51 protein-coding genes (1 of these 51 running past the window's edge) are annotated in these 57,671 nt (G+C 39.8%); 24 read left to right on the top strand and 27 right to left on the bottom strand.

What is annotated here, in order from left to right; genetic code table 11:
• A protein-coding gene (locus EAX61_RS14830; protein ID WP_121918496.1) for a Na(+)-translocating NADH-quinone reductase subunit A crosses the window boundary here: on the bottom strand, window positions 1-333 show its start. 1,014 nt of this gene lie to the left of the window's left edge; only the first 333 of its 1,347 coding nucleotides appear in the window; its start codon is at window positions 331-333; the stop codon falls past the left edge of the window.
• A 453-nt stretch (window positions 334-786) separates the two neighbouring features.
• Here EAX61_RS14830 and EAX61_RS14825 point away from each other — a divergent pair, with 453 nt between their 5' ends.
• From EAX61_RS14825 to EAX61_RS14805, 5 genes are all read left to right on the top strand, one after another.
• Window positions 787-1,254, top strand: coding sequence for a heme-binding domain-containing protein (locus EAX61_RS14825; RefSeq protein ID WP_121918495.1), 468 nt, complete (start codon window positions 787-789; stop codon window positions 1,252-1,254).
• Between the two features lie 123 nt (window positions 1,255-1,377).
• On the top strand, window positions 1,378-2,592 hold the full coding sequence (locus EAX61_RS14820) for a DUF4856 domain-containing protein (protein ID WP_121918494.1): 1,215 nt from the start codon (window positions 1,378-1,380) through the stop codon (window positions 2,590-2,592).
• 64 nt (window positions 2,593-2,656) lie between these two features.
• On the top strand, window positions 2,657-3,799 hold the full coding sequence (locus EAX61_RS14815) for an imelysin family protein (protein ID WP_121918516.1): 1,143 nt from the start codon (window positions 2,657-2,659) through the stop codon (window positions 3,797-3,799).
• 47 nt (window positions 3,800-3,846) lie between these two features.
• A complete protein-coding gene (locus EAX61_RS14810) occupies window positions 3,847-5,250 on the top strand; it encodes an HTTM domain-containing protein (protein WP_121918493.1) in 1,404 nt (467 codons plus the stop codon).
• On the top strand, window positions 5,231-7,669 hold the full coding sequence (locus EAX61_RS14805; RefSeq protein WP_121918492.1) for a TonB-dependent receptor domain-containing protein: 2,439 nt from the start codon (window positions 5,231-5,233) through the stop codon (window positions 7,667-7,669). The genes EAX61_RS14810 and EAX61_RS14805 overlap by 20 nt, the downstream gene beginning before the upstream one ends.
• Window positions 7,670-7,799: 130 nt before the next feature.
• Here the strand turns inward: EAX61_RS14805 and EAX61_RS14800 are convergent, their stop codons facing one another.
• Complete coding sequence (locus EAX61_RS14800) at window positions 7,800-8,045, bottom strand: hypothetical protein (protein WP_121918491.1); 246 nt, start codon at window positions 8,043-8,045, stop codon at window positions 7,800-7,802.
• A 251-nt stretch (window positions 8,046-8,296) separates the two neighbouring features.
• Between EAX61_RS14800 and EAX61_RS14795 the strand changes: the two genes are divergently transcribed.
• The 3 genes from EAX61_RS14795 to apaG are packed head-to-tail and all read left to right on the top strand — an operon-like array spanning window position 8,297 to window position 11,161.
• Entirely contained in the window at window positions 8,297-9,565 is a 1,269-nt protein-coding gene (locus EAX61_RS14795; RefSeq protein ID WP_121918515.1) for a type IX secretion system plug protein, read from the top strand.
• A 24-nt stretch (window positions 9,566-9,589) separates the two neighbouring features.
• Window positions 9,590-10,771, top strand: coding sequence for a DUF3667 domain-containing protein (locus EAX61_RS14790; protein WP_121918490.1), 1,182 nt, complete (start codon window positions 9,590-9,592; stop codon window positions 10,769-10,771).
• Between the two features lie 3 nt (window positions 10,772-10,774).
• On the top strand, window positions 10,775-11,161 hold the full coding sequence (gene apaG, locus EAX61_RS14785; RefSeq protein ID WP_121918489.1) for a Co2+/Mg2+ efflux protein ApaG: 387 nt from the start codon (window positions 10,775-10,777) through the stop codon (window positions 11,159-11,161).
• Here the strand turns inward: apaG and EAX61_RS14780 are convergent.
• Together EAX61_RS14780 and EAX61_RS14775 are read right to left on the bottom strand one after the other, a co-directional pair.
• On the bottom strand, window positions 11,130-12,140 hold the full coding sequence (locus tag EAX61_RS14780; RefSeq protein WP_201739469.1) for a DUF6695 family protein: 1,011 nt from the start codon (window positions 12,138-12,140) through the stop codon (window positions 11,130-11,132). The two genes, apaG and EAX61_RS14780, sit on opposite strands and share 32 nt — an antisense overlap.
• Entirely contained in the window at window positions 12,137-12,853 is a 717-nt protein-coding gene (locus tag EAX61_RS14775) for an NRDE family protein (RefSeq protein WP_121918488.1), read from the bottom strand. The genes EAX61_RS14780 and EAX61_RS14775 overlap by 4 nt, the downstream gene beginning before the upstream one ends.
• Window positions 12,854-12,965: 112 nt before the next feature.
• Between EAX61_RS14775 and EAX61_RS14770 the strand changes: the two genes are divergently transcribed.
• Window positions 12,966-13,328 (top strand): Na(+)-translocating NADH-quinone reductase subunit F, encoded by a 363-nt coding sequence (locus EAX61_RS14770; protein WP_121918487.1) that lies wholly within the window; start codon window positions 12,966-12,968, stop codon window positions 13,326-13,328.
• Complete coding sequence (locus EAX61_RS14765) at window positions 13,328-14,341, top strand: FAD:protein FMN transferase (protein ID WP_121918486.1); 1,014 nt, start codon at window positions 13,328-13,330, stop codon at window positions 14,339-14,341. Before EAX61_RS14770 ends, EAX61_RS14765 begins: the two co-directional genes overlap by 1 nt.
• A gap of 98 nt (window positions 14,342-14,439) precedes the next feature.
• Here EAX61_RS14765 and EAX61_RS14760 read toward each other — a convergent pair whose 3' ends face one another.
• From EAX61_RS14760 to tamL, 9 genes are all read right to left on the bottom strand, one after another.
• Window positions 14,440-15,171, bottom strand: coding sequence for a hypothetical protein (locus tag EAX61_RS14760; RefSeq protein WP_121918485.1), 732 nt, complete (start codon window positions 15,169-15,171; stop codon window positions 14,440-14,442).
• Window positions 15,172-15,388: 217 nt separating this feature from the next.
• A complete protein-coding gene (locus tag EAX61_RS14755) occupies window positions 15,389-16,153 on the bottom strand; it encodes a class I SAM-dependent methyltransferase (protein WP_121918484.1) in 765 nt (254 codons plus the stop codon).
• 2 nt (window positions 16,154-16,155) lie between these two features.
• Window positions 16,156-16,974, bottom strand: a complete 819-nt coding sequence (map, locus tag EAX61_RS14750; RefSeq protein ID WP_121918483.1) for a type I methionyl aminopeptidase — start codon at window positions 16,972-16,974, stop codon at window positions 16,156-16,158.
• A 1-nt stretch (window position 16,975) separates the two neighbouring features.
• Window positions 16,976-17,437 (bottom strand): BT0820 family HAD-type phosphatase, encoded by a 462-nt coding sequence (locus EAX61_RS14745; RefSeq protein WP_121918482.1) that lies wholly within the window; start codon window positions 17,435-17,437, stop codon window positions 16,976-16,978.
• A gap of 144 nt (window positions 17,438-17,581) precedes the next feature.
• The gene (locus EAX61_RS14740) at window positions 17,582-18,181 is read right to left on the bottom strand and encodes a TlpA family protein disulfide reductase (RefSeq protein WP_121918481.1); all 600 of its coding nucleotides are present in this window, start codon (window positions 18,179-18,181) and stop codon (window positions 17,582-17,584) included.
• Between the two features lie 24 nt (window positions 18,182-18,205).
• Window positions 18,206-19,720 carry a 2,3-bisphosphoglycerate-independent phosphoglycerate mutase gene (gene gpmI, locus EAX61_RS14735; protein ID WP_121918480.1) on the bottom strand — a complete coding sequence of 505 codons (1,515 nt, stop codon included), beginning with the start codon at window positions 19,718-19,720 and terminating at the stop codon, window positions 18,206-18,208.
• A gap of 90 nt (window positions 19,721-19,810) precedes the next feature.
• Complete coding sequence (locus EAX61_RS14730; RefSeq protein WP_121918479.1) at window positions 19,811-20,587, bottom strand: M48 family metalloprotease; 777 nt, start codon at window positions 20,585-20,587, stop codon at window positions 19,811-19,813.
• An 84-nt stretch (window positions 20,588-20,671) separates the two neighbouring features.
• Window positions 20,672-22,861, bottom strand: a complete 2,190-nt coding sequence (locus EAX61_RS14725) for a tetratricopeptide repeat-containing hybrid sensor histidine kinase/response regulator (RefSeq protein WP_121918478.1) — start codon at window positions 22,859-22,861, stop codon at window positions 20,672-20,674.
• Between the two features lie 127 nt (window positions 22,862-22,988).
• The gene (gene tamL / locus EAX61_RS14720; RefSeq protein WP_121918477.1) at window positions 22,989-25,559 is read right to left on the bottom strand and encodes a translocation and assembly module lipoprotein TamL; all 2,571 of its coding nucleotides are present in this window, start codon (window positions 25,557-25,559) and stop codon (window positions 22,989-22,991) included.
• Between the two features lie 39 nt (window positions 25,560-25,598).
• Between tamL and EAX61_RS14715 the strand changes: the two genes are divergently transcribed.
• The gene (locus tag EAX61_RS14715; RefSeq protein ID WP_121918476.1) at window positions 25,599-26,348 is read left to right on the top strand and encodes an RNA methyltransferase; all 750 of its coding nucleotides are present in this window, start codon (window positions 25,599-25,601) and stop codon (window positions 26,346-26,348) included.
• Here EAX61_RS14715 and porT read toward each other — a convergent pair.
• The 3 genes from porT to EAX61_RS16715 form a co-directional block, all read right to left on the bottom strand.
• Window positions 26,342-27,055 (bottom strand): type IX secretion/gliding motility protein PorT/SprT, encoded by a 714-nt coding sequence (porT, locus tag EAX61_RS14710; protein ID WP_121918475.1) that lies wholly within the window; start codon window positions 27,053-27,055, stop codon window positions 26,342-26,344. The two genes, EAX61_RS14715 and porT, sit on opposite strands and share 7 nt — an antisense overlap.
• Window positions 27,056-27,059: 4 nt before the next feature.
• Window positions 27,060-27,788 (bottom strand): bifunctional demethylmenaquinone methyltransferase/2-methoxy-6-polyprenyl-1,4-benzoquinol methylase UbiE, encoded by a 729-nt coding sequence (ubiE, locus tag EAX61_RS14705; RefSeq protein WP_121918474.1) that lies wholly within the window; start codon window positions 27,786-27,788, stop codon window positions 27,060-27,062.
• Between the two features lie 386 nt (window positions 27,789-28,174).
• Window positions 28,175-28,297: a hypothetical protein gene (locus tag EAX61_RS16715; protein ID WP_283806753.1), complete on the bottom strand. Its 123-nt coding sequence runs from the start codon at window positions 28,295-28,297 to the stop codon at window positions 28,175-28,177.
• Between the two features lie 30 nt (window positions 28,298-28,327).
• On the opposite strand from EAX61_RS16715, the gene trkA reads away from it, so the two are divergent.
• The 10 genes from trkA to EAX61_RS14655 all read left to right on the top strand — a co-directional run bounded on the left by trkA (window position 28,328) and on the right by EAX61_RS14655 (window position 37,727).
• Window positions 28,328-29,677: a Trk system potassium transporter TrkA gene (gene trkA / locus EAX61_RS14700; protein ID WP_121918473.1), complete on the top strand. Its 1,350-nt coding sequence runs from the start codon at window positions 28,328-28,330 to the stop codon at window positions 29,675-29,677.
• Window positions 29,678-29,681: 4 nt separating this feature from the next.
• Window positions 29,682-31,178 carry a TrkH family potassium uptake protein gene (locus EAX61_RS14695; RefSeq protein WP_121918472.1) on the top strand — a complete coding sequence of 499 codons (1,497 nt, stop codon included), beginning with the start codon at window positions 29,682-29,684 and terminating at the stop codon, window positions 31,176-31,178.
• 2 nt (window positions 31,179-31,180) lie between these two features.
• Window positions 31,181-32,152: a YpdA family putative bacillithiol disulfide reductase gene (locus EAX61_RS14690; RefSeq protein WP_121918471.1), complete on the top strand. Its 972-nt coding sequence runs from the start codon at window positions 31,181-31,183 to the stop codon at window positions 32,150-32,152.
• Between the two features lie 24 nt (window positions 32,153-32,176).
• The gene (gene ctlX, locus EAX61_RS14685; RefSeq protein WP_121918470.1) at window positions 32,177-33,115 is read left to right on the top strand and encodes a citrulline utilization hydrolase CtlX; all 939 of its coding nucleotides are present in this window, start codon (window positions 32,177-32,179) and stop codon (window positions 33,113-33,115) included.
• Between the two features lie 15 nt (window positions 33,116-33,130).
• A complete protein-coding gene (locus EAX61_RS14680; protein ID WP_121918469.1) occupies window positions 33,131-33,541 on the top strand; it encodes an RrF2 family transcriptional regulator in 411 nt (136 codons plus the stop codon).
• 589 nt (window positions 33,542-34,130) lie between these two features.
• Entirely contained in the window at window positions 34,131-34,526 is a 396-nt protein-coding gene (locus EAX61_RS14675; protein ID WP_121918468.1) for a TerB family tellurite resistance protein, read from the top strand.
• A 194-nt stretch (window positions 34,527-34,720) separates the two neighbouring features.
• On the top strand, window positions 34,721-35,482 hold the full coding sequence (locus EAX61_RS14670; RefSeq protein ID WP_121918467.1) for a DUF6090 family protein: 762 nt from the start codon (window positions 34,721-34,723) through the stop codon (window positions 35,480-35,482).
• Between the two features lie 2 nt (window positions 35,483-35,484).
• Entirely contained in the window at window positions 35,485-36,210 is a 726-nt protein-coding gene (locus tag EAX61_RS14665) for a hypothetical protein (protein WP_121918466.1), read from the top strand.
• 3 nt (window positions 36,211-36,213) lie between these two features.
• Complete coding sequence (locus tag EAX61_RS14660) at window positions 36,214-36,960, top strand: DUF6090 family protein (RefSeq protein ID WP_121918465.1); 747 nt, start codon at window positions 36,214-36,216, stop codon at window positions 36,958-36,960.
• Between the two features lie 332 nt (window positions 36,961-37,292).
• Complete coding sequence (locus EAX61_RS14655; RefSeq protein ID WP_121918464.1) at window positions 37,293-37,727, top strand: Hsp20/alpha crystallin family protein; 435 nt, start codon at window positions 37,293-37,295, stop codon at window positions 37,725-37,727.
• Window positions 37,728-37,787: 60 nt separating this feature from the next.
• On the opposite strand, the gene uvrB is transcribed toward EAX61_RS14655, so the two are convergent.
• The 3 genes from uvrB to truA all read right to left on the bottom strand — a co-directional run bounded on the left by uvrB (window position 37,788) and on the right by truA (window position 42,512).
• Complete coding sequence (gene uvrB / locus EAX61_RS14650) at window positions 37,788-39,788, bottom strand: excinuclease ABC subunit UvrB (protein WP_121918514.1); 2,001 nt, start codon at window positions 39,786-39,788, stop codon at window positions 37,788-37,790.
• Window positions 39,789-39,978: 190 nt separating this feature from the next.
• On the bottom strand, window positions 39,979-41,745 hold the full coding sequence (locus tag EAX61_RS14645; protein WP_121918463.1) for an ABC transporter ATP-binding protein: 1,767 nt from the start codon (window positions 41,743-41,745) through the stop codon (window positions 39,979-39,981).
• A gap of 8 nt (window positions 41,746-41,753) precedes the next feature.
• Window positions 41,754-42,512 carry a tRNA pseudouridine(38-40) synthase TruA gene (gene truA, locus EAX61_RS14640; RefSeq protein ID WP_121918513.1) on the bottom strand — a complete coding sequence of 253 codons (759 nt, stop codon included), beginning with the start codon at window positions 42,510-42,512 and terminating at the stop codon, window positions 41,754-41,756.
• A 73-nt stretch (window positions 42,513-42,585) separates the two neighbouring features.
• On the opposite strand from truA, the gene EAX61_RS14635 reads away from it, so the two are divergent.
• Window positions 42,586-43,077 (top strand): metallophosphoesterase family protein, encoded by a 492-nt coding sequence (locus EAX61_RS14635; protein WP_121918462.1) that lies wholly within the window; start codon window positions 42,586-42,588, stop codon window positions 43,075-43,077.
• Window positions 43,078-43,131: 54 nt separating this feature from the next.
• Here the strand turns inward: EAX61_RS14635 and EAX61_RS14630 are convergent, their stop codons facing one another.
• The 4 genes from EAX61_RS14630 to EAX61_RS14615 all read right to left on the bottom strand — a co-directional run bounded on the left by EAX61_RS14630 (window position 43,132) and on the right by EAX61_RS14615 (window position 47,090).
• Window positions 43,132-44,247 (bottom strand): ligand-binding sensor domain-containing protein, encoded by a 1,116-nt coding sequence (locus EAX61_RS14630; RefSeq protein WP_121918461.1) that lies wholly within the window; start codon window positions 44,245-44,247, stop codon window positions 43,132-43,134.
• Window positions 44,248-44,436: 189 nt separating this feature from the next.
• Complete coding sequence (locus tag EAX61_RS14625) at window positions 44,437-45,669, bottom strand: ammonium transporter (protein WP_121918460.1); 1,233 nt, start codon at window positions 45,667-45,669, stop codon at window positions 44,437-44,439.
• A 26-nt stretch (window positions 45,670-45,695) separates the two neighbouring features.
• Window positions 45,696-46,034, bottom strand: coding sequence for a P-II family nitrogen regulator (locus tag EAX61_RS14620; protein WP_121918459.1), 339 nt, complete (start codon window positions 46,032-46,034; stop codon window positions 45,696-45,698).
• A gap of 12 nt (window positions 46,035-46,046) precedes the next feature.
• Complete coding sequence (locus EAX61_RS14615; protein ID WP_121918458.1) at window positions 46,047-47,090, bottom strand: porin; 1,044 nt, start codon at window positions 47,088-47,090, stop codon at window positions 46,047-46,049.
• A 446-nt stretch (window positions 47,091-47,536) separates the two neighbouring features.
• Here EAX61_RS14615 and gltB point away from each other — a divergent pair, with 446 nt between their 5' ends.
• On the top strand, window positions 47,537-52,078 hold the full coding sequence (gene gltB / locus EAX61_RS14610; protein ID WP_121918512.1) for a glutamate synthase large subunit: 4,542 nt from the start codon (window positions 47,537-47,539) through the stop codon (window positions 52,076-52,078).
• Between the two features lie 436 nt (window positions 52,079-52,514).
• The gene (locus EAX61_RS14605) at window positions 52,515-53,978 is read left to right on the top strand and encodes a glutamate synthase subunit beta (protein ID WP_121918457.1); all 1,464 of its coding nucleotides are present in this window, start codon (window positions 52,515-52,517) and stop codon (window positions 53,976-53,978) included.
• Here EAX61_RS14605 and EAX61_RS14600 read toward each other — a convergent pair.
• From EAX61_RS14600 to EAX61_RS14585, 4 genes are all read right to left on the bottom strand, one after another.
• Window positions 53,968-54,927, bottom strand: a complete 960-nt coding sequence (locus EAX61_RS14600; protein ID WP_121918456.1) for a Fic family protein — start codon at window positions 54,925-54,927, stop codon at window positions 53,968-53,970. The two genes, EAX61_RS14605 and EAX61_RS14600, sit on opposite strands and share 11 nt — an antisense overlap.
• 66 nt (window positions 54,928-54,993) lie before the next feature.
• A complete protein-coding gene (locus EAX61_RS14595; protein WP_121918455.1) occupies window positions 54,994-55,218 on the bottom strand; it encodes a hypothetical protein in 225 nt (74 codons plus the stop codon).
• Window positions 55,219-55,353: 135 nt separating this feature from the next.
• Complete coding sequence (locus EAX61_RS14590; RefSeq protein ID WP_121918454.1) at window positions 55,354-55,902, bottom strand: hypothetical protein; 549 nt, start codon at window positions 55,900-55,902, stop codon at window positions 55,354-55,356.
• Between the two features lie 131 nt (window positions 55,903-56,033).
• Window positions 56,034-57,512 (bottom strand): S41 family peptidase, encoded by a 1,479-nt coding sequence (locus EAX61_RS14585; RefSeq protein WP_121918453.1) that lies wholly within the window; start codon window positions 57,510-57,512, stop codon window positions 56,034-56,036.
• Window positions 57,513-57,671: the final 159 nt, after the last annotated feature.

Below are 57,671 nucleotides of genomic sequence, written 5' to 3'. Positions count from 1 at the left end.
TGCAGGCAATATCCCAAAATCAACTTCTTCGCCATTGTGATCGGCTTCGATAATGATGTCTGTAATTACTCGACGAGCACCGCGTTTTATTTCGGTGATTGTTCCAGCAACAGGAGATACAAATTTAATTTCTTCTCTTGATTTTGAGTAAAATATCACGTCACCTTTGGCAAGTTTGGCACCTTCTTTAAGAACCAATTTAGGAGTAACGAGATGAAAATCTGAAGGTCTTATTGTAATGGTACGCGACTTAGGCCCCTCAGAAATAGTCTTTTCTGCTTCGCCTACTAATCGGATATCAAGACCTTTTTTGATTTTGATGTCTTTTGACATATGTCAGTAGATTTATGTTATCTAAAATCCCAAATTTTTGGGTGCGCAAATTTACGAATTTCAAGACGTATTTTCATAACAGACAATTCGCTATCATATTATTTATATTAATTCTAAATAAGGTGTTTTGAGATTTCTTCAACAAAATGCAATATGTAGTCTTAAAAACATAGGTTTACCGTTATTTTATGGTAAATAAGTGTGGTTTTGTCTAGCTTTTCAACAATAGGCTTCTGCTTTCAAAAGTTTTGAGATTTTCTCTCATATCAATTTTTAGAATCTTTCTTGTCGAAAGAGGTTTTTTATTCCGCTTTCGCGAAAGCGGAAGCACCCACGAACACAATCTTAAACCTTTGAAGAAGACAAATACTTTTATTTAGAATAATTAAAAATAAGATTGTTTTTTATACCGATGGTTTTTATTTTTGCACCTCATTTAAAACACTAGACATCGTGAAATTCTTACGTTATTTTCTCATCATTGGCTTGATAGCTCTTGGTGTCATCCAGTTTTTCCGTCCAGAAAAAAATACGGGAGATTATGCAACAATTACCGCTTTTGAAGCTGAAACAAATGCAACGGCTGAAGTAAAAGCGATTTTAAAGACAAATTGCTACGATTGCCATAGTGGTGTTACCGAATATCCTTGGTATGCCGAGGTTGCTCCTATTTCTTTTTGGGTAGACGAGCACGTAGAAGACGGTAAAAAACATTTTAACGTGGCGGCTTGGGACAGCTATTCTCTTAAGAAGAAAGACCACAAGCTTGACGAACTTATCGAGGAGGTTGAAGAGGGTGAGATGCCCCTAGATGCATATACCTGGCTTCACGGCAATATGACTTCAGAGGAAAAAGAGGTTCTGGAGAATTGGGCAAAAGGAGTGAGAGCACAGCTACAGCTTCAAATGGCTTCAGAATAAATTGCTTAAATCAAATTTAACATATCCTTATTTAAATTTAATCTAAATAAACTTGGGAGAATTAAAAGTCTGTATTATTTTTGCTCCCAAAATCAATTACTATTTATATTAAGTCTAAATAAAATGAAGAAACTCTTATATACAGCCTTAGCAATTACAACAATCGCATTCACTTCTTGTGAGAATGATGACGATAATACAATAACAATATCGGAGGAAAATGTAGTAACGGCTCCAGCTACGTACTCTTTTGAACGCGACGGAGAAAGTACCGTAAGCTTTTCAGGACAAACGACACGCATTTTAATGGCTCAAGAACTTGTGAGCGCAATGAGCGATTTTGACAACGCAACTGTCCAGAGCTTGTCAGCTATGTTTGCAAATGAAAATAGCCCTTTTGAAAACGAAGATTTAAATGCTTCAGATAAAAGTGTAAAGAGTAAAGTTGCTGCGTCTCAGGATTACTTTTCTGGAGATGCTGCAGGTTCTGCTCAAATTAGAGCGTTTTTTGATGCACAACTTGCAGCTCAAATAAATGAAGTATTCCCAGCCCAAATGACACAGGCAGAAAGCGGTGTTGCAGGCCAAATTGCAGACGGGACAAGCACTCGTTATGTAAATGGAAAAGGCTTTGAATACAATCAAATTTTCGGAAAGTCACTCATCGGTGGGCTTATGTTGGACCAAACTCTAAATAATTATTTAGGAACAGCTGTTTTAGACGCTGGTACAAACCGTCAAGATAATGACAACAACGTTGTGGTAGATGGGACTGTCTACACAGACATGGAGCATAAATGGGATGAGGCCTTCGGGTACTTATATGGTAATGCTCCAGATGCTGCAAACGCAAATGTAACAATAGGTAATGACGATGATTTCCTTAATAAGTATGTGGGTAGGGTAGAAGGTGATGAAGACTTCGCTGGGATTTCGCAAGTAATTTTTGACGCTTTTAAACTGGGCCGCGCAGCAATTGTTGCTAAGAATTATGAAGTGCGTGATGCGCAAGCAGCCATTTTAAGAGAGAAATTATCTGAAGTAATAGGTGTGAGGGCAGTATATTATTTACAACAAGGTAAGATTGCTATTGAAGCTGGAGATATGGGGGCAGCCTTTCACGATTTATCTGAAGGATTTGGATTTATATACAGCTTGCAGTTTACACGTAATCCTGACACAGATGCACCGTATCTATCGGGGCAAGAAGTGCAAGGTTTTATAACACTCTTAAATCAAGGTAATGGTTTATGGGATGTAGATTCAGGTACGCTTGACTTGATTTCAAATACGATTGCAGACCGCTTTGACTTCACAGTAGCACAAGCAGGGAGTTAGGCATAATAATTTGTTTAAAAGTGGGACTTTAGGTTTCCTTCGGTAATAAAAAATGTTTGAGATTATGAAAAAGGTTTTTGGTTTATTAGTAGTAACACTAATCATGTTTGCTTGTTCTGAAAGTGATGATACAGGAATAATGACAGACGATGAAGGAGGGGTAAATCCTCCCGTAGGAACTTTTGATCGCAGCGCAATGCTATCAAACTGGGCAGATAATATAATTATTCCTAGTTATGTCGATTTTGACACAAAAATTGCAGCTCTTGAAACAGCTGTAGCGGCTTTTAGTGCAGATGCAACCACAGCAAATTTAGAATTAGTACGATCAGAGTGGCTTACAGCATACTCGACTTGGCAGCGCGTATCTATGTTTGAAATCGGCCCTGCAGAAACTGTAAACCTGCGTCTTAACGTAAATATTTATCCTACAAACACGACATTAATTCAGGATAATATTCAAAATGAGAACTACAACCTATCTCTATCATCCAATCGTGTGGCAAAAGGTTTTCCTGCTATAGATTATCTACTTTACGGAATAGCCCCAACAGATGAAGCTATTATTTCTAAATATGAGGGATCTGAGGCGGACGCCCTTAGACACCAGAATTATTTAAGTGCCGTCGTAGGGGACATCCGGTTACTTAGCACGGATGTGCTTGAACAATGGCAAGGGGATTATAGAGACATTTTTGTAAACAATGATGGTGCTTCTGCTACCGCGTCTACAGACCGCTTGGTTAATGATTACATCTTCTATTACGAGAAATTTTTACGTGCGGGAAAAATGGGGATACCAGGTGGTGTCTTCTCTGGTACTGTTGAGTCAGAAAATATAGAAGCCTTATATGCGGGTAATCTTTCTAAACAATTCTTTTTAGAAGGGCTTAACGCAACGCAGGACTTCTTTAATGGGAAGGCATATAATACAAACAGCACTGGCGAAAGTTTGAACAGCTATCTAGAAGAACTAAATACGGTATCAGATGGAGTTGCTCTTAATGACATTATAAACAACCAGTTTAACACGGCCAGAACGGCGGTTTCAAATCTGAGAAGTTTTGAAGAAGAACTAGCCGTAAATCCACCAAGTGATTTTCTAGAAGCTTACAACCAAGTGCAGCGAGTAGTACCATTACTCAAAGTAGATATGGTAAGTGCAATGAGCATCAGTATAGACTTCGCAGATGCGGATGGCGATTAACAAAGTCAAAGCTGAAATTAAAAAAAACAGAGTCCAAAAAACTCTAAATGAAAGACAAGATTACCCAATATTTGAATAGCCACACAGAGGCCGCTCCACTAGCGGTCTTTCGTGTGTTTTTTGGGATCTTGATGTTTGTGAGTATCGTTCGGTTTTGGAGTTATGGGTGGATTGAGAAATTTTACATCGCGCCTAAGTTTCACTTTACCTTCTATGGTTTTGAATGGGTTCGACCTTTTGGAGATTACACGTATCTGTTGTTTTGTATTTGTGCTGTTAGCTCCTTAATGATCACATTGGGCTGGAAGTATCGATGGGCTATCATAACCTTCTTTTTGAGTTTTACCTACATCGAGTTAATGGATAAAACGATGTACCTCAATCATTACTATTTCATATCCATACTTAGTTTCTTAATGATTTTTCTTCCTGCAGGAAAATATTTTTCTGTAGATGCGTTTACGCTTTCGCGAAAGCGTAATATAGAACCCATTCAATACATCCCTCGGTGGACGATAGACAGCATTAAGCTATTAATCGCCATAGTTTACATTTATGCGGGACTGGCAAAACTTAATAGCGACTGGCTCCTAAATGCGATGCCCCTTAAAATCTGGTTGCCGTCTAAGTTTGACATTCCGCTTATCGGGAATGTACTGGGAGAAGAGTGGGTGTCTTATGTTTTTAGTTGGTTTGGGGCTAGTTACGATCTTTTCATTCCGTTTTTATTGCTTTGGAAGCGCACCCGGATTTTTGCCTTTGTGATGGTCATCATATTTCACTTACTCACCCGTGTGCTTTTTCCCATTGGGATGTTCCCGTATGTGATGATTGTGAGTGCGCTCATTTTCTTTGATGCAGGGTTTCATAAGAAGATTGTTTACGCTTTCGCGAAATTTATCCCGAGCTTGTCTCGTGGAGCGGTAAAATACCCAAAGCAACTCCTAGAATCTAACCTATACTATAAACCGAAGCATCCGAAAGTTGCTAGAGTTTCGCTTACCGTCGTTGCTATTTTCTTTATAGTACAAATCCTCTTGCCTTGGCGTTACCTTGCATATCCAGGCGAGTTGTTCTGGACCGAAGAGGGGTATCGCTTTTCTTGGCGGGTGATGCTTATGGAGAAATCCGGATATGCACAATTTAAGATTGTAGACGGCGTAACAGGGAGACGTTTTTACGTGGATAATACAGATTTTCTTACGCCACTTCAAGAAAAGCAAATGAGCTTCCAGCCAGACTTTATTCTGGAATATGCACATTATCTTCGCGACCATTTTGAATCGCAAGGACATCAAGATGTCGGAGTTTACGTAGAATCCTTCGTAGCGCTTAACGGGAGGCTGAGTGAGACCTATATCGATCCAGAAGTGAACCTCGCCAAAGTTGAAGAATCCTTTGCCCATAAAAATTGGATAAAACCATTTACAGATGAAATTAAAGGCTTGTAGTATATTATTTTTCCTTCTTGCTACCTTTTCGGTAATGGCGCAGTATTCGTTCTCGGGTGTCGTGACAGACGAGAGTGGAAACCCCATTCCTGATGTTGAGGTGTATGTGCGGGAAGCCAGCAAGTCTGCCACTACTGATAGGTCGGGTAAATTTAATATTGACAATATCGCTACTGATACGTATTCCATTGTTGTTTTTGGATTTGCATTTGAGTTAGTGGAGGAACGACTTGAAATAACTCAGGACATTGTAAAGAATTATAGTTTGAGTCCGCTAGGGGAGTCACTTTCTGAAGTAGTGCTGACCAACAGGAGAGAGAAAATTTTTGCCCTGCGCTCGCTCAAAAAAGTAGAAGGTACAGCTATTTATGCAGGGAAAAAGAGTGAGGTTGTCATTCTGGATCAACTCACCGCAAACCTTGCGGCGAACGCACCGAGACAAATTTATAGCCAAGTAGTAGGATTGAATATTTATGAAAACGGAGATGCAGGATTACAACTTAATATAGGTGGGCGAGGTTTAGACCCGAACCGCTCGGCCAACTTTAATATTAGACAGAACAATTATGATATTAGTGCAGATGTGCTGGGATATCCAGAGAGTTACTACACCCCACCTGCTGAGGCATTAAGTGAAATACAAGTCGTACGTGGGGCTGCTTCATTGCAGTACGGAACGCAGTTCGGCGGCCTCATAAACTTCAAGTTCAAAAAACCAAATCCTACTGAAAAAATCGAACTCGTATCTAGGCAGACAGCTGGGTCCTATGGATTGCTTACTTCGTTTAACAGTCTGAGTGGTACGGTGGGAAAATTGAGCTATTACACCTTTTTTAATTATAAGGAGGGAGATGGCTGGAGACCTAATTCGCAATTTAATAGTAGGAATTACTTTGTACATCTAGGGTACCAACTTTCTGAAAAAACGAAGCTCACGGGAGAGCTGACGCTTTTTAATTATCTTGCCAAACAAGCTGGAGGGCTCACGGATACTCAGTTTCTGGAGAGTCCAGATTTTAGTAATCGCAACCGCAACTGGTTTGATGTAGATTGGAAGGTATATTCTTTGCGACTGGATCACTCCTTTAGTGATAAAACAGATTTTAGCCTCAACCTTTTTGGACTGGATGCAAGGAGAAGTGCTGTAGGTTTCAGGACAAATCGAGTTTCTCAGCCCGATGATTTAGAAGAGCCACGAGAGTTACTAATAGATGATTTTTCTAATTGGGGAGCAGAGGCAAGGTTGCTTAGTAGGTATCAAATAGAAGGTACAGATGCTGTCTTTTTGATAGGGAGTAAATATTATGATGCGGCAAACAGTCAGAAGCAGGGACCTGGAACCATTGCAGGTGACGCAGATTTTTCTTTTGCAACTGATCAGTTTCCGAATTACGAACGCCAAGCAGCTTTTGAATTCCCTAACAGGAATCTTGCTATTTTTGGAGAAAATATTTTCAATATTACAGATAGGTTTACGGTAACTCCAGGCTTTCGTTTTGAATATATCAAGACTGCTAGTGAAGGGTTCTTTAAAAACATTGTGCTAGATCTTGCTGGAAATCCTTTAGTAAATGAAGAGGTGCCTGACAATAGAGATTTTGAACGAAACTTTCTATTATTAGGTGCGGGACTGACTTATGATTTGAGTTCTTCAGTAGAGTTATATGGGAATTTTAGTCAGAACTATCGTTCTGTAACATTTAATGATATCCGAGTGGTTAATCCTTCTTTTGTAGTAGATGAAAATATTACAGATGAAGAAGGCTTCACTACAGATGTAGGAGTGCGAGGGCGTGTTGATGATATAGTTTCTTATGATGCAAGTTTTTTTGCCGTGCGCTACAATGAACGACTAGGCGAAGTACTTTTTGTAGATACTGATAACAGTATAAAGCGTCGTCGTGGGAATATAGGTGATGCTTTTATTTATGGTCTGGAATTTTTTGGAGATTGGAATGTGCGCAATACTTTTTTCCGCGAAAGCGAAAATACTAAACTCAACATTTTTGTAAATCTTGCCCTTACAGATTCTGAATACGTAAGTTCTGACGCCGTAGGAGTGGAAGGAAATAAAGTGGAGTTCATTCCAGAGGTTAATTTTAAAACGGGAGTGAACTTCGGGTACAAGAATGTTACAGGTAGCATTCAATACACCCATCTAACTGAACAATTTACGGATGCTACTAATGCGCCACAGGATGTAAATGATAATCAGCGAGGTATCGAGGGGACGATTCCTTCTTACGGAATTCTTGATATTTCGGCAGCATATACTTGGAGACGGTTCAAACTTGAAGCTGGAATAAATAACGCGTTAGATGAGGTGTACTTTACCAGACGTGCAACAGGTTATCCCGGCCCAGGAATCATCCCAAGTGAACCGCTTACGTTTTACACAACGTTACAAGTGAGGTTATAGTTTTCTGGAAAAAGGTTAAAAAATGCTTTCCGGAATGATGATCCAAAAAGCATTATTATTTTCGAGTTCGAGTTCGAGTTCGAGTTCGAGTTCGAGTTCGAGTTCGAGTTTTAGTTCTAGTTCGATTTCCTTACGCTTCTCCTTGTGGCGCCCAGGATGCGCATAACATTCCAGGAGCGGCTTTTGTAGGGTTTGCGCAGTCGCTTTCTTCATAGCGAGAACAGGTCACGCAGTTTCTGTCATCTTTAAGTGAAGCTCTCATATCAAAACTATCACAAGTATATTTTGCACTTACATGTACTTGGTGTTTTTTACAGAAGTTCCCATCTTTTAGTTGGTTGCAATTGCTACAATTATGTGCGAGGGTAATAGCCATATCTTTTTCTTTTTGATTTATTTAAAGTTAGGGAAATTTAACTCCCTTTTTTCAGAATGTATTGTTAATCAAATAGTTTGTATTTAGATTGACTTAAAATAAAGAATGTTTGAATGCGATATTGGGGTTTGTTTGCTTTCGCGAAAGCATATAACTCATCATTACTTTTAAAACCTGATTAAAGGAACTTCCATCTCAACAAAATATCTCGGCAAGGAATTTGTTTATATTTGATGTATCAAGCAATTTTTATGAAAAGCATATACTTTTTTCTTTCACTTATTTTACTTTCAACCGGAAATTTACTTGCACAAGCGGCCGAAGAAATGCCTGCTCCGCCATTTATTCGTACGGTCCAGTTTCGCGAAAGCGGAAGCCTTCTCAACGCCCAAGCACAACTTCCTATCATTAGGTTAGGATCGGGTCTAGAGTTAAGCTTTGACGATATTATAGGTGACGAGGCAAATTACTTTTATAAGATTACCCACCATAATGCAGACTGGACAGAGAGTAACTTAATGCGTTCAGAATTTATGGATGGGATGGATGATGTGAGAATTCTTGATTATGAAAACTCCGTAGCTGTCCTTCAGTTATATACTCATTATAGGTTAAAAATCCCTAACAGGAATGTAAAGAGGCTTACAAAAACAGGGAATTATATGCTCAGTATATATAATGATAACCACGAGCTTATTTTCTCTAGAAAATTTATGATATATACGCCAGCACTTGCCGTAGGAGCGCAAGTTAAACGACCGAGAGATCTGGAGTTTGTAGATGAGAAACAAACATTACGCTTTTTTGTGGATGGAGGTGATGACCAACTTATAAATCCAAGGCGTAACGTAAAAGTCGTGTTGCTACAAAATAATAACCTAAAAACTGCTATTACAGATATAGAGCCTCAATATACTATTGGTACAAAATTAGAGTATCGTTATGATGAGGAAACTGCTTTTTGGGCAGGGAATGAATTTTTTGGGTTCGAAAACAGGGATTTTAGAGCCGCCACAGCTGCAATTCAATACATTGAGGTACGCGATTTATACCATAACTTTCTTTTTACAAACCCAACACGACGCGATCAAATATACACATACAACCCAGATATAAACGGTAATTTTCTGGTAACAACGCTTCAAGGGATAAATCCTGAGAGCGAGGCAGAGTACGTGTGGATCCATTTTTCACTCCAGCATCCCAAACTAGAAGATGATCAGGAAATGCATGTTTATGGAAACTTCAATAATTATGAGATTGAGAAAACAACAACCATGGAGTGGAATGAGAAACAACAGATTTATGAGCTCCCGTATTTATTGAAGCAAGGTTTTTACAATTACAAGTATGTTATTGTAGACAAAAATGGAGAGATAGACCCTCAGATCCAACCTGGCGGTAATTTTTGGCAAACAGAAAATGAGTATCAAATTCTGGTGTACTATCGCAGGCCCGGAGGACGTTTTGATGAATTGATAGGTTACGGGCAGACAAACTCCACAGACATCACAAATTAAGCAGAATAATTCTATATTTATCGGATGAAGGAAACCCCGGTAAAGTCTAATAGTAGACTCGCGATGCAATATCGCGGGGTAGAGTGTCTCAACTGTGGACATCCGTTAGATCTGACCGACCGGTTTTGTTCATACTGTGGACAAATTAATACTACAAAACGACTTACATTGTCAGATTTCTTTAAGGAATTTGTACTAAGTGTTTTTACATACGATTCCCGTTTCAGACACACACTTAAAGATTTACTTTTTAAACCAGGAACTATCACAAAAAACTATGTGGAGGGTAAGCGATTACATTATGCAAACCCTTTTCGGTTTTTCTTGAGTGCTTCTATACTTTACTTTATTCTTTTAGGATTGTTGGGTCTTTTTGATAGTGATCAGACTATGAATTTAGATGGTTCTGCTTTGGAGGTTAGGGATGATAATGGTAATGAGATCGATGCAGATGAGTTTGTAAACGACCTTACCACAGACTTGGGCGAGATAAAAAATTACAACGATCCTGATGAAATTGAAGAAAAAATAAACAAATCTATAGAGCAATCTATGGCAAGAATAAAGGAGGCAAAGCTAGACTCCACGCGACTTAAAAATGAGAAAGTCTATGATTATATTTCTGAAGACAGTCTGAAAGACCTGAGCTGGTTAAATAGGAATATACAGAAAATAGACTTATTTACAGACTTTTATAAGAGTACAGAGATTAGAAGTGCATCAAAAGCTCTCGACAGTCTTAAGTATGAGAAAACAAAAACTAATGTGTGGTTGTATCAAAAAAATAATGATTTAAAACGTATAGAAGATAATCCCGCTCGTTTTCTCTATTATCTCGCTTCTAAAACCCCGTTTTTTATCTTTTTCTTTTCTCCCATTTTTGCATTGTTTTTCTGGCTGATCTACTCTAAAAAGCGATTTAATTATATGGAGCATCTGGTGCTTATCTTCCATATTTTTAGTTGGGTTTTTGTCGTATTATTAATTGCTTTGATTCCAGATTACTTGTTTTTTGAGAAAAACGTTGTCGCTGCGATACTACTTTTATTAGTGGGACCGTTTTATTTTTACAAAGCCTTGCGCAATTTTTATAAGCAGGGGAGATTCATAACAATTATAAAATTTGTATTTTTAAACTGGGTTTTTTTAATAGGCACAACCCTTTTTGCGTTGATATTCTTTGCAGTAACCGCAGTATTTTTTTAGATAATGGTTCAACAGGTCACAAGAGGTATAAAGATTTCGGTAGAAACAACTTTTGAGGGGACATTTTATAAAAATTATAAAATGCACTTCGCCTTTGGTTACAAAGTAACTATAGACAATCAGTCTAAAGATGCCGTACAATTAATGGCGCGCCATTGGAAAATATATGATGCTCTAAATGTTCCTGAAACAGTAGATGGTGAAGGAGTGATAGGGAAGAAGCCTGTACTCAGACCTGGTGAGAAACATACCTACAGTTCTGGTTGCTTGCTTACTTCTCCCTTTGGAGCGATGGAGGGTTTTTATCAGATGGTAAACTTTACAACCACAAGAAAATTTAGAGTAAAAATCCCAACATTTAAGCTGAGTGCGACATTTGCGATGAACTAGACTTTTTATCCTCTTTCCGTTCAAGTTTAAAACAAAAATTTTTTCCACCTTGTTCAATAGTGCAAAATGCGCAATTTGAGTCGTAAACAAAGGTGTATGTTTTACTAAGTTCAAATCCTTTGGGAATAGTAGTTATACCCTCAAAATCTAACAGCCCCTCTTCAGTATACCTTCTTATTGCGGCAGAAGTTTCCGAGAGTGGTTCTAAGTAGAAATAAGCACTACTTCCTATACCGGTAAGTAATTGTGCTTCCTTAGGTAGGCTTTTAAGATGGGAGTCATTATGCCTAGGCATATTTACTTTTTTGTCAAAGTAGTTGGTTAAATTTTCGCGTAAAGCGGTAGAATTAAAGATGCTAACTTTTCCATTTAAAACCTCAAATACAACATCACTTGCACTCTTCTCCACATTGCCTACGGTGCTTGGAGTAAACTTTTTGTTCCACTTAAGACGTTTTATTATAGCTTTTTCATCTGTAGATGCAAGAATGGTCTCTGTAACCAGCCGTGAGCAATTACTGCCTTCTTTACCAAAGGCACGATACGGAATGCTGCCTTGCGACTGTAAATCGAGGATGTATTTTATGGCTTTTTCATAATTTATGGATTCACAAAGTGAAGCCACCAGTCTTCCTGAGCCGTGTGTTTTTTCTGGATGTGCATCAAGCCAAATCAAAAAATCATCAAGATTTTCGAGCTTTTTATTTTTAATTTTAGCCTTAAACGGAATCTCCAGCTCTACGTCTGTAATCGCTCCTCTTACCCTGCCCTTACCTGGAGGTGTGATATATCTACCAAAATCAAAATATTGTGCGTTTCCGGTCTCATTTTCTATTAATACAAGAGCAGCGTGACCAGCTTTTATATGTGTCCGCGTGCCCAATCCCACGAGCGGCAAAATCTTACACATCAACTCATCAGACATCTTTACAAAGGTGTCTGGAAAAGCAAGGACAATTATTTTACCTGTATGATTCAAACGGGAATCATATCAAAAGTGGTTGCGTGTACTTCATCTTTTTGAAAATCGTGATACGTCATTGTACATTTTTCATCAGTCTTCTCAACTTGTGTGATACTTACTGTTTTTAGTAAGCCTCGGTTCATTCTCAAGTCTATGTGCGCGTCACCTTCACCAGCGGTGGTGTGAAAATTTAAAAGTGCCTTTGAAGACCAATCTGTAGTTGCACTAAAAACAGAAAACCAGTTACGTCGTTTTTCTTTCATATTGGCGTCATATAGCGTAGAAGAAGACCATATTCTTGGAGTATCATCGAGTACCGTAATATGGGCTTTGTGGCCATCCCAAACCAGTTCTGTTGCAACTAACTTGTCTTGCCAATCTACAGCTATGATCGTAAAAGGTTCAATACCACTATAATCAAAGTTTCTAATCTCGATAGCAAGATCGTCTGCCTTGAGCAACTCTTTTACAACAATTCCTCTACTCATCCTATAATGCTCAACACGCACGTGATTTTCAAAACCGCCGTTGAGTAAGCATATCAGTCTACTTTTTTCAGACAGTCCAATCCAGGATCCACCAGCTACGGCGTCTTTAGGAAACAGCATCTTAACGCCATCTATATCGTAAAAGCTGGGAGCAAGCGTTGTGCGTCCCGATGCTTCATCGCGATTAGAAGTGAGGATAAAGTTAGCATTGGATAAGGGGATATAAGTAACCGTACACATATTGAAAATGTCGAAAATAAAGTTTGCAACTTACGAAAAAACTACGGGTTTATGATTGTTTAGAAACGTGACTACACTATGAAACATCTATTGCCCTTCGTATCTTTGCGCTATGGCAGTTTTTCTCACAGAACAGGAATTACATAACCTTGCGATGAATATCGTAGGGGAAGAATTAACAGCAGATGGTTTTGAATTTCTCGCTGTTAACTCAAAACTCAAAAAAGACCCGCAATTTGTGGCGCTCAAAGACAAAAAGTTACATTTTGTTATCGTTCGAGCACGGTCGTTTCCAGACGATGCAAATGTTTATGATGAGGCCTTTATGATTAAAATGCGCGACAACGCTATAAAGTTTGAAGCACGCACATTTTACGCTGGCGTGGGGCTTGGTCACGGTGATAATTATCAGAACCCCGTAGAGAAAGATCAGCCATACAGAATGATTTATAACGGCCTTCAAGAAATATTGTAATGCGCTATTTTCTATACCTTCTCGTACTAACGCTTTTTAGTTGTAATAAAGAGAAAACATCCGATGAGATCACCATTCGCGGGGAAGCCTTTGGGACAACCTACGCCGTAAAATATTATGGAAATGTGGACGATGCTCCAATCATCCAGAAAAGTATAGACTCTGTAGTCACAGTTGTAAACCAGTCTATGAGCACCTATATAGAAGACAGCGATATCTCAAAAATAAATCGTGGCGATAGCACTATTGTGGTGGATGAAATGTTTAGGGACGTTTTTACGCTTTCGCGAAAGCTGTACCAGACCACTTCCCACTATTTTGACCCAACCGTAGGAACCCTGCGCAATGCTTACGGCTTTGGAGATACAAAACCCCTTGCCGAAATTGATAGCACAAGATTAGATTCTATGATGCAATATGTAGGATTTGATAAAGTCGAATTAAAAGCTGACGGCACCATAAGTAAGCAATATCCAGAAATTTATTTTGACTTTAATGCAGTTGCCAAAGGCTATGGTATAGACCGCATCGCAATCTATTTAGAAGCTAAAAACAAAGCCGACTATCTTATTGAACTCGGGGGCGAAATACGAGCTCGAGGGAAGAACCAAACTTCGGGAAAACCGTGGTCAGTAGGAGTAGAGAGCATTGACTCAAAACTTACGGACAGATCATCCTCTATTTTAGTAGGACTCTCAGATGTCTCGATGGCCAGCTCAGGAAACTACCGAAAAAATAGAGTAGATGAGCTCACAGGAAAAGAATACGTTCACACCATAAACCCACTAACAGGCTCCGCCGAAAAGAGTGATGTACTAAGCGCTACCGTAATCGCAAAGGACTGTGCCACGGCAGATGCTTATGCAACCGCTTTTATGGCAATGGGCTTAGAGCGTTCTAAATCATTATTAGCAGCCCTTGATGGAATCGAAGCATATCTTGTTTTTGCTGGAGAAGGGAATACTAAAGGAACGTACGCTACTGCAGGATTTGAGAAGTTGATTGTAGATTAACTACTTCCAAAACGAAAGAAAATCTGCTCATTCTGACTAGACTCCAAGTGTTCTCAATCTTAGTCTTTGTAGACAAATTTAAATGTTTATGAAGCGATTTAATTCTTTAAAAAATGCTGTACTTCTCTAGCGATTCCTTTCAAAAGATCATTTGAAACATTTGCACTCAATTGTCTAGTGTGAAGTACAATTTTAGTTTTGTCTTTATTCCAATGTATCCAATATTTTTGAGTCCCGCGGCCTTTTTCTTCAATAAAATCTACGTTAAAAATATCTGTAATTTCACTTCCTGAAATGTAATTGCTACAAGCTAATACTACGATTGAAAAATCTTGAATAAAACTAGACTTAAAAAAAGTTTCCTTTCGTTCTTGGAGTTTCTGCTTAAATTCTGCTCTCTTTTGAGCTTTTCCTGTTGTCTTAGCCGGCAAAGTGCTCATTTCAGTAATAAAAATATTTTCTTGAAAATTTATCACCTCATTGCTTATTTTATCAAAAATGTAATCGTTGAGTTTTTGATATTTTCTCCAAGTATGTCCTTCTTTAGTTATGGACGCTCCCTTGAATGCATATAAGGGATTATTATCATCGTTTTCCATCCTCCAAACAGGAATATCGATTTGGCTTACGTTGTTATTGATATTTTGTAGCCAGTCAATATTGTTTTTATTGAATGATTCCAAATTTTTAACCTCTAGTTCTTTATGTTTTCCATCTTCTATGTCAGTCGCCACTTCCTTCCCAACTATAAGGATTTGGCTGTTAGGGTTCCCTGTACCTATATATGTTTCAAGTTTAACTAAATCTTTAAAGTTATCTGGATAAGTCATTTTTATATGTTTTTCTCAAAGATATTCTAATATAATTCGATGCCGAACTTGAAAGATAACTTTATATCAACGCTTATAAATTGCTTTAAATTAAATGTTAGATTTTTTCTTTAAAAACTCGATAACGATAGAGAATCATTTTTTTATAAAGTATTTCAGGAGGAATAGCTATATAAAAGCTCGGTGGTAAAATCATTAAAATTTAAATCTCGGAAAATCACTTATAGCACACTGGTAAAACCTCACCTTGAGCAAGTCGATAACGATTTACTTCGTCTGGCGAAATAGAAGTGGTATAATCTACCTCATCTACTTTAAAACCAACCGCTCTCAGTTTATCAAAATAATCTCTTCCATACACACGAACGTGGTCGTACTGTCCAAAAATTTTAGCGCGCTCCTCACGATCTATTATAGCGTCATCTTCAAAGGTTTCGGTTCTGGAGAGGTCTTGTGGAATTTGGAGAATTGCCATTCCGCCAGATTTGAGGACGCGATATAGCTCTTGCATCGCTTTTGTATCGTCTGGGATATGTTCTAAAACGTGATTACAAAAAATGATATCGTAGCTATCACTTTCAAATGGAAGGTCACATATATCTGCCTTTACATCTGCAAGTGGGGAGTTGAGGTCTGTGGTGGTGTAGTTGAGGTGGCCCATTTTGCGAAAGCGTTTAAAAAAAGCTTGCTCTGGAGCAAAATGTAACAGGCTAGCAGGTTTTGAAAAAAAATCCGTCTCACGTTGCAACCATAGCCACAAAAGGCGGTGCCTTTCTAGCGAAAGGGTAGAAGGGGAGAGCACATTCTCTCGCGGCGTACCATAACCGTAAGGCAAGAATTTACGAAATGTTCTTCCGTCTATGGGATCTTCATAACGATTACCTTTTAAGAAAAACGCAAGTAAGGGGCGTGCCACGTAACTCAACCGTATGAGAAGTGGGCGCGGTATCGCATTGAGAAAAAACTTGAATATTCTTTTCACAATTAGAGTGCTAAAGCCTGGCTGCGAAAGGGAACTTCCTCGTCGCTTTCTATTCCTAAAGCCTTATAGATATATGCGAAAGTAGAAAGCAATTCTGGCTTTCCGTCTACAATCGCGACGTCGTGCTCAAAGTGTGCACTCGGTTTCTTATCTCGTGTAGTAATGGTCCAGCCGTCGCTGTGTTGTTTGATCGATTTCGTTCCCATATTCGTCATAGGCTCAATGGCGACTACCATACCTTCGATAAATTTTTTGCCACGCCCGCGTTTTCCGTAGTTGGGCATTTCTGGGTCTTCGTGCATTGTGCGACCCAATCCGTGTCCTACCAGCTCGCGTACGACTCCATAACCGTGATCTTCAGTAAACTTCTGGATGGCATAGCCTACGTCACCCACACGCTTCCCAACTCTGAACTGCTCGATACCTACATAAAGCGATTGTTTTGTCACATCTAGAAGTTTTTGCACCTCTTGCGATACTTCACCCACAGCAAATGTGTAAGCGTGATCTCCATAAAATCCGTTCTTAACAGCGCCACAGTCTATGGAAATAATATCGCCTTCTACAAGCGGTTTGTCATTAGGAATACCGTGTACCACTTGCTCATTAGGACTCATACAAAGTGTGTTTGGGAAATCATAAAGACCCAGAAAACCGGGAACTGCATCCTGACTACGTATATAATCTTCGGCGAGTTTGTCCAGCTGTAGGGTGGTCACGCCAGGTTTTACCTCGCTAGCTATCATTCCTAAGGTTCTGGAAACCACAAGAGCGCTCTCGCGCATTAACTCTATCTCTTCTCTTGTTTTGGCAATAATCATACTAATCGTTTTCTTCTTTAAAAAGTTCTTCTATTCTTGAGAAAAACCCCTTTTTATCTTTCTTTCTACGCACCGAACTTCCCTTCTTTTTGAGTGCAGGTTGCGCTGTTTTTTTGTTGCTTAAAATATGGTATATCTCGCCCCAACCCTTCATACCCGTTACATCACGGTCGTCTATAAAAACATCTGCATTTATTTTTCGGCTTATGTTTTCTGTATACACCTCTTCCGGATAACTTTTATTTACGGCGTAAAAATGAAGTCCATTAGCTGCACAAAAGGCAACGGCATCCTCCAAAGGTTTTCCCGTTCTATATGTCCATAATATAAGCTGATGTCCTTCGGATTGTAGTTTTTTAAGCGTGTCAAAGGCAAAAATTAAAGGCTTACCTATACTTGGGTAAGCATTTTCTACAATGGTTCCGTCAAAATCTACCGCTATGATCTTCGTTTCCAAAAGGATTTAATTTTCGGCAAAGATACATATTTCGGTAGGTTGTCGTATTTCAGGTTAAAGATGCAAATCCTATAAAATAAACATCCGAATCAGTACGATTCGGATGTAGTATGTTATTAGAATTACACTTTCGCGAAAGCATATAAAATATTATTCTTCGTCCTCAGCATAGGCGTGACTATAATCTGCCCCGCTTAAAATCTTTACTAAATCTTTTTCCAAACTTTCTAGAGGGTACTCCACGATACGATTGGTCTCTTTTCCGTTTTGGTTAATGATAATGGTCGGAACATTTGTGATGTTTTTGCCTTCCTCAAATCCTTCAGGAGTTTCTTTGTCCTCCGTCATTGTGATTAACGTCAGATTGCTATAATCATAGTCTAACTTATCGAGTATTTTAAATAACGATGGAACTTCTCGCTGGCTGTCCTCACACCACGTACCCATAAAAACTGTAATTTTTGCGTTTTTCAATTCGTCCATTACTGGATCGAGACTCTCTGTATCTACTTTGTAGTCAGAATAAGTCGGAGTAAACCATCTTGTATAGGGTTCTTGCTTTATAGCGCTGGGTTCAGTTTTTCCGGTGAGAATAGGGTCTCCATTTTCATCTAGTCCGGTTGCTTCTTCATCGGTAGTTTCAGTTTTCGTCTCGGTTATTGTACTTTCTTGGTCTGCTACTTTTTCCTTACAGCTTAGTGAAAATGTGCTAAGCGCAATGATAAATATTAATATTGATGTGGTTCTCATAATGTTTTTTTAAGCGTAAATTAATTATACTAATGATTTTCTGTCCATAGCACTTGGTTGCGGGACGCCTAATAAGTGTAGAATAGTTGGGGCGACATCTGCTAAGATTCCATTTTTAATGTTTTTAATATCCTTATCTACTAAAATGATGGGAACAGGATTAGTCGTATGTGCCGTATTAGGACTACCATCTGGATTAATCATTGTCTCGGCATTACCGTGGTCTGCAATAATGATGACGGTATAGTCATTTTCTTGAGCAACGTTTACGATGTCTTTTGTGCATTGATCTACAGTTTCACAGGCCTTTATGGCGGCTTCCATAACTCCAGTGTGACCCACCATATCTGGATTTGCAAAGTTGAGACATACAAAATCAACTTCACCTTTTTTGATTTCGGGAATGATTTTGTTTCTTATTTCAAACGCGCTCATTTCGGGCTGTAAGTCATATGTCGCAACCTTAGGTGAAGGACAAAGTAACCTGCTTTCTCCCTCAAACGGTGTTTCTTGACCCCCATTAAAGAAGAAGGTTACGTGAGGATATTTCTCAGTTTCGGCGATGCGTATTTGTTTTTTACCAGCTTTAGCGAGGGTTTCTCCTAGAGTGTCTGTAAGATTATCTTTATCGTAAACGACGTGCACGTTTTTAAATGTCTCGTCGTAGTTAGTCATTGTGACGTAGTATAAATCAAGTTTTGTGGTTTCTTGGTCTTTGAAATCCTTTTGCGAAAGCATTTCTGTAAGCTCGCGACCCCGATCTGTCCTGAAGTTAAAAAAGATAACGACATCGCCTTCCTTTACTGTTGAGATGGATTGGTCATCTTCGGTAAGGAAAATAGGTTCTATGAACTCATCTGTAATGCCCTTATCGTAGCTGTCTTGAAGTGATTGTCCTATATTTTTTGAAGGTGTTCCTGCGCCTTTTACAATAAGATCATATGCGAGTTTTACGCGCTCCCAGCGCTTATCTCTATCCATTGCATAGTATCTGCCTATGACGGAGGCGAGTTGTGCTTTGTGCGCTTTCGCGAAAGCGTTTACATCCTCTATAAACTCTTTGCCTGACTTTGGGTCTACATCACGACCGTCTGTAAATGCGTGTATAAACGTGCGTTGCACGCCCGCTGCTTCCGAAGCTGTGATCAGACCTTTAAGATGGTCTATGTGGGAGTGCACACCCCCGTCAGAAACGAGTCCCAATAAGTGAACGGACTTATTATTTTCTCTTGCATAAGTAAATGCATCCTTGAGTGCTTGCTCGTCTTTAAGGGTATTATCTTTTATAGCAAGATTGATTTTTGCAAGGTCTTGGTAGACAATGCGACCAGCGCCCAGATTCATATGTCCTACTTCGCTATTGCCCATCTGTCCATCAGGAAGCCCTACATTACCGCCGTGTGTAAGTAAGGTGCTGTGGGCATATTTATTGTACAAGCTATCTATAAATGGAGTGTGAGCTTTGTCTACGGCAGATACCTTTTTGTCTGGGGCCATACCCCAGCCGTCAAGTATCATAAGGATGGTTTTTTTGTGCAAAATTTTTCTTTTGGATTTCAGGTAAAGATAAAAAACAAACCCCGCGAAGGCGAGGTTTTAAAATGCTTTTAACGAAAACGATGTAATAGATTAGTACCCTTCATTTCTATATTTTTCAATACTTTCTTTAATGTGTTCTATTCTATTTTCGGGATCTGGGTGCGTACTTTGAAATTCTGGTACACGACTGCCACCAGAGGCTGCTTTCAGGATTCTCATTACGCCCATCATTTCATTAGGGTCATATCCTGCGCGCATCATAAATTTAACGCCTAGGTCATCGCTTTCTAGCTCGTCATCGCGACCGTTTCCTAAAAGGACGTTCTGACCTATGGCTCCAGCCTGTTGTCCCAGACCTCCACCTACTTCGGCACCCATAGAGATGGTTTGCCATAAGTCACTGCTTGCAACACGCTCTGCACTATGTTTTCCTAAAACATGACCTATCTCGTGACCCAGAACGCCCGCCACTTGGTCCTCATTTTCAAGCTGACTCAATAGTGCGTAGGTTATAAAAATCTGACCTCCAGGTAAGGCAAAAGCATTTACCGTCTGGTCGTCTCTTAATAAGTGAAAATCGTATTGATATGGTGTTTCTGATGCAATACTGGCTTGTACGAGTCTGTTCCCGATCCTGTCTATTGAGGCTTGGAGCTCTCTATCTGGATGTAGCCCACCGTGTTGCTCTGCCATTGCAGGTGCGTGCTGTAGCCCAATTGCAATCTCTTGCTCGGGAGTCATATTTATGGCTTGGGTGCGTCCCGTGTATGGATTTACCTCTTTACTGCTGCAATACTTGAAATAACCGAATGCAACGATACAGACCCCTATTAACAATCTTATTTTTAAACCTCTTCCGCCACGCATAATAATTAAATTTTGTGTGGTTTAAGATACGAAAAAAGGGGAATTTACAATTGTGTCTTTTGTGAAACTCTTTTGGCGTTCTCTCTATGTTAAGTTTCGCGCAATAGTATTCTGAAAGGTGTCTTGGTCATAAGGTTTTACGACTATGTCGTTCATACCGCAATTATAAATTTGCTCTTTAGCTTCTTCCATTTCTACCGCAGTAAGGGCGATGATGGGAACGGTATTCCCGCGCTTTCGTATGTATCGTGTTGCCTCAAAACCATCCATAACTGGCATATTAAGATCCATAAGAATGATATCAAAATCATTTTTACTCGTAAGTTCAACAGCTATAGCACCATTGTTTGCAACTATGGATCTCATTTCAAGTTTTTCAGTAATTTTTTGAGTAACAATCTGGTTAATTCTATTGTCATCTACAATAAGCACTAATTTATCTTTTAAAATGGTAAGTGGTGGTGTGGTTTTATTTACAAGTTTTTCCTGTGATGCTTTATCATAGGTCACGGAGAAGGAAAGTGATGTTCCCTTTCCTAATGCGCTAGTTATATAAAGCTTTGATTCGTGTAGATCGAGTAATTTTTTTACTATCGCCAGTCCCAGTCCTGTTCCTTCATAAGGGGTGTTTGCATTAACCTGCGTAAATTCATCAAAAATCTGCCGTTGCTTATCCTCAGGAATACCAATGCCAGTGTCTTCAATGGTAAAATGTAATCGGATATTGCCGTCTTTAGATTCTGAAGTGCTTATAGATATATTTATTTTTCCATTTTCTGTAAACTTGCACGCGTTGCCTATGAGGTTCATTAAGATTTGCGATAACTTAACCACGTCACCGCTTACGTACTGTGGTATTTGAGGCGCGATCTTAATATTAATTATATTATTGTTTTGGGAGCGCATAAACTCAAAAGACTTAGTTATGTTTGCCATTAATGCGCGTATGTCAAATGGCTTTTTATCTAACTCCTTTCCTTTGTCATCATCCAATTTGTTGAGTTGTAGCACGTCATTTACTAGTGCAAGAAGATAATCTGCAGAAAATTTAAGAGAGCGTATATCTTCTTCTAGTTTAGGAACTTTATTTTCTTCTATTAAACTATTAGAAAGCCCAATGATACCGTAGAGTGGTGTTCTCAACTCGTGAGATACAGTAGAGAAAAAGTTGCTTTTTGCTCTTGTGAGTTGTTCTGACTTTTCTTTTGCAATGAGATATTTATGATTTTTATCTTTAAGGTCTATAAGCAGTTTTTTACGCTTTTTTGAAGATAAAAATAAAGTGACGAGAATGGCAAGTAGTAGTACAATTATCGCGGCTGCATAATACGTAAGGGATTTACTTTTAGATGCCTTTTGTTCTGCAAGTTCTCGCTCCAAGTCTGCAGCCTTAACAGATTGTTGAAATTGTTTTGTCTTAAATTTTGAAGTAGCAACTTGAAGTTCGGATATCTTATCTGCTTTGTATTTCTCTTCTCTTAGTGGCTCATATTTTTTTCGAAGCTCGTATATTTCCTTGTACGCTTCTTGCTGCTCTAAGGCAACTAGATGGTATTTGTAATTATCTAAGATGAGTTCTTTAAAGTTTATTTTTTCTGCTTGCGCCATTGATTTTTTGAAATTTTCAATAGCTGTATCAGCATTATTTGTGAGTAAATAATACCTTCCGGCAAGTAGATAGCAACTCGAGGTATAAATAGGTTCATTTATTTCCTGTGCAAATTGAAAAGCTTTGTCTAGATGGAATTTTAGTTTTTCAGGTTGTTTTTCGTTAGCATAAAGTTCGGCCATATTGTAATGAGCGATAAAAATTCTGGAAACATCTCCAGTTTTAGTCGCAAGCTTGACCACATCTTCAAAATAAGCAACTGCTTTTTGAGGCTCATTAATCACATAGGTATTACCTAAATCAATCTGAACAGATATAATGATGCTCTCATCACTTTGCTCTTTTGCTGTGACAAGCATATCATTAAATATAGCTCGCGCCTGTAGGGTGTCTTCAAGCTTTAAAAACGTATTACCTACAAGGCTTCTTATCTTATTTTCGTCTCGAGTTCTTTTGAGTCTTAATGCGAGTTCTAAAGCTTCATTAGATTTATCTATTACGAAGACATAATCTCCACTATAAAAGGCTTTATTAAGATTGTTACTTAAGCTATCTAGACGTGCATTCTCATCAGAGGGAGTTTCTAAAGATTGACCCCAAAAATACTGAGGGGCTCCAATAATGAGCAAAAAGAGTATTACTTTAAAAAAACTATCAATTTTCAATATCAAAGCAATTTGGCAAATGTAATTTAAGAAATTTAAATTACTTGTAAATAACAGCTGGTCATCACCGTGACACTTAGATTGTTTTTTGTACGCTTTCGCGAAAGCGTTCTTCTAAAACGACATCTTAGAAAGGATAATTGATCCCAATATTATAGACAGCATTTGAGAAGTTATATTGCTTAAACCATCTATCACCTTCTGGTAATGCTGGGTTGTATGTTTTAAATCCAATATCAAAACGGAAAACAAAGAAATCAAAATCATATCTCAATCCAAATCCAGTCCCTATCGCCGTGTCTACAAGACTGTTAATTCCGTTAAATTTAGCCCCTTCATCCTCCACATTATCAAACACATTCCAGATATTTCCAGCGTCAATAAAAAGCGCTCCTTTTATCGGGCCGAGCAGTTTAAAACGCTGCTCGAGGTTGAGTGCAAGTTTCATATTTGCCTCATTAAACTCATTTGGACCTCCACTTCTTCCAGGTCCCAACTGGTAGGCCTGCCAAGCTCTGTTATCATTAGAACCACCGCCAAAAAAACTGCGCGTAAAAGGTATGTTTCTTGAGTTTCCATATGGGACAGCAATTCCAGTAAATGCACGTAAGGCTAAAATCTTTTCTCCACCTAGACTCCAATGACGACTGTAGTCTATCTCGGTTTTTGCGTATTGTGAGTACACAACGCCAAATATCTCCTCGCCACCACTTTCATTAGCTTCTACCCCAGCAAGAGATGATGCTAGAGAAAGCGCGTTTCCTGCAAGTTCTAAACGTAATCGTAAACGTGTAAACGTATTGTCAAAAAGGTTTTGCCTATTATTATAAATATATGAGAAGTTTGTGGCCAGAATAAGGTTATCTTCAGTAAGGCGCTCCCGACGCTCTTCAATGGCGTTTACGTCATTTCTTTCTTCTGCCGTGACGCTCGAGACCTCTCCATTTTGTACTGCATTTATAAATCTATTTGCTCCACCATCTCCTATATTAAGTCTAGGATTTCCGCTCGTATCACTTAGGTTAAAAAAACTAGGATCGGCTGCATCAAAATTATTTACTGCAATAGTATTTAGATCGTTAAAGGAGTTTGTGTAGATGTTAAAATAATTTCCAACATTCAAGTTGCGCACGTACTGGATGTCTAATAGGTCAAAACGGAAACTACGTGTCTTACGAGGATACCAATTATAGCTCAACGCTCCAGCCACATTTTGCTTATCTAGACCTATATTCTGTTGTGTGCTTAAACCTACATTCAGATTTGTTGTAGGTTGCCAGTCTGCAGGGATAAGTTTGTTTGTGTTTATAGGAAAAAATATGCGGGGGAAGGTAAGTTTTAAGTCGGCGCCTATTTCTGTGATGTTAAAAAACCCGTTACCCTCATTTGCTGCATCATCCGAAGCTCCTATGCTTCCTCTACCAGAAATCTCGAGGGTCTCTGCCCCGCGAAATAAATTCCGAATGAGTAGCGACCCAAAACCAGCAAGACCTATATCCTGAATATTAGATGTAGAAACGTCAAAGTCAGCCCTGAACTTATATTTTTCGAGCGGTGTAAGGCGTATGGTAGCTATAAGATCTGTGCCTGTACTGTCTGCAGGATCTGCGATATATTGTATGCTAGGATATTTAAAGGTTCGCAGGCTACTCAACCTGCTCAGCGTAGCCGTTCTATCTCTGTCTCTATAAATATCGCCAGGTTCTAGAGGGATAATATCTGTAAGGGCTTTTGTGCGATAATTTATTTTATCATAAGCCAGAAAATTAAAACCTCTCGCGATTATAGTATCCTGGAATGTTTTGTTCCTATTGTCATAACTATAATCTGTAAGGATATTTACACGAGACAACCTATGTACTTTATAAGGTAAGTCTATTATACTGTCTTCCTCCGTAATTTTTCTATTTTCAATAACAAGATCTAAATCTACTTTGTAATCTGTTTTCACACTGTCTGCTGTGACGCTAAATCGGTCTGGCTCGTAATGAAACAGGCCATTGTTTCTAAAAAGCGTGGTCAGACGAGCGCGCTCTGCATTTACATCTAGCGTGGCATATTGTTTCCCTTTTTTAATAAAACTCTCATCGCGGTGTGCAGCATAAATCGAGTCTGCCGCTGGAGAAGCTATGATTGGGGTAATTTTTCCAATATTATAAGGTCTTCCAGTTTCCACCTTATACACTACTACAGCTCGCTGATTACTGTCTTTTTTTATCTGGTAATCAATTTTAGTATTAAAGTATCCTGTGTTTGCATAATAGGTAGTAAGTCGTTTAACAGATTTTTCAGTAATATTCTTAGTTACAATAGCCGGGGCTTCGCCTGTTTTTTTGAGACCTTTATTAAAGTTTATTTTAAACTGGCGTACGGCTTCTACTTGTTTTCGCGAAAGCAGACTGTTCCAAAACGTCCTCCTTCCATCATTACGAGCACGTTGCTCGGCCATAATAGAATCTATATCAGGGCGTGCCGCATTATAAATAAAGAGGCGTAATGGTATGCCTGCTATCTTGGCATTGGGCTGCTGGTAAAGTAGATTCTTGATACGTCCATCTTTAAGCTCCTCGCCATTTTTAATGATAATATTTTCTTCGAGTAAGTGCTCATCTTCGGCAAGGCGGCGTGTAGCATCGCATCCTGAGATTAGAAGTGGTAGTAGAAGAATTAATGATATTTTTGCAAGAGCGTGCTTCAAGCGAGGCCTTTATTTAGAGTCAAAAATACGTCTTATATAGTGTTAAGCAAAAGTCAATCCAAACGAATAACGAGCCTCGGTCAAAAAAAGTACCGCATTAAGGAACAAGCCTTTGTTGCCGAAGGTGTGAAGGTCATTCAGGAACTTCTGGATTCCACTTTTAAGCTGGATGGATTGTGGGTGGAGGAGGAGGCCGCTTTCGCGAAAGCGTTATCAGCCCAAAACATCACTTTTGAAACAGTAACAGCTCAAGAACTTAAGAAAGTAACCTTTTTAAGCACTTCTCAAACCGCACTCGCCATTTTTAAAATCCCCGCGGCTGAAAGCAAAAAGCGAGAAGGGCTCACTTTAGTGTTAGACGATGTGCGTGATCCTGGAAATCTGGGTACCATCATAAGACTGTGCGACTGGTTTGGGATTACGGAGCTTGTGTGCTCAAAACAAACGGTAGACTGTTACAACCCAAAAGTAGTTCAGGCCACAATGGGTTCTCTTACAAGAGTGCAAATATCCTATGAAGATTTGAACGCATATCTAGCAAGTGAGAAACGCCCTGTATACGGAACGTTTATGGATGGGGAGGACATCTATAAAAGCGTCTTGCCCAAGGAGGCAATCCTCGTGATGGGGAACGAGGCAAATGGAATTTCGGCAGAAATTGAGAGCTTAGTCACAAACCGTTTAGGAATCCCAAGATTTGGACCACAGCAAGCCACCGAAAGTTTAAATGTTGCCACAGCTACGGCGATTTGTTTGAGTGAGTTTAGGCGCTCGTCACTTGTTTACTGAAACGTAAAGTTCAAGAAAATCCCTCGCGTTGACATTTTTGTAATATTGCTTGTCCAGGGACTGTTAGGGTCATTATCTGGCACTAGTTCGTCAGATACGGCAAAGACGCCACGTATGCTTGGAGTAAATTTAAATCGATCTAAATACATATCAATCCCAAATCCTATATCATAAAAGAAAGGTCGTGTTTTCATTCTAAACTGCCCATCGCCATTATCATCTGGATTCTTCTCGTTACTAGAAAGATTATAAGCTGTTGCAATCCCAAAAGTTACAAATGGCTTCACATTATTGAGTCTTTTTGTAGAAAATCTCAGTAGTAAGGGCACATAAATATAGGTGGAACCTACCTCTCGTATTTGGTCTTCGTCAGTATCAAATTGTGGGTCGTCTGGATACATTAAATTGCGCTGAGCATATACTAATCCAGGTTCTAGCCTTATATTAATATGGTCTGAAACTCTTAAGTCTCCTACCATTCCTACCGTAAAACCTATTTCCTTTTCTACCTGAATGTCTGGTCTGTCTTCTTGATAATCAAAGTTGAAATCAAAGCTATTCATCCCGAAATAGTATCCCCAAGAAAGCGTAGGTTTGTCAAAGTTCTGAAGTTTTTCCACACGCGGTCTCGTAAGCCATCCGCCACGTTGGGCAAATGTTGGGAACGCAAAAAAGAGGGTAAAAACAGCAGCAAAAAGTAATCTCATACAGTTATTTTGAAGCGGTATAAATGGTTGCAACGCCAAAGGTTTGTGGTTTATCATCCACGTCCTTAAACCCAATTTTACGCAAAATATTGTTGAGCACTTCGCCAAAAGGGAAAACACTCGCACTCTCGCTCAGATATTTGTAAGCCACCTTATCTTTTGAGAATGCTCGGCCTATTCCTGGTAAGATATATTTACTGTAGAGATTATACCCTTGTTTAAATGGAGTCTTTGTAGGAACTGAGGTTTCTAGAATGACAAAGATGCCGCCAGGTTTTAATACTCTCAAGATTTCGGCGAGGCCTTTTTCTAGGTTTTCAAAGTTACGTACGCCGAAGGCCACAGTAATCGCATCAAAACTATTATCCTCAAACGGCATCGCCTCACTATCTGCCTGTATCATCTCGATACGACTGTCCAGTTCTTTTGCCTTTATTTTTTTTCGACCTACGGAGAGCATACCTTCAGAAATATCTAGTCCTACGAGCCTTGTTGCTCCTGTACTCGCCATATTAATGATGAGGTCTCCTGTACCTGTTGCAATGTCGAGAATACTTTCTGGTTTTTTTGAAGCGACATGAGCAACTACTTTTTTGCGCCACTTTACGTCAATCCCAAAAGAAATGACTCGATTAAGTCCGTCGTATTCACCAGAAATGGTATCAAACATCTGTTCAACTTGTTGTTTTTTAGACTGGTCTGAGGAGTTGTAAGGCGTTACCTTTTTAGACATTGCGCAATTTTTGTGCAAATATACGGCTTCCCAAATCTCTGAGAAATCGAAATCGAAAACGAAATCGAATTTGAATAGGAAATTAAACTTGAACTTGAACTTGAACTTGAAAATGATTTAGGACTCGTGTAGATTTGCTTCATTGACTTAAGACTTATCTAGAGATTAGTTTAAAGTGTTGAGTACGTCGCTGTCGCTTGTATTTGTTTTCGGGAGCGTCTTCCGGCGACTCCTTAGGATTATGAGTTGGAAAAATTTGAATATCCTAAACACTGAACACTGAACACTAAACACTAAACACTAAACACTAAACTCCTAAAACGATCGTGACGTAAAATATTAATTTCTATTCCATTTCATTCAAAATCACTATTTACTCCCGATGACTAGCGGGGCAACCTCCTAAAGTTTCCAACTCCTTCTCTTCCTCCTAAATTCAAAGTCCGCTTTCGCGAAAGCGTAATCTCAACAAAATCATAACATCCATTCTCCTTTTTGACCAAACCCATATCTTTGCATCACTTTTCAGGATATACTATATGAAGATTATTATTGCAGGCGCTGGAGAAGTGGGTTTCCACCTAGCTAAACTGCTATCATACGAGTCTCAAGATATCACGCTTATCGATACAGACAAGGAGAGTCTGGCTTATGCAGATACGCATCTTGATATTAGAACTATAAAAGGCGACGCTACGTCTATTGCGATTTTACAGGATTCACGAGTAGAAAATGTGGACCTTGTCATTGCAGTAACCGCTAGTGAAACGACAAATATTACCGTGTGCGTACTGGCAAAACAACTGGGAGCAGGAAGGACAATTGCTCGTATTTCAAACACAGAATTTATTGAGCATAAGGAACTTGCAGGTTTTCAGAAATTCGGAATTGATGAGTTGATATCACCAGAAAGTCTGGCTGCAGCAGAGATTGAGTTATTGCTTAACCAGAGTGCCTTTTCAGATAGTTTTGAGTTTGAGGACGGCGCACTTACGATGGTAGGTACGACCTTATCTCGTACAGCATCTTTTGTGGGAAAGAGTGTAAAGGAAGCTGCAAATATATTTCCAGAGCTCCATTTTATGCCTATTGCGATACAGCGATTTGGTACACAGTATACTCTTATACCGCGTGGAGATACAATTTTTAAAGAAGGAGATCAGGTCTACTTTATGACTATAAAGGGAGGGGTAGAAGAGTTGTACAAGCTTACAGGAAAAGCAAAACAGGACATTAAGAATGTTATGATTCTGGGCGGAAGTAAGATAGGCTATAAAACGGCTCGCGATCTCTGCTCAAGTAAGTTTAACGTAAAACTTATCGAAAAGAACAGAGACAAAGCCACAGACCTTGCAGATATTTTGCCTAAAGCACTCGTTCTCAATGGAGATGGTCGTAACGTAGAGTTGCTGGAAGAGGAGAATATACACGATATGGATGCTTTTATAGCAGTCACGGGGGATAGTGAGACTAATATTATGTCGTGTCTCGTCGCAAAATCCAAAAGTGTAAAGAAAACTATCGCGCTTGTAGAGAATATGGATTATTTCCAGCTTTCTCACAGTATCGGTATTGATACCCTTATTAATAAAAAACTACTGGCCGCAAACAATATCTTTAGATACATACGTAGAGGTGAGGTTGTTGCAATGACAAAACTCAATAATATGAATGCCGAGCTATTGGAGTTTATTGTAAAACCAACTTCAGAAGTAGAAGGTAAAAGATTAAGGGATATAGATTTTCCTCGTTCTGCTACTATTGCTGGGGTCGTTCGAGCAGGTGAAGGTATCATTGCTCTGGGTGATTTTAAAATCGTCGCTGGAGATCGGGTGGTAGTATGTAGCCTTCCACGTTCTATTAAAAAGGTAGAAAAAATGTTTGTCTAGCGCGATGCCAAAGTTAAATTACAAAATCATTTTTCATCTCATGGGACTGCTGTTGTTGTGCAACGGTGGGTTTATGATCATTTCGGCGCTCGTAAGTTTTCTTTCTAAGGATGGATTTGCTTTGCATATCTCGTCTGCTGGGTTGCTTACAATTTTTGCAGGGGTGATTTTAATGTTTGCAACTCGCGGGCACCGCAAGGAAATTAACAAACGGGAAGGGTACATCGTTGTTACTTTTGGCTGGCTTTTTATGTCCTTAAGTGGGATGCTACCGTATCTCATTACAGGAACAATTCCATCCATTACAAATGCTTTCTTTGAAACTATAAGTGGCTACACCACCACAGGCGCCTCTATTTTAAGCGATATCGAAGCGCTTCCCAACGGAATCTTATTCTGGCGAAGCACAACGCACTGGATAGGAGGAATGGGAATTATTGTACTTGCTATAGCAATACTTCCCTTGCTTGGGATAGGAGGTATGCAATTGTTTACCGCAGAAGCTCCTGGGCCAAGCGCAGATAAGTTACACCCCAGGATTACAGATACCGCAAAGCGACTTTGGTTAATCTACTTTGGCTTTACGGTTGCAGAGACTATCGCACTTAAAATTGCTGGAATGTCATTGTTTGACGCAGCAAATCACGCTTTGAGTACACTTTCGACAGGTGGATTCTCAACAAAAAATGCAAGTGTTGCATACTGGAACGACAATCCTGCCATTCAGTATATTATTATTTTCTTTATGGCACTCGCCGGGATGAATTTTGTGCTGAGTTACTTCGCTTTTAAGGGGCGCATTCAGAAGATTTTAAAAGATGAAGAGTTTCGTTTGTATATGAGTTTTGTCATAGGATTCTCCATTTTAACAGCGCTGGTAATTTATTTTAAGGCAGACGTTAGTGCTTCGTCCATAGAGCATCCTATGGTTCTAGGAGCTGGGGAAAGTGCTATAAGACATGCTCTTTTTCAAGTGCTCGCAGTTATAACGACTACAGGATTTGTAACGGCAGATTTTACGGCGTGGACGCCTTTTCTTACGGTAATATTTTTTGGCTTGATGTTTTTGGGAGGATCTGCGGGATCAACTTCGGGAGGAATTAAGGTGGTACGTCACTTATTAACGATACGCAATGCAATAGTAGAATTTAAAAAGACATTACATCCTCGAGCAATATTACCTGTACGTTACAATTCAAAATCTGTAGATCGAGGGATTATATTTAATATCCTTGCTTTCTTTATACTTTATATGCTCTCTTGGATCATCGGCGCATCAGTGCTTGCTGCTTTTGGGCTTGATTTTCAAACGGCGCTGGGAGGCGCGGCATCTTCTTTAGGAAATGTGGGACCCGCTTTTGGAAGCTTGAGTCCAGTTGATAATTTTGGAGGGCTTCCTTCGGGAGCTAAATGGTGGTGCGGTTTCTTGATGCTCATCGGTCGTTTAGAATTGTTTACGGTGCTTATTTTATTCACTCCATTCTTTTGGCGTAATCGATAAATATGGACGGAAAGCAATTTGATTTAATTATTATCGGAGCAGGCCCCATCGGTCTTGCTTGCGGTATCGCTGCCGAAAAGGAAAATCTCAATTATCTTATTGTGGAGAAAGGAGTTTTGGTTAATTCACTATATAATTTTCCAGAACAGATGACCTTTTTCTCCACGTCTAATCTTTTGGAAATAGGAGATGTGCCTTTCATATCCCATACAGATAAGCCTACGCGCAACGAGTCCTTGGAGTACTTTCGCCGGGTGCAGGAAGCTTGGGATTTAAATGTCAAGTTGTATACGAGGGTGGAGGCAATGAAGCCTCGTGATGGAGGTTATGATGTGGTGACTGATAAGGGTGCCGCTTTCGCGAAAGCGGTCATCATCTGCACCGGTTTTTACGATACTCCCAGGATGCTGGGCGTGCCTGGTGAGGACTTGCCTAAGGTCAAACACTTTTATGACAGCCCACATCCATACGTGGGTCAAAAAATACTGGTCGTAGGAGCAGCAAACTCTGCCTGCGATGTGGCGCTGGAAACTTTTTATAAAGGTGCCGAGGTCACAATGGCCATACGAGATTCCGAGATATATTCCAAAACAAAGTATTGGATAAAACCTAACATCGAGAACAGAATCAAGGAAGGTTCCATAAAGGCATATTTCAATACTACAGTGTCTCAAATCACTGCAAATACGGTGCTACTTCAAACACCAGACGGAGAGGTGACGCTGGAAAATGATTTTGTCCTGGCAATGATTGGGTATAAACCCGATTACGCCTTGTTTGAAAAGCTGGGGCTTCCCATAAGTGATGATGATGATAAGATCCCAATTCACAACCCGGAAACACTTGAAACACCGCTGTCTAAGGTCTACGTTGCCGGAGTGATAAATGCTGGTCTCCAGACCAGTAAACTTTTTATAGAAAATACTCGTGAGCACGCCACTATTATCCTACGAGATGTAGTAAGTAAGTTGTAATTTTGTCGCCCTAAACTTAGTGCAATGGCAGACAGACAAATCACAAATAATATCCTTATGATTCGCCCTGTGCAGTTCCGTATGAACGAGCAAACGGCGGTAAACAATTATTTTCAAGAAGACATTAACCTCAGGAATGCGGCCATTAATGAAAGGGCTCAAAAGGAGTTTGATAGTTTTGTCGAAAAATTGAGAGAAAAAGGTGTTAATGTCATTGTAGAGAATGATGATGAGAAAGGAGATACGCCAGACTCTGTGTTTCCTAATAATTGGGTTAGCTTTCACGAGAGTGGAAATGTTGCTATATACCCAATGTTTGCAGAGAATAGAAGAAAAGAACGTCGCGAGGAGATTTTTATGCGTCTAGAAAGTGAGGGTTTTTATATAGAAAATATCATAGACTACACAAGTGCAGAAAATGAGGGCTTTTTTCTAGAAGGAACAGGTAGCGTCCTTATGGATCGTGTGAACGAGCGCGCGTATTGTGCTTTGTCTCCCAGAGCAGATGAAGAATTGTTTATAGAATTTTGTGAAGATTTTGAATATACTCCAGTAATCTTTACGGCAAATCAAACAGTAGAGGGTAAGCGTATGCCCATATATCATACAAATGTGATGATGTGTCTGGCAGAGAATTTCTGCGTGATCTGTCTGGAGAGCATTGATGATTTAAAAGAGCGCAAGAATGTGGCTAAGCACCTTAAGGCGACGGGCAAAGAAATCATAGAAATAAGCGAGGCGCAAATGCACCAATTTGCTGGTAATATGTTGCAGGTGTTAGGAAGTAATAATACACGTCTTCTTGTGATGAGCGCTGCGGCACACAAGAGCTTAAATAAGAGCCAAATAGACAGAATAGAAAAACACTGTGAGATTGTGAGTAGCAATCTAGAAACCATAGAGACCTGTGGTGGCGGAAGCGCACGATGTATGATGGCCGAAGTTTTTCTTCCCAAAAAATAACAGTATGTTTGGGTTATGCTTTCGCGAAAAACAAAATACGGTCTCAAAGCCCTAGCCTACATTGCAAAACATAAAGGAGAAGGTCCGGTCCTCATCCAGCAAGTTGCAGATGCAGAAAATATTTCAAAGAAATTTTTGGAGAGTATCCTATTGCAACTGCGCAAGGCAGGTTTTTTAGGAAGCAAAAAAGGAAAAGGTGGCGGTTATTACCTGATAAGAGAGCCAGAGAGTATCAAAATGTCTGGGGTGATACGAGTACTAGAAGGTCCCATAGCATTACTACCATGTGTTAGTTTAAACTTTTATGAGCGCTGTGACGATTGTCCTGATGAGGATGTCTGTAGCCTTCATACCTTAATGTTAGAGGTGCGAGATAGGACTTTAGATGTCCTAGACAACAGGACGCTCGCAGATGTGATTTCTTAAAATTGATGTACTAGTCTAGTATTTACGTAGAGAATTATCTATATTCGTAAATAACAATCAACTTATTGAGATAAGCGTACTGGTGTGAGTATATGAAGTATTGAATTCTAAGTGTGTTTGTAGTTTTCACACTTGGAGCAACCTAAGCAATAGCATTCAGGGTTGAATCGTAAAGGTTTAATTTTTTTAGTAGGATTTAAAAAGCGACCGATAACAATCTTTATATAGCGTAGCACCAGTTGCGCTTTTTTTAGTGAAACGCTTTTTTGAAAAGCTGTGTAACAGCGCATTCAAATAAGCTAGTTGAACTAATCCCGCTTTTTCAGCGGGATCTTTTATAAGCTTCTCGTTTACTTCGATTTTTGCTTACATTAGGAATTTACAGTTCCAAAACGATTTTTGTGGAATGTCCTGATGTGCAATGAAATTCCAACCGCGACTCTGTTTAAAAAGCGACCGATAACAATCTTCATACAGCGTAGCGCCAGTTGCGCTTTTTTTTGTGCGTTGTTGTGAGGTTTTTTGTTTTTATTACGCTTTCGCGAAAGCGTAATAAAACCTATTTTCGCTCAAACCACATCAGACATTAATGAGCAAAGAAAAACGTTGTATGCTGTCAGAGTTGATTGCTCTGGCTCAAGCAGATCATAAGATAGACGACCGAGAGTATCACTTTATAGTCACCGTAGCCGAAAGTTTTGGCTTTGATAAAAACACGGTGGACGCTCTTGTTGAAAACCCAGAAAAAACAACCCCGCTTAAGACCGAAGTAGACCGTATTTCACATTTTTACAGACTCATATTATTAATGAACGTAGATGATGAAACTCACGTTATCGAAATAGATGCTATCAGAAATTTTGGACTAAAAATGGGGATTCGCCCTGAGGCGGTGGAGCAAATTCTACGCGAAATGTGGCACTATGAGAACAAGATGATTCCTACAGAAAAGCTTACTTCTATCTTTAAGAGATTTTATAATTAGAAATTTGTTTTTTTTGATTTTGTAAAGGGTAGGTGTGTTCTTTAGGATGACGTGCCTAAGAATTTTCATTTTGTTAGATGAGATAATGACTAAGAAGTTTATACATTCCTTGTAACAAAATGCACAAATAACCTACTTATTTTTATATATTTAAGTTCGCAATTCCCTCCTCTGGCGATTCAACCATCGTCCTTATGATCAAATTCTTCCGCCGAATCCGGCAACAACTGCTGTCTGAAAATAAATTCAGTAAGTATCTTCTTTATGCCATAGGGGAGATCGTTCTCGTAGTGATTGGGATTCTTATTGCCTTGCAGATTAACAATTGGAATGAAAGTCGCATTCGATCAAAAGAAGAACTGAGCATACTTAAAAGCCTAAAAACAGGACTTGAAACAGATCTGGAAGATTTAAGATATAATGCAAATAGCATCCGGAAGAGCATTGGATTTGCGGATAAAGTGATTATGAGTATTGAGAAAGATGATGCATACCACGACTCTATTCCGGACCAAATTGGTATTGCTATGTTTCCTGTAAAATTTGTCTATTCAACAACTGCATTTGAAACTTTGAAGGCAAAAGGGATTGATTTATTGTCAAACATACAGTTAAGAGATGCCATTGTAGGAGTGTATGACTCAGGTTATGATTTTTTTATTGAAACTGAAAAAGCCATAACCCTAGATGAAGCTGAGCGTGGTCTTGTTGAGGTGTTTCCTGAGCATTTTGAAGAATCCTACGTATTTAATTTTGACAAGCAAGGTTTTGAACCCAGACTAATTCCTTTAGACTTTGAGAGGCTAAAGCAGGATCAAGAATTTAGATATTTTTTAAAGTCGTACAGAAATAGGTTAGACATTTTCTCAAAGTTCCACTACAATACGAACATGATACCTCAGGTCGAAAATCTCATAGGACTTTTGGATAAAGAAATTAATCGATTAGAACCCTAGAGATGATAAAATTCTTCAGAAAAATCAGACGAAAACTACTTAGAGAAAATAGGCTCTCAAAATACCTACTCTACGCTATCGGAGAGATTATACTTGTGGTCATCGGAATCCTAATTGCATTACAGCTTAATAACTGGAATGAAAATAGAAAAGAAAATATAAGGGAAAATCAATTAATTGATGTTTTAATAACAGATTTAAAGGCAAAAAAAGCGGAATTTAAATCAGATTTAGCTATTGGAAAATCAATAATTCGAAATTCTGATATATCAATTAATTATTGGAACAGAAACAACAAAATTGACACACTAAACTTAAAATTCTTACTTAAATATTTGGCTGAAGATGAGTGGTTCTTTAATGAAAATTCACCTGTTTATGCGACTATTGCTGGTTCTGAATTATGGAAAGAATTACCAGATAGTTTAAATAGACAGATTGATAATATGTATAGAATGCAGTTTGGGTCAATCAAGTCAGCATTTGTAAAACAAAGCGAATATGCGTTAAATGGAAAATTAAACTTTTTAGCACCAAATCATCTGTTGAATTTAAATGAAGGCACATCAAGTATCCAGAAAATTGTATCAAATAGGGATGAGGACTTTATCGTTTTATTAGAGCTATTTAAAAGTGGTGTTGTTCGCCTTACATCAAAATTTGAGAAAACAATTCCCTCCATTGATAGGCTTATTGAAAATTTAGAATTCTATAAAAATGATAAATAACCTATGATAAAATTCTTCAGAAAAATTCGTAAAAAACTACTTAGAGAAAATAGGCTCTCAAAATACCTACTCTATGCTGTCGGAGAGATTATACTTGTGGTCATTGGGATTTTTATTGCATTGCAGTTAAACAATTGGAACACTGACAAACAAACGAAGAAGGTGCAAATTAAGTACCTAAAGGAAATAGCTAATAATCTCAAAACAGATTTGGAAGACGTTAGATTTAATATAGGTTTTAATGAAACAAGACTTAATGCAAGTCGAATAGTTATAAATAGTCTTGACAAGCAGGCTACATACTCCGATTCTCTCGATGTCTATTACGGTAGTTTGCTTTATACGACGAGATCTGTAGTTAACTATAGTGCCTATGAAACACTCAAGGCAAAAGGATTAGAAATAATTACAAATGACAATTTAAGAAAATCCATAACTAAGCTATATTCATTTTATTATCAAAATGTTATTGATTTTGAAATTCAAGATGACCACGCATTGCAGTATCAAATAGTGATACCTACCGTTTTAAGTAGAGTTGAGGTCAGGAAAAAGGAAGGTGCAATAGCAGGTGATCAGTTAGCAAAACCTATTAATTTTGAAGAGCTTAAGAACGACGTAGAATTCAAAAATGCAATAGTAATGAATGAAGATCTAAGAGTTTATATGATTAATAATTATAAGGGGTTAGAGAAGGAAATTTTGGAATGTGTTAAGCTGATTAATGATGAGCTCAATGAGTTAAAATGATAAATTTTTTTTAGAAACATCCGTCTGAGAGCGATGGAAGTTGTTCTGAGCAGTGCCTATGGGCGAAAGCAAGTTAATTATATTCAGTTTGCAAATGGAATAATATTCCGTAGGTAGCCCTCAAGATGTATAGGCATCTAAGGACTAACCTATATGTTAATCTAACACAATTACCGCAAGTAAAATCAAAAACACAAATAAATAACGCGCCTCAAGGTGTCAAAATGGCATATATTTAACATTAAAACAAGACACAATGACATTAAATCGCATTTGGAATTAACTTTGCCTAAGACATATCAAAATAAAAAATAACTTTAAAAATTATTGATATGACACTAGTAAAAAGAAATCAAACAGCACAATTACCTAACCTTTTAGACGATTTTCTAAAAGCAGATTGGTTCGGAGGAACGTCTAATAGTTTTGCGATGAATACTCCAGCGGTTAACGTAATCGAAAGAGAAGATTCCTTCTCCGTACAAGTTGCAGCGCCAGGAATGAAGAAAGAGGATTTTAATATTGAGTTAGATAACGATATGCTTTCCATTTCTGCAGAACAAAAAACTGAAAATGATCAAAAAGAAGAGGGGAAGTATACCCGAAGAGAGTTTTCGTTCTCAACATTTAAGAGGAATTTCAATCTCCCAGATACGATCAACACGGCCGAAATCAAGGCAGAATATGTAGATGGGGTATTGCACGTTGAGCTCCCAAAAAGAGAAGAAGCAAAAACGCAGCCTAAGCGCTTGATAGAGATATCATAAATTAGGATAAGATTGGTTTTAAGTTCGTTGATAAAGCTCCCGAAAAATCGGGAGCTTTTTTTATGCCAACTCTTTAACCTGTTCCTGATACATTTTAATCTTATCCCTAAGCTTAGCGGCCTGCATAAAGTCCAATTCCTTTGCGGCAGTTTCCATTGCCTTACGAGTAGCTCTTATTTTCTTTTCTATTTCTGGCTTAGTTAGGTACTCTTCTGGATCTTCGGCGGCGAGGTTTATGAGGTTGTCTGCTTCCAGTTTGTAAGTTTGCTTGCGTACTAAAGCGCTGTCTAAGGATTTTTTGATGGCTACGGGACTGAGACCGTGCTCCGTGTTATGGGCGATCTGTTTGTTTCTTCTGTAATCTGAAGCGTCCATTGCTTCCTGCATACTCCGTGTAATCTTATCTGCATAGAGAATTGCTTTACCATTGATATTTCGAGCAGCACGCCCTATGGTTTGCGTAAGGGAGCGGTTGCTTCTTAAGAAACCTTCTTTATCTGCATCCAGAATAGCAACTAGAGATACCTCTGGCAAGTCAAGACCTTCACGCAATAGGTTTACTCCTACAAGAACATCATACAAGCCTTTTCTTAAGTCTTGCATAATCTCCACACGCTCTAGTGTATCTACGTCAGAGTGAATGTAGCGCGTTCTAATGTCGATGCGCATCAAGTATTTGGTAAGTTCCTCTGCCATTCTTTTAGTAAGCGTGGTCACAAGGATGCGCTCATCACGAGCAACTACAATATTAATCTCCTCTATAAGGTCGTCTATTTGATTCAGAGATGGGCGCACCTCGACTACAGGGTCTAACAGTCCAGTCGGGCGTATGATTTGCTCTACATAAATCCCTTCTGACTTTTGCAATTCATAATCTGCTGGGGTAGCAGAAACATAAATGACTTGATTTTGTAATGCTTCCCACTCTTCAAACTTAAGCGGGCGATTATCCATTGCTGCGGGGAGCCTGAAGCCGTAGTCTACAAGGTTTTCTTTACGACTGCGGTCGCCACCGTACATAGCGCTTACTTGAGATACGGTCACGTGACTTTCATCCACAACCATTAAATAGTCATTTGGAAAATAATCGAGTAGGCAAAAAGGACGTGTTCCCGGTTCTCTGCCATCGAGATAACGCGAGTAATTCTCAATACCAGAACAATATCCCAGTTCGCGTATCATCTCTAAGTCAAAATTGGTGCGTTCCTCCAGGCGCTTTGCTTCTAGATGTTTGCCTATGTCTTTAAAGTAATCAACTTGCTTCACAAGATCCTCGCCTATATTATTTATCGCTCCTTGTAGCACATCTGGCGAAGTCACAAACATATTTGCCGGGTAAATGCGCAGACGCTCGTATTTCTCTAGGACATTGCTGTCCTTAGGGTCAAAGGCCTCTATGACTTCTATCTCATCGCCAAAAAAATGCACACGATAAGCAATGTCATCATACCCAGGAAAAATCTCGACGATATCTCCTTTAATCCTAAAATTCCCGCGGTTAAATTCTCCTTCGGTTCTGGAATATAAACTTTGTACAAGCTTTTTAAGAAGCATTGTACGCGCGATGACTTGGTCTTTTTTTATCTCAATGACATTTTTTTGAAATTCGGCTGGATTCCCGATACCGTAAAGACAGGAAACAGATGCTACAACAATCACATCGCGTCTTCCAGATAGTAAGGAAGAGGTGGTGCTTAGACGCATCTTCTCGATTTCCTCATTTATGGAAAGGTCTTTCTCAATATAAGTTCCAGAAGAAGGGATAAACGCTTCTGGCTGGTAATAGTCGTAGTAGGAAACAAAATACTCTACCGCATTGTCAGGGAAGAATGCTTTAAACTCACTGTATAATTGTGCTGCGAGCGTTTTGTTATGAGCAAGAACAAGCGTAGGTTTTTGTGTGCGCTCAATAACGTTTGCAACTGTAAATGTTTTACCACTACCTGTAACACCTAAAAGTGTTTGGTACGGATCATTTTCATTAAGACCTTTGACCAAAGCATTGATTGCTTCAGGCTGATCCCCAGTAGGTTTAAATTCAGATTTTAATTGAAATTTCAAGGCGCTTTCTTTTCTCACGAATTTACGAAATGTCTACAGTCTTCGGAAATAGATAGTTTGCTCTTGTGATATGTTTAAGATGAGTACGCTTTCGCGAAAGCGGAAAAGAGAAAATTACGTTTTGATTTTTTATTCACCCTTCAGCATTTTTTTTGCCTAAAGCCTAAAGCCTAAAGCCTAAAGCCTAAAATCAAACCACTTCTGCCATAAACTGAACCTCGTACAAGTTCTTGTAGTATCCGCTTTCTTGAGCAAGGAGTTCCTTGTGAGTCCCTTGTTCCACGATCTTGCCTTTTTCCATAACGATAATGAGATCTGCTTTTTTTATGGTGGCAAGACGGTGAGCAATAACGATAGAAGTTCGCCCTTGTGTAATCTTGTCTGTAGCTTTTTGTATGAGTTGTTCACTATGCGAATCTACCGAAGAGGTGGCTTCGTCCAGAACTAAAATCGCAGGATTGCTCACATAGGCACGCAAGAAAGCAATGAGCTGTCGCTGTCCGCTAGAGAGCATCGCGCCCCGTTCTTTCACATTGTAGTGGTATCCATCAGGCAAACTTGAGATGAACTTATGAACGCCGATAGCTTTTGCAGCTGCAATCACATCTTCCTCAGTAATGGAGGTGTCATTTAAGGTAATGTTGTTCAAGATGGAATCTGCAAATAGGAAAACATCTTGGAGCACAACAGCAATCTCCTTGCGCAACACTTCCAGCTGAATCTCCTTAATAGATACATCATCTATGGAAATTAACCCACTATCGATCTCATAAAACCGACTTAACAAATTAATGATTGTAGATTTTCCAGCACCAGTAGAACCCACGATCGCAACTGTTTGTCCAGCTTTTACATCCAGTGAAATCCCTTTTAAAACTTCCTCGCCTTCCACATAACTAAAACGAACATTGTCAAACGAAATACGCCCCTCGGTTTTATCCAGTCTTAGGGTTCCAGTATTTTGTATTTGTGACTCGGTATCGAGAATTCCAAATACACGATTTGCAGCCACCATTCCCATCTGGAGGGTATTAAATTTATCTGCAATCTGACGCAGTGGCGTAAAAAGCATCTGGATATAAGAAATGAAGGCCACCAGAATACCGATGCTATATCCAGGGTCACCCTGAGCAATTCGCGAGCCGATGAACCAAGCGATTAGGCCTATAGTTACAGATGTGCACATCTCTGCAATGGGGAAGAAGATGGAGTTGTACCATACCGTCTTGTTCCACGCGTCCATATGTTTTTTGTTGATGGCCTTAAATTTTTTATGCTCAATCGCTTCGCGCGTAAAAATCTGTACGATTTTCATTCCTGTGACCCGTTCTTGTACAAAGGTGTTGAGGTTTGCAACCTGTGTGCGTACTTCTTCAAAGGCTACTTTCATCGCTTTTTGGAAGACTCGGGTGGCGTATAAAATAATAGGAAAAACCGCAAGCACGATTAAGGTTGTTCTCCAACTCTCGTAAAACATAAAGCCCAGCACCACACCCATCATTAGTAGGTCTGAGATAATCATAAAGAGTCCTTGACTAAAAATACTTGAGATGGTTTCTATATCTCCCACCGCTCGAGTGACCAATCTTCCCACGGCACTTTTATCGTAATACTGCATCTTAAACTTGAGCATATGATCAAAAAGCTTGACCCGTATATCCTTGATTACCTGTTGCCCGACCCAATTTGAGGTATAAATAAAAATGAGCTGAAAAATAACTTGCCCTAATAAAACAACCCCTATTAATGCGATGTAGTAAATAAGGTCATCCTCAGACTTAGCGGTGATCCCATCATCTATGGCAAGCTTCATAAAACGAGGACGCAACGCGGCGCACAAGGAGAGGATAATTGCTCCCAAGGCAGCGGTCACAAGCTGTTTTCTGTACGGACTTGCAAACTGCAATAGCCGTTTAAACAGTTTTGTGTCAAATGCTTTTCCTTTAGTATCTGCCATAGCTGCGGTTAAAAAATCGTTTTTAGGTACTCAATTTTAGTTAGATATAATCCTTGCGCGGGCACTGATGTTCCGGCTGTTCCTCTTGTTTTACTTGCAATGACCTCGTGTATCCATTCCACCGGTTGTTTTCCCTGGCCTATCTCGATAAGGGTTCCTACGATGGCACGCACCATATTACGTAAGAAACGGTCTGCCGTGATATGAAATTCAAGTTCATTTTCTACCTCCTCCCATCTTGCTTCCGTAATGTTACAAAGATACGTGTTCACGTCTGTTTTTGACTTTGAGAAACATTCGAAATCACAGTAGTTCATTAGAATCTGAGCGGCACTGTTCATCTTGTCAATGTCAAGTGGAGATTTGCAATAAAACGCGGCATCCGTAGTAAATGGATTCTTGTCCAGCGCAACACGATATACGTAAGAACGTGCCGTAGCGTCAAAGCGTGTATGAGCCTCATTGCTTACTTTAAAAATGGATCGTATGGCAATATCTGGAGGAAGAAATCTGTTGAGTTTGTGAGTGAGTTTATTTAAGTCATCTTCAGAAGAGGGAGCATTCTCAAAGTCAAAATCTACGTGGGCATACATTTGTGTGGCGTGCACCCCCGTATCTGTGCGACCTGCACCCATAATTTTCAAATCGTGCCTTAAAATTGTGGACAAGGCTTCCTCGATGGTTTGTTGCACGGTAACAGCATTGGGTTGTCGTTGCCAGCCGTGGTAGGATTTTCCGAAGTAAGAAAGCTCAATGAAATAACGCAAACTGTCGTATTTTTGGGTAAAGATAATTGTTGCGGAGGTTTTTACGCTTTCGCGAAAGCATAAACCCACACTTTTGAAAAAGATACTCCTGCTTAGTGATACCCACAGTTACATAGATGAGCATATGCTGACACACGCTGATTGGGCAGATGAGGTATGGCACGCTGGCGATATAGGCGATTTAAAAGTAACCGATGAACTAAAAAAACTAAAACCCCTACGCGCCGTTTACGGAAACATAGATGATACGGAAGCACGACAAGAATTCCCGCTCAACAACAGGTTTTTGTGTGAAGGGGTAGACGTTTGGATTACCCATATAGGCGGTTACCCAGGACGATATTCTCCAGCGATACGAGATGAAATACGAGCAAATCCACCCAAACTTTTTATATGTGGTCACAGCCACATTCTTAAAGTGGTGCAGGATAAAAAACTAGGACTCCTGCATATGAATCCCGGAGCAATCGGCAAACACGGCTTTCATAAAGTGCGCACGATGTTACGATTTACGGTAGATCAAGGTAAAATTGATAATCTTGAAGTGATTCAGGTGGATCGCTGATTTGTAATTAGCTCGTGATGTCCGTTCGAGCGCAGTCGAGAACTAATTTTATAATTAATCCCAAGGCCCAGTCTCAAAAATCTCAATGATTCGATCACCTTCTAATCGATACAAGCCTTTGTAACCTCCGAACCAGATACGCCCATCTCTAGTTTCATAAATGGTCTGAACCGCATTAGTCCCCGGTCCATTTTCTTCGTTATACAATGTAAATGTGTTGCCATCATATTTGTAAACACCTACATTTTCGGCAGGGAACCAGATATTTCCTTTGGAATCTTCAAAAAGGCTCCATACCTCGTCCCCTTTTATGATACCATCTTTAGTATAATTTGTAAAACTTTCTCCGTCATAACGGCTCACGCCCCTGTGATGTGTGGCAAACCACATATTGCCATTTCGGTCTTCTAGAATATCATTTACCCCATTATTTGCGAGTCCGTCTTTTTCGGAAAAATGCTTTGTAATTTGCTTTTTTCCTAGGTCGTACATAAAAGCACCACCACTTTTTCCAAACCAAAGTATCCCTTCACTATCCTGAAAAATACTACTCACATTTTCTGAACTTGAAACACCGCGCTGAGTATCGATTTCTGTATCAGGTAGCGGGACATTTGTAAATGTTGTGCCGTCATAACGACTTACTCCACCTATTGTCCCAATCCATAGCTCACCATTTTTGTCAAGTTTAAGACTCCAAATGTTTTCTCCGGCCAGACCATCGTCCTGATTATAGCTAGTGAATTTTTGCCCGTCATACTTCACTAATCCTCGTTCAGTTCCAAACCATATATTTTTATCATCATCCTGAACAATGGCGCGTATAGCAAGACCGTCAAATCCCTCTTCTAAAGAAAAGCGAGAAAGTGATTTCCCATCATACCGCAAGACACCATCGCCGTTTGTACCTAGCCATAAATTCCCATTGCTATCCTCAAAAATGCGCCGTACAAATTCGCTTATCGGAGGAGGGACGGTGAGGTCTACGTTGTACAGTTTCTGAATTCCTTTGTCCGGCTTAGCACTTTCTGTTGTTAGTTTGCTCTGGTCTTGGGTAGATTTCGTTTGATCGCAGGAAGTTATGATGAGGCACAGAAATGTCGTTAGAAGGAAATGCAGTAGGTTGCTTTTTTGGGTACAGATTCCTATTTTAAATATAGTGGCGTTCATATTCCGGTGGTCTCTTAGTTAGCTATTAAAAGTAATCATTAATCGTACGACTTACTAAAATCAACTTTTTGAAATATTGAGAAATGTGCTTTCGCGAACCTGCCTCGCCGGCAGGCAGGAGCGTAAAAATAAAAAAAACGCCCTAGTCAAAAGACTAGAGCGCTCCTTAAAGTATTAACCACTATTGCATTAATGTTCATTCAGTCTAAAGTCGGGATAGGCACTCATCCCGTGCTCGTGAGCGTCTAGGCCTTCGAGTTCCTCAGTTTCTGAAACTCTTATGCCCATTGTTTTCTTGAGAACAAAGAAAATCAAAAAGCTGGTAACGATACAAATAGCTGCATAAGAAGCAATCCCGATAAGCTGACTCAAAAACTGGTCTACGCCTTTAAGGGCACCAAACATTCCTACCGCCAGCGTTCCCCATATCCCACAGATAAGGTGTACGGCAATTGCTCCCACGGGATCATCCAGTTTGATCTTATCAACAAAGGCAACCGCAAGAACAATGAGGAGACCGCCTATGCTTCCCACAAATATAGCGTCCATAGCACTCATTTGGTCGGCGCCAGCCGTAATGGCTACGAGACCTCCCAGAATACCGTTCAGAAACATTGTGAGGTCAAGATTTTTATACATGATTGTACTTGCAAGCGCTGCAACCACACCCCCTGCGGCAGCCGCAAGGCATGTTGTGACTAGTGTAAGTGAAGTAAGCGAAGGATCTGCCGAAAGTACAGAGCCACCGTTGAACCCAAACCATCCCAGCCAAAGTATCAAAACTCCAGCCGTCGCCAGTGGGATATTGTGCCCTGGAATAGGCTGTGGCTTTCCATTTTTGAATTTTCCAATACGTGCGCCTAGTAACCAGACGGCAACCACAGCGGCCCAACCTCCTACAGAATGCACGAGTGTAGACCCAGCAAAATCATAGAATGGCGTATCCATAGTTTTTAGGAATCCGCCACCCCAAAACCACGAGCCGGCGATAGGGTAGACCAGACCTACATAGATGATAGTAAAAATCATAAAAGGACCTATTTTAATGCGCTCTGCTACGGCACCAGAAACGATGGTGGCAGCGGTCGCTGCAAACATCCCTTGAAAAAGGAAGTCTGTATAGTACGTGTAACCTTCATTATAGGTGAGGTCGAGAGCTCCTTCTGCGGTGAGGGGTGCGTCCAGTCCAAATCCGGCAAATCCTAAGAAACCATTAAAGTCGCCCGGATACATCAGATTAAAGCCTATTAAGGCATAGAGAAGTAATCCTACCGTGATGATAAAAATATTCTTGAATAAAATATTAAGCGTGTTCTTTTGACGCGTTAGTCCGATTTCTAGCAAAGAAAATCCCAGGTGCATAAAGAAAACAAGTGCCGTGCAGATCATCATCCACACATTATTAGTTGTTAAAATTTCCATAGTATTCGTGTCGTTGATTTGATGAGTTATTTAAGTGTCTGCCCTCCTTTTTCGCCTGTACGAATGCGGTAACAATCTTTGATGTCGGACACAAAAATTTTTCCGTCGCCTACTTCGCCAGTTTTGGCGGCTTGGATAATCGTTTGGACTGTGATTTCTTCAAAATCATCATTTACTACGATAGAGAGATACCTGCGCTGGATGTCACTCGTGCTGTACGATACGCCCCGATACACGGAGCCTTTTTTCTCATTCCCCAGTCCTGTCACATCCCAGTAGGAAAAGAAATTCACCCCTACATCGTGCAAGGCGTTTTTTACGGCAGAGAATTTTGATTTCCGAATAATTGCTTCTACTTTTTTCATTGTATTTAATGGTTAAAATTTATAGATACCCGCAATCAGGAATGATGTAAGCGAGTCAGAAGGTTCTAAGTCTGTGTCCAGAAAAGTGGGTTCGCTGGTGCTGTCCAGTCTCAGTTCTGGTTTTATGGTGAGGTCTCCTATGGAGTAACTTCCTGTGAGCGTGAGTGCAATGACTGAGGCGTCTCCATCTTCATCATAGCCACCTATGGCGCCTGCTCCTTGTTCCGCTTCCGCGAAATATTCTGCTCTTGCGCCTAGAGTAAAGCTGTCTGATATTCCGTATTGCGGATATAGCGCAACCCCATAAAAGGCCGATCCATCAGTGTCAGCATACGTGGCATTTACACCTAAATAAAAATCATCCGAAAGATTGTGCCCTGTGGTAAGGTCTACTTGGAAGGTCGCTTCGGTATTGCCACTTTGTTTTCCGTATAGGAAGTTTAGAAAGGTGTCTTTGTAGCCTAGCTGTGCTCCCAGGGTATAATCGTTATCAAAGTTGAATTCCGTAGCATCGGTATTGTTGAGAATGGCGACCATTGCGCTCCAGTCATCTGCTAGTGAGAAGTCTGCCTTGATGCCTGTATGGGAAAATGGTCCATAACTAAACATATAAGACGTAGAGTAATTAAAGTTGTCTACTGGAGAAATCACCTCATACCCTAAAAAAGTGTTGAAGTTCCCAAAAGTAAACTTCACCTTTTCAGAAACATTCCAATACACGTAGAGCTGATTTACAATATTAGAGGAAGGGCTTGATAAGAAAACGGCTTCCTCTCCTCTTGGGCCAAAGACAAGATCTGCCACGGCGCCCACTTTTCCGTTCTTGCTTTCAAAGCTACCTATCACATTTGCCATCCCCAGCGCAAATCCGTTCAGGTTTGCAAAGGAGGTGTTGGGCGCTATAGCATCCTCACCATTAGGACCGTCCAGATTTTGTCTAAAGTAAGTGTCTACGCTTCCGCTAAAGGTAAATTGCTTCTCTTTTGAAGTTTCAACCTCTTGTCCAAAAAGGGATGTTGTTACTAGGATACAGATAATAAGTAATTTTTGATTCATAACTGTTCGATTTTTGATGATTGATGATGTCAAATCTAAATAAAATGTTAATAGGCATCTTATAAAATAGGGGTGTAATCTAAATTTTTATGGATTATTTGATTTTACCCCCTTAAAAAATAGGGGTGTATAATTTTATACTAATATTTATTACAATATCATAATTGAAAAATTGAGGTTTTGACAGCTAATTGAATATTTCATTAAAGTATTTATTGTGAAATATGCGAATCGTTGATTTTACGATAACGATTTCGTGTTTTTAGATAAAAATTTTGCAAAGAGAATAATGTAATTTGAATGGGGTCTTACTGATGATATGGAAATATCAATAGGGTAATATTTCGATGTTCGTAATAAGAAGGGCAACATTTTGTGAGCCAGAAATTGGTCTTTATATTGATGTGATGACACGGGCTCAAAACGCTCAAAAAATGCCACACAAAATGCTAAAAAAACAAGGATTATATCTTCCAGAATTTGAACACGATGCTTGCGGTGCAGGATTTATATGTAGCCTTAAAGGAGAAAAGTCTAATGACATTATACATAAGGCCCTCGAGATTCTTGAAAAACTAGAACATAGAGGCGCCGTAAGTGCAGATGGGAAGACAGGTGACGGCGCGGGAATTCTTATTGATATTCCCCACGATTTCTTTGTAAAGGAATGTGATTTTGAACTTCCAGAGGCTGGGCAATATGCGGTGAGTAATGTGTTTTTTCCGCGTAAGGAGAACCAGCGTGCGTGGTGTGTGCAACTTTTTGAGGATAATCTTCGGGAGCAAGGGCTTACCGTTTTGGGCTGGCGCGATGTGCCTGTAGAGGCGTCGATTTTGGGAGAGATCGCTTCTGTTTCTGAGCCATTTATTAAGCAGGTGTTTGTTTCTTATGACCGTGATGGGGATGAGTCCGCTTTCGCGAAAGCGAACAAAGAAACCTCCTACCAGTTTGCATTTGACTTAAAAAGATTTACCGCTCGTAAGAAAACCGAGCATACCATATACAATTCAAAACTCTCCGAACGCACCTTTTTCTATTTGCCCAGTTTCTCGACCAAAACCATCATATATAAAGGACTCCTCATCCCAGAGGATATCAAGATATATTATAAGGAGTTGATGGACCCGAGTGTGGTGACGCGACTAGCATTGGTGCACCAACGATTCTCGACCAATACATTCCCAACCTGGGACCTTGCCCAGCCGTTTAGATATATGTGTCACAATGGGGAAATTAATACGTTGCGCGGGAACGTGACGAGAATGTACGCGCGGGAAGAATTGATGCAGAGCCCATATTTTGGCGACGAAATCAAAGCCGTGTTACCCGTCGTGCTTCCAGGGAAATCAGACAGTGCTTCTATGGATATGGTGGTGGAGTTGCTGCTTATGACAGGGCGCTCACTTCCCGAAGTAATGATGATGCTCGTGCCCGAAGCGTGGGAGAAAAACGACGATATGTCGCCTGCAAAACGCGCCTTTTACGAATTCAATTCTTGCCTGATGGAACCTTGGGACGGTCCGGCTTCCATACCGTTTACAGACGGAGATTACATAGGAGCAGTCCTAGACCGAAATGGATTAAGACCCTCGCGCTACTCGGTGACTAAGGATGGTTATGTGATTATGTCTTCAGAAACAGGTGTGGTCGAGATTGCTCCAGAAAACCTAGAATTTCACGGGAGATTAGAACCCGGAAAAATGTTTTTGGTGGATATGGTGCAGGGGCGCATTGTAAACGACGAAGAAATCAAAGAAGAAATTGCCTCGCGCCACCCTTATCAAGAGTGGCTCGATAAGAATTTGGTTCACCTTAGAGATATACCTTATAATGAGTGTCCCTTGTTTCTGGACGAAGCACCGCTCAAAAACCGAATGCTGACTTTTGGCTACACGCAGGAAGACATCAATACCATTATCCTACCGATGGCGGTAAATGCTAAAGAACCTATAGGGTCTATGGGAAATGATGCGCCTATAGCTGTGCTTTCGCAAAAACCACAACTGATTTACAACTACTTCAAGCAGTTATTTGCGCAGGTAACAAATCCGCCACTAGACGGGATTCGGGAGGAACTGATAACTGATATTTCCTTAACGCTGGGAGCCGACTATAACATTTTTGACATCAGTCCAGAACATTGTAAAAAGTTGAAGATTCAAAACCCAGTCATTTCAAAACAGGATTTGGACAAGATTAAAAGTTACAATAATGAAAACTTTAAGGTCGAGTCCGTCTCGATGCTGTATGCTATTGAAAAAGGACACAACGGGCTGGAAGAATCGCTGGAATCGCTGTTGCACAATGTAAGTGTTGCGCTGGATGAGGGAGCAAATATTATCATTCTTTCAGATCGTAATACGAGCGCGACACTGGCGCCCATCCCAGCATTGCTCGCCTGTTCTTATGTAAATAACGGCCTGGCAAATCACAACAAAAGGTCACAATTGAGCCTCATTATTGAGTCTGCTGAGCCTCGTGAGGTGCATCATTTTGCACTCCTATTCGGGTATGGAGCGAGTGCGATAAATCCCTATATGGTAAATGAAATCATCGAACATCACCCAGAAGACCTAGCGATGTCTGACGCCACGGTAGAGGAGGCCATTCAGAATTTTAACAAGGCGGTGGGTAAAGGAGTGCTCAAGGTGATGAACAAAATAGGCATCTCGACCTTGAACTCGTACCGCAGTTCGCAACTCTTTGAGTGCATCGGGATCAACACCCAGACGGTAGAAAAGTACTTTCCACGTACAGTGACTAGGATTCAAGGAATTGGGTTGCACGCGATTGAAAAGGAAATTTCAAAACGTCATTCTTCCGCTTACGCGAAAGCAGACATTCCAGCAAACCTAGATTTAGAAATGGGCGGAGAATACCGCTGGAGAAGAGATGGGGAAGCGCATTTGTTTAACCCAATGACGATTGCTAAACTTCAAGAAGCAGTTAGAAGCAACAAACCCGTAGTCTATAAAGATTACGCCGAAAGGGTAAACAATCAAGCCAAACAACTGATGACCCTACGTGGTATGTTTGAGTTTACAAACCACGACCCCATAGACATTGATGAGGTTGAGCCGTGGACGGATATTGTAAAACGGTTTAAAACTGGGGCGATGTCTTATGGTTCCATAAGTAAAGAAGCCCACGAAACACTTGCCGTTGCGATGAACCGCATCGATGGGAAGAGTAACTCTGGAGAAGGAGGTGAGGATCAGACGCGTTTTTATAAAGATGTAAATGGTGACTGGCGCAACAGCTCCATAAAGCAGGTGGCATCTGGACGTTTTGGAGTGACCTCTAACTATCTTACCAACGCTACGGAGATTCAAATCAAAATGGCACAAGGTGCAAAACCAGGTGAAGGAGGCCAGCTTCCAGGACCCAAAGTAGATCCAGAAATTGCCAAAACTCGAAATTCAACGCCCTACGTAGGATTGATTTCCCCGCCACCGCATCACGATATTTACTCCATAGAGGATTTGTCGCAATTGATTTACGACTTAAAATCTGCAAACAGGGAAGCTCGTATAAATGTAAAATTGGTTTCCGAAGTCGGCGTGGGAACTGTGGCCGCAGGTGTGGCCAAAGCAAAAGCAGATGTAATCCTAATCTCTGGTCACGATGGAGGAACGGGTGCAACGCCACTAACTTCGGTGAAACATACGGGCCTTCCCTGGGAACTAGGTCTCGCTGAAGCACAGCAAACCCTTGTAATGAATAATCTGAGAGGCAGAGTACGACTGGAATGTGACGGCCAACTCAAAACAGGGCGCGATGTTGCCATTGCTTGCCTGCTGGGCGCAGAGGAGTTTGGTTTTGCCACGGCACCTTTGGTCGCTTCGGGATGTATAATGATGCGCGTTTGCCATCTCAATACCTGTCCCGTGGGAATTGCTACGCAGAATCCAGACTTGCGCAAGAAGTTTAAAGGAAAGCCGGAGCACGTGGTGAATTTTATGTATTTCGTCGCTCAGGAATTGCGCGAGATTATGGCACAACTCGGGTTTAAGACGATGGATGAAATGGTAGGACAAGTAAATAAATTAGAACGCAATACCGCCATCAAACAGTTTAAAGCATTAGGATTGGATTTATCCCCAATTCTACACCAAGTTCCTGCTGGAAAAGACCAGCCTTTACGTCACGTAGAAAATCAGGACCACGATCTAGAGAAGGCATTGGACTTTAAAATTATCTCAAAAGCGCATCCCGCTTTATTCCGCAAGGAAAAGACGGTGCTGGATATGAAAATAACCAATGAAGACAGAGCCGTAGGAGCCATACTGAGTAATGAGATTTCAAAAATTTATGGTGCGCAAGGCTTACCAGAGAATACGCTCAAGGTGAACTTTACTGGTTCTGCCGGGCAGAGTTTTGGGGCTTTTGCTACCAAAGGATTGACCCTTTCGGTGACTGGAAATACGAATGACTACATCGGGAAAGGACTTTCTGGCGCCCGAATTATAGTAAGAATCCCCACCGAAGCAACCATCATTCCAGAGGATAATGTGATTATTGGGAATGTGGCATTTTACGGAGCGACTTCGGGTGAGGCGTATATTAATGGTAAGGCTGGAGAACGTTTTTGTGTCCGCAACTCGGGTGCGCGGGCTGTTGTAGAGGGTATCGGTGATCACGGGTGTGAGTATATGACGGGCGGTATCGCCGTGATTTTGGGCGATGTTGGTAGAAACTTCGGCGCAGGAATGAGTGGTGGGATTGCTTATGTGTATGATAAGGAAAGTACGCTTTCGCGAAAAGCAAACGCAGAAGGTCTCAATTTCCTAAAAGTAGAAACAGAGCAAGACCATCAAGAACTGCGCGACTTAATCGAAAAGCACTACAATGCAACGCACTCACCTTTGGCACAACGCCTTTTAGAAAAATGGGAAGATGAGGTGAAAAATTTCACGAAAGTGTATCCTGAGGAATACCGTCAGGCATTGTTGAGGTTAGAGGCTGAGGAGAGTGAAGTTGGGGAGTAGGTTTTTGAGTTTAGGGGTTTATGTGTTTAGGAGTTTAGGTAGAGTAGGGAGTTTGAAGGAGGGAGTAGGTAGTAGGAAGTAGGAAGTTGAGCAGAGTTCTCCTGCGAGGTTTTTAAAACCTTGTAGGTATGAGGTGAAGATAAATTTTCGATGTTTAGGGGTTTATGTGTTTAGAAGTTTAGGAGGGAGTTGTAAGAGGGAATTAGGAAGTATTGGAGTTGGAGGTTGGAAGTGGGAAGATGCAAGTTAGACGCTTTAGGTGGTTGAGTGATTTTGAATGAAGCGGTAGCGAAATTTAAAATTGTATCGAAACTACCGGGTTTAGAAGCTGGAGATTGATAAAAGAAGTAATGTGTGGAATTTATTTGGTCAATTTTAGAACATACAAAATTGTAGAATTTTTAATAAGAGATTCCCGTCTTCACGGGAAATAAATATGGGAAAAGTAACTGGATTTTTAGAGTACGAACGTAAGGACGAATCATATATCGCTCCAGAAGAGCGGGTAAAGAATTATAAGGAATTTACGGTGCCACTTACGGAGCCTGAGCTTAAAAAGCAGGGTGGGCGCTGTATGGATTGTGGGATTCCGTTTTGTCATTCGGGGTGTCCGTTGGGGAATTTGATTCCTGATTTTAATGATGCGGTGTACAAGGGTCGCTGGAAAGAGGCGTCTAGAATGTTGCACGCGACCAACAATTTTCCAGAATTTACGGGCCGTTTGTGTCCTGCGCCTTGTGAGGAAGCCTGTGTGCTTGGTATAAACGAAGACCCTGTGAGTATTGAGAATATTGAAAAGAATATTGTGGAGCGCGCTTTTGATGAAGGTTGGATTGTAGCGAAACCGACAGCGGAGCGTACAGGAAAAACAGTAGCTGTTATAGGTTCGGGGCCAGCGGGCCTTGCCACGGCACAACAGCTCAATCGTGCAGGACATCTGGTAACAGTTTTTGAACGCGACAGTAAGGTAGGCGGTTTATTGCGCTACGGGATTCCAGATTTTAAAATGGAAAAGAAGGTCATCGACCGCAGACTAGAAGTACTCGAGGCCGAGGGTATTACTTTTAAAACCAATGCTCACGTAGGACAAAATGTAAGTGTAGAAACGCTTAAAAATGATTTTGACGCCATCGTGCTTTGCGGTGGCGCAACTATGAGAAGAAACATCCCTATAAAAGGTGCACATCTTAAAGGCGTGTATCAAGCAATGGATTTCCTAAAACAGAATAACGAGCGCCAGGACGGAATTCAAGAATGGGAAGAAGAAGTACTCGCGACTGATAAAAATGTAGTCGTTATAGGTGGTGGCGATACAGGTTCAGACTGTATAGGAACTTCAAATAGGCAGGGAGCGACATCGGTAACAAACTTTGAGATATTAAATCGTCCAACTATTGAACGCCCAGAGGAACAGCCCTGGCCGTACTACCCGATGCGTATGCGTACAAGTTCATCGCACAAGGAAGGCGTGGAGCGAGTGTTTAGCATATCCACCAAGGAATTTGTGGGGGATGCGCAGGGAAATTTGACAGGACTCATTACCTCAGAAGTGGAGTGGATCACTGAGCCAAGTGGAAGAAAAACGCTTAAAGAAGTTCCAGGAACAGAGAAAAAGTGGGATTGTGATTTAGTGTTGCTTGCCTTAGGTTTTACAGGTCCAGAAAAAACGCTAATTGATCAACTAGGTCTAAATACCGATTTGCGTGGTAATATCAAGGCGACACAATATGCAACCAATGTGAAAGGTGTGTATACGGCTGGCGATATGCGTCGTGGGCAATCTTTAATCGTTTGGGCAATTTCTGAAGGCCGTCAGGCCGCGCACCACGTGGATGCGTTTTTAATGGGGAGCTCGCAGTTGCCGTTAAAGGATGAGGATAGTGATTTGCCTAGGAGGTAGGAAGGTAGTATTTTGTATTATTGAGTGTTCCCTTTTTCTCAAAGAGACGTAATTCAATTCCTTTTTTTAAGTCGCGACTAGCTGTTGCAGAAGAAATATCTTTGAAGATATCCATATAATCCTTACGCGTGAATTCCCGTTTATTCAATGAAATGAAATAATCCAATCTATCCTTTTGCGTAAGCGTGCGATTGTTATAATTAAGCAAATCATTGAACGAACTATCAATGATATCAAGCATAAATTCAATGAACACGGTGGACTGTCCAGATTTATCTGAAGCTGCTAGCGCTTTATAATAGTCATCTTGATTTTTACTGATTAACGTTTCAAAAGGAATAAATTCAAAGATGGGGTATTTCTCCATCAATAAAAGAGTTTGCCATAATCTCCCCATCCTCCCATTCCCGTCGAGAAAGGGATGAATAAATTCCATTTCATAATGAAATACACAGCTTTTTATTAAAGCAATATCATCAGAATGGGATAAGTAATTAAAAAGGTCTTTCATTAAGTACGGAACATTAGAAGCGGGCGGAGCAACGTGTGCAACTTTGGAGCCTTTTACAATTCCTACAGATTGATTCCTATATTTCCCAATATCTGTTATAAGACCAGCCATAAGGTCTTGATGAGCCTCTAAAAATGATTTTTCGTTTTTTGGGCTGTAATTTTCTAAATGCTCATAAATGAAAATAGCATTTACGACCTCAGTTACATCTTTTTTGGGGCCTATGACTCTCTTGTTTTCTAGAAGTGCAGTTATTTGGTCAAGTGTAAGCGTATTTCCCTCAATTTGAAGTGAGGAATGAATGGTTTTTATTCTATTCTGTTTTCTGAGCTGTGGGGAGGGTTTATCTAAAAATGTAGCATTTACAACACCAATTTTCTCAGAAATACTACTAATGAGATTTAAGATTTTTGGCGTTATTTGATAAGGAGGTTTCATTGTGATAGTATCATTTGATATTATCAAAGATATGAAGAATGATTTTACGTATGCAGAAAATCGAGTTTACTCTACAATCTCGTAATCTATACCTAGCTTGCGCAAGGCCCTGAGCGTGCTGGCAGTATTGTTGTCTGCTATCTCAATGGCTACAGCGTCTCCTTCTAGGAGTATTTCTGTGATTTCGTTGGCTAGGGAATCACTCACATTTATAGCAATTTCTGAGACACATCTTGCGATGGCTCTTTTGTCTGGTCTTTGGGCGTCGCAGGATAGGAGGTTGAGTTTCATAGTGTGAATTTACGGGAATACACCGATAAAGTATTATTATTTTTAAACCAAACAGAAGGTTTGAGAAGACTTATATTTATTCAAGTTATTGTTGCACGAAAGTTTATAGGTATTCATTTGCTCAAAACGGTATTACTATTTACTTATAATTCGTCCGCATTGTAAGTCGAAGTCATTTATTTTATAGATTATTTTTCCATCTTTTAATTCGTATCCTGCCCTAAGCGGACCATTTACTCCTCTGTCTGAGATTACGACCGTATAAAAAAGATGTGAGCTGAAAGGTACAATTGTGGCTCTGAGGTTGGATTTTTTATTTATTTTTTCTTCTAAAAATGCAGTAATATCTAAACCGTAATTTGGTAATGACTCCTTTTCGAGTTTCATTTCGTCATTGGGGATTGATACATTGAAATTTGTACCAGGCGATGAAGGTAATGTAAATGAATCAGCAGGAAAATCTATTTCTAGTTCCATCGTAGACGCAGTGTCGTTAGATATACAAGTCCAAAATGTCACGTAAATGAATTCTTTGCCGTTAAACGCTTTGTGTTTTTGTCCACCCTTTGGATAACTATTTTTAATCGTTATACCCGTAGGCTCATACTCAAATTCCGTATGAAAGTTTTGTCCAATTATTGTTATAGATGATAAAAGTATTACGATAAGGATAAGTGATCTCATAAATCTATATACTTTTTATTTATCCTTAAGATTTTTATAAGTGGAAGCTTTTAAAACACTAAGGTGAAAATTATAGATCAAGATTAGCGTAAAAGACTTGTTTTTTAACTCAGTTCTTTGTTGGCAACTGGCTACTTGTAATTCAGTATTTCTATTGTCTTATCAATCCACTTGTAAGGTTTAATGGTTTTATCAAAATAGTAATCAGGTTGAAGTCCGATATCATCAATTTTATTTTCAGGTAAGCGCTTACTTCTAGAAGAAGCGAAATTAATATAAAATTGTCCGCACGGTGATTTAACATAATTCAAATTTGACATATCTAGCGCCCCATAAGTTGTTGTTCCAAATAGTTTCACCTTCATACTTTGTCTAGCTGCAAGAACAAATTGTTCTGATGTACTCGCTACATTCCCATTTATTAGTATTCCTATTTTCTTTGGAAATGGATAAACGTTATCAATTACATTCTCTTTAACTGGAGAGTCGTCCAATGAAACAAATTCCCCATCATAGGGAGCAAGTTTCTCGTATATACCTTGACATTCTTTTTGCATTTCAACAGGCCAATCTTTTCCTCCATATAGCTCCTTTATAAAACCTTTGTTGTTTGCAAAATCTAACCACATCTTTTTATTGTACTCTGTAGCTAAATATTCAATACCTATTTTTCTAATCGGATTGGTATATAAATAAGGTATTAGCTCTTCATAGCTTGAGTCTCCACCGCCGCTGTTGTTTCTTATGTCGATTAGAAAATTTTGTGCATTCAGAATATCCAAATGATGTATTTTCAGTAGACTATCAATTTTGACTTTCTCAGAAGGATTGAAACTAGGGATTCTAATATAAACTGTACTTTCATCTAGTTTTTTAAAATAGGGTTCAGTCGCCTCTATTGCTTTAAAATATTCTGCTACCAAAGAGTTTGGTGATAACAACGAAGACTTACGTTGTAATGTGATAAATCCTATTCTTAAATAATCAGCTTCCCATAGCTGAGTGTTCTCCATTCTTTCTTCAGAATAGTCACCCATAAAATAGATAGCAGATCTATCTTTTTTTATTCTCAATTTCACTTGTCCCTTTTGCCAATTGCTAGTGCCTGGATCTATAATAAAGCCTATGTATTCCTCACCAATCTTCCTTATTCCAATTTCGTAAGGACCACTCACCCATACTCCTTCAAAATCAGATGTATTCTTTTTTAAAAGATACGAATTGAATTCCTCTAGATTGAAGTCAATTTTTTCCCATTTTTTTTCTGATTTACTATCTTCATTAGGCTGATTCTCGATATTAGTGTCATTTACTATGGAAGGCAAAACTGCAAAACGTAAATGACCCGATCGAAAAAATTTCATCCATTCATCAATAGTTGAGGCACACTTTGTAATGTCAAAAATAGTTTCTACTTTCTGTCTAAATAAAGCATTATGAATTTTATAAGCTTGAGGTTTTCCCTGCATATTCATAATTGTAGAAAAACCAGCATCATTTTCCTCAAACACTTTCTTAGCCCATTCCAGTGTTGCTTTACAATCACAAGTTTGTGAAAATCCATTGTATGATAGTTGTATTAAAACTATAAGGGTAATTAATTTTTTCATTTTATTTGAGATTGTTTTTCTTTAATTGTGGGCAACGTCCAATGTATAAAGCGTGCAGGGCGTTCTGCTGGCTTTCACTTGTTTTGGTGTTTGTATTATTTGTGTAAGGTATTAATTATTTTGGAGGTTTGCTGCCCTGCGTTGAGCTTTTGGAACGCC

It is taken from the genome of Dokdonia sinensis (assembly GCF_003688895.1).
Lineage (GTDB): Bacteria > Bacteroidota > Bacteroidia > Flavobacteriales > Flavobacteriaceae > Dokdonia > Dokdonia sinensis.
The sequence above is the reverse complement of the archived record's forward strand: the minus strand, read 5'-3'. Positions and strand labels throughout refer to the sequence as shown.

Bases quoted from the DNA above. Each gene is read 5' to 3' on its own strand.
- EAX61_RS14820 (WP_121918494.1), top strand. From the start codon at position 1,378: ATGAAGAAACTCTTATATACAGCCTTAGCAATTACAACAATCGCATTC.
- EAX61_RS14815 (WP_121918516.1), top strand. From the start codon at position 2,657: ATGAAAAAGGTTTTTGGTTTATTAGTAGTAACACTAATCATGTTTGCT.
- EAX61_RS14810 (WP_121918493.1), top strand. From the start codon at position 3,847: ATGAAAGACAAGATTACCCAATATTTGAATAGCCACACAGAGGCCGCT.
- EAX61_RS14805 (WP_121918492.1), top strand. From the start codon at position 5,231: ATGAAATTAAAGGCTTGTAGTATATTATTTTTCCTTCTTGCTACCTTT.
- EAX61_RS14800 (WP_121918491.1), bottom strand. From the start codon at position 8,045: ATGGCTATTACCCTCGCACATAATTGTAGCAATTGCAACCAACTAAAA.
- EAX61_RS14795 (WP_121918515.1), top strand. From the start codon at position 8,297: ATGAAAAGCATATACTTTTTTCTTTCACTTATTTTACTTTCAACCGGA.
- EAX61_RS14790 (WP_121918490.1), top strand. From the start codon at position 9,590: ATGAAGGAAACCCCGGTAAAGTCTAATAGTAGACTCGCGATGCAATAT.
- apaG (WP_121918489.1), top strand. From the start codon at position 10,775: ATGGTTCAACAGGTCACAAGAGGTATAAAGATTTCGGTAGAAACAACT.
- EAX61_RS14775 (WP_121918488.1), bottom strand. From the start codon at position 12,853: ATGTGTACGGTTACTTATATCCCCTTATCCAATGCTAACTTTATCCTC.
- EAX61_RS14770 (WP_121918487.1), top strand. From the start codon at position 12,966: ATGGCAGTTTTTCTCACAGAACAGGAATTACATAACCTTGCGATGAAT.
- EAX61_RS14765 (WP_121918486.1), top strand. From the start codon at position 13,328: ATGCGCTATTTTCTATACCTTCTCGTACTAACGCTTTTTAGTTGTAAT.
- EAX61_RS14760 (WP_121918485.1), bottom strand. From the start codon at position 15,171: ATGACTTATCCAGATAACTTTAAAGATTTAGTTAAACTTGAAACATAT.
- map (WP_121918483.1), bottom strand. From the start codon at position 16,974: ATGATTATTGCCAAAACAAGAGAAGAGATAGAGTTAATGCGCGAGAGC.
- EAX61_RS14740 (WP_121918481.1), bottom strand. From the start codon at position 18,181: ATGAGAACCACATCAATATTAATATTTATCATTGCGCTTAGCACATTT.
- EAX61_RS14730 (WP_121918479.1), bottom strand. From the start codon at position 20,587: ATGCGTGGCGGAAGAGGTTTAAAAATAAGATTGTTAATAGGGGTCTGT.
- porT (WP_121918475.1), bottom strand. From the start codon at position 27,055: ATGAGATTACTTTTTGCTGCTGTTTTTACCCTCTTTTTTGCGTTCCCA.
- ubiE (WP_121918474.1), bottom strand. From the start codon at position 27,788: ATGTCTAAAAAGGTAACGCCTTACAACTCCTCAGACCAGTCTAAAAAA.
- EAX61_RS16715 (WP_283806753.1), bottom strand. From the start codon at position 28,297: ATGGGTTTGGTCAAAAAGGAGAATGGATGTTATGATTTTGTTGAGATT.
- trkA (WP_121918473.1), top strand. From the start codon at position 28,328: ATGAAGATTATTATTGCAGGCGCTGGAGAAGTGGGTTTCCACCTAGCT.
- EAX61_RS14695 (WP_121918472.1), top strand. From the start codon at position 29,682: ATGCCAAAGTTAAATTACAAAATCATTTTTCATCTCATGGGACTGCTG.
- EAX61_RS14690 (WP_121918471.1), top strand. From the start codon at position 31,181: ATGGACGGAAAGCAATTTGATTTAATTATTATCGGAGCAGGCCCCATC.
- ctlX (WP_121918470.1), top strand. From the start codon at position 32,177: ATGGCAGACAGACAAATCACAAATAATATCCTTATGATTCGCCCTGTG.
- EAX61_RS14680 (WP_121918469.1), top strand. From the start codon at position 33,131: ATGCTTTCGCGAAAAACAAAATACGGTCTCAAAGCCCTAGCCTACATT.
- EAX61_RS14675 (WP_121918468.1), top strand. From the start codon at position 34,131: ATGAGCAAAGAAAAACGTTGTATGCTGTCAGAGTTGATTGCTCTGGCT.
- EAX61_RS14670 (WP_121918467.1), top strand. From the start codon at position 34,721: ATGATCAAATTCTTCCGCCGAATCCGGCAACAACTGCTGTCTGAAAAT.
- EAX61_RS14665 (WP_121918466.1), top strand. From the start codon at position 35,485: ATGATAAAATTCTTCAGAAAAATCAGACGAAAACTACTTAGAGAAAAT.
- EAX61_RS14660 (WP_121918465.1), top strand. From the start codon at position 36,214: ATGATAAAATTCTTCAGAAAAATTCGTAAAAAACTACTTAGAGAAAAT.
- EAX61_RS14655 (WP_121918464.1), top strand. From the start codon at position 37,293: ATGACACTAGTAAAAAGAAATCAAACAGCACAATTACCTAACCTTTTA.
- EAX61_RS14645 (WP_121918463.1), bottom strand. From the start codon at position 41,745: ATGGCAGATACTAAAGGAAAAGCATTTGACACAAAACTGTTTAAACGG.
- EAX61_RS14630 (WP_121918461.1), bottom strand. From the start codon at position 44,247: ATGAACGCCACTATATTTAAAATAGGAATCTGTACCCAAAAAAGCAAC.
- EAX61_RS14625 (WP_121918460.1), bottom strand. From the start codon at position 45,669: ATGGAAATTTTAACAACTAATAATGTGTGGATGATGATCTGCACGGCA.
- EAX61_RS14620 (WP_121918459.1), bottom strand. From the start codon at position 46,034: ATGAAAAAAGTAGAAGCAATTATTCGGAAATCAAAATTCTCTGCCGTA.
- EAX61_RS14615 (WP_121918458.1), bottom strand. From the start codon at position 47,090: ATGAATCAAAAATTACTTATTATCTGTATCCTAGTAACAACATCCCTT.
- gltB (WP_121918512.1), top strand. From the start codon at position 47,537: ATGCTAAAAAAACAAGGATTATATCTTCCAGAATTTGAACACGATGCT.
- EAX61_RS14605 (WP_121918457.1), top strand. From the start codon at position 52,515: ATGGGAAAAGTAACTGGATTTTTAGAGTACGAACGTAAGGACGAATCA.
- EAX61_RS14600 (WP_121918456.1), bottom strand. From the start codon at position 54,927: ATGAAACCTCCTTATCAAATAACGCCAAAAATCTTAAATCTCATTAGT.
- EAX61_RS14595 (WP_121918455.1), bottom strand. From the start codon at position 55,218: ATGAAACTCAACCTCCTATCCTGCGACGCCCAAAGACCAGACAAAAGA.
- EAX61_RS14590 (WP_121918454.1), bottom strand. From the start codon at position 55,902: ATGAGATCACTTATCCTTATCGTAATACTTTTATCATCTATAACAATA.
- EAX61_RS14585 (WP_121918453.1), bottom strand. From the start codon at position 57,512: ATGAAAAAATTAATTACCCTTATAGTTTTAATACAACTATCATACAAT.